The organism is Thermococcus gammatolerans EJ3 (assembly GCF_000022365.1).
Lineage (GTDB): Archaea > Methanobacteriota_B > Thermococci > Thermococcales > Thermococcaceae > Thermococcus > Thermococcus gammatolerans.
The window spans coordinates 1,154,515-1,208,873 of the sequence record NC_012804.1 but is presented as its reverse complement, the minus strand read 5'-3'; the positions used below and the strand labels follow the sequence as shown (position 1 = coordinate 1,208,873).

At 54.8% G+C, this 54,359-nt stretch carries 62 protein-coding genes (1 of these 62 running past the window's edge); 28 read left to right on the top strand and 34 right to left on the bottom strand.

Features of this window, described 5'->3' with window-relative positions:
* The first annotated feature begins 57 nt into the window (after window positions 1–57).
* The 9 genes from eif2g to TGAM_RS06470 all read left to right on the top strand — a co-directional run bounded on the left by eif2g (window position 58) and on the right by TGAM_RS06470 (window position 9,202).
* On the top strand, window positions 58–1,284 hold the full coding sequence (gene eif2g, locus TGAM_RS06510) for a translation initiation factor IF-2 subunit gamma (RefSeq protein WP_048811222.1): 1,227 nt from the start codon (window positions 58–60) through the stop codon (window positions 1,282–1,284).
* Window positions 1,285–1,315: 31 nt separating this feature from the next.
* On the top strand, window positions 1,316–1,732 hold the full coding sequence (locus TGAM_RS06505; protein ID WP_048811221.1) for a PIN domain-containing protein: 417 nt from the start codon (window positions 1,316–1,318) through the stop codon (window positions 1,730–1,732).
* A 43-nt stretch (window positions 1,733–1,775) separates the two neighbouring features.
* On the top strand, window positions 1,776–2,348 hold the full coding sequence (locus tag TGAM_RS06500) for a hypothetical protein (protein WP_148206279.1): 573 nt from the start codon (window positions 1,776–1,778) through the stop codon (window positions 2,346–2,348).
* Window positions 2,349–2,678: 330 nt separating this feature from the next.
* Entirely contained in the window at window positions 2,679–3,449 is a 771-nt protein-coding gene (locus TGAM_RS06495) for a CGP-CTERM sorting domain-containing protein (RefSeq protein WP_015858897.1), read from the top strand.
* Window positions 3,450–3,580: 131 nt separating this feature from the next.
* Window positions 3,581–4,357, top strand: coding sequence for an HD domain-containing protein (locus TGAM_RS06490; protein WP_048811220.1), 777 nt, complete (start codon window positions 3,581–3,583; stop codon window positions 4,355–4,357).
* A 20-nt stretch (window positions 4,358–4,377) separates the two neighbouring features.
* Window positions 4,378–5,049, top strand: a complete 672-nt coding sequence (locus TGAM_RS06485) for a DUF434 domain-containing protein (protein ID WP_015858895.1) — start codon at window positions 4,378–4,380, stop codon at window positions 5,047–5,049.
* Window positions 5,050–5,173: 124 nt separating this feature from the next.
* On the top strand, window positions 5,174–6,325 hold the full coding sequence (locus TGAM_RS06480) for a hypothetical protein (RefSeq protein ID WP_238516188.1): 1,152 nt from the start codon (window positions 5,174–5,176) through the stop codon (window positions 6,323–6,325).
* Window positions 6,326–6,346: 21 nt separating this feature from the next.
* Window positions 6,347–8,230: a hypothetical protein gene (locus TGAM_RS06475; protein WP_148206278.1), complete on the top strand. Its 1,884-nt coding sequence runs from the start codon at window positions 6,347–6,349 to the stop codon at window positions 8,228–8,230.
* Window positions 8,231–8,386: 156 nt separating this feature from the next.
* On the top strand, window positions 8,387–9,202 hold the full coding sequence (locus TGAM_RS06470; protein WP_048811219.1) for a DUF2226 domain-containing protein: 816 nt from the start codon (window positions 8,387–8,389) through the stop codon (window positions 9,200–9,202).
* A gap of 16 nt (window positions 9,203–9,218) precedes the next feature.
* Here the strand turns inward: TGAM_RS06470 and TGAM_RS06465 are convergent, their stop codons facing one another.
* Together TGAM_RS06465 and TGAM_RS06460 are read right to left on the bottom strand one after the other, a co-directional pair.
* Complete coding sequence (locus TGAM_RS06465; RefSeq protein WP_048811218.1) at window positions 9,219–9,932, bottom strand: endonuclease III domain-containing protein; 714 nt, start codon at window positions 9,930–9,932, stop codon at window positions 9,219–9,221.
* On the bottom strand, window positions 9,901–10,329 hold the full coding sequence (locus TGAM_RS06460; protein ID WP_048811217.1) for a DUF6849 domain-containing protein: 429 nt from the start codon (window positions 10,327–10,329) through the stop codon (window positions 9,901–9,903). Before TGAM_RS06460 ends, TGAM_RS06465 begins: the two co-directional genes overlap by 32 nt.
* 71 nt (window positions 10,330–10,400) lie before the next feature.
* Here TGAM_RS06460 and TGAM_RS06455 point away from each other — a divergent pair, with 71 nt between their 5' ends.
* Window positions 10,401–10,862, top strand: a complete 462-nt coding sequence (locus tag TGAM_RS06455) for a PadR family transcriptional regulator (RefSeq protein ID WP_015858889.1) — start codon at window positions 10,401–10,403, stop codon at window positions 10,860–10,862.
* Here TGAM_RS06455 and TGAM_RS06450 read toward each other — a convergent pair.
* On the bottom strand, window positions 10,849–11,412 hold the full coding sequence (locus tag TGAM_RS06450) for a nitroreductase family protein (protein WP_015858888.1): 564 nt from the start codon (window positions 11,410–11,412) through the stop codon (window positions 10,849–10,851). The genes TGAM_RS06455 and TGAM_RS06450 overlap by 14 nt on opposite strands.
* Window positions 11,413–11,493: 81 nt before the next feature.
* Here TGAM_RS06450 and TGAM_RS06445 point away from each other — a divergent pair, with 81 nt between their 5' ends.
* Window positions 11,494–12,312 (top strand): hypothetical protein, encoded by an 819-nt coding sequence (locus TGAM_RS06445; protein WP_048811216.1) that lies wholly within the window; start codon window positions 11,494–11,496, stop codon window positions 12,310–12,312.
* Here TGAM_RS06445 and TGAM_RS06440 read toward each other — a convergent pair.
* Genes TGAM_RS06440 through TGAM_RS06430 form a run of 3 tightly spaced genes read right to left on the bottom strand, consistent with a single transcriptional unit; the run spans window position 12,284 to window position 16,273 of the window.
* Window positions 12,284–14,194 carry an ATP-binding cassette domain-containing protein gene (locus tag TGAM_RS06440; RefSeq protein ID WP_015858886.1) on the bottom strand — a complete coding sequence of 637 codons (1,911 nt, stop codon included), beginning with the start codon at window positions 14,192–14,194 and terminating at the stop codon, window positions 12,284–12,286. The two genes, TGAM_RS06445 and TGAM_RS06440, sit on opposite strands and share 29 nt — an antisense overlap.
* Window positions 14,195–14,232: 38 nt before the next feature.
* The gene (thiD, locus tag TGAM_RS06435) at window positions 14,233–15,516 is read right to left on the bottom strand and encodes a bifunctional hydroxymethylpyrimidine kinase/phosphomethylpyrimidine kinase (RefSeq protein WP_048811215.1); all 1,284 of its coding nucleotides are present in this window, start codon (window positions 15,514–15,516) and stop codon (window positions 14,233–14,235) included.
* A 4-nt stretch (window positions 15,517–15,520) separates the two neighbouring features.
* Complete coding sequence (locus tag TGAM_RS06430) at window positions 15,521–16,273, bottom strand: sulfide-dependent adenosine diphosphate thiazole synthase (protein ID WP_015858884.1); 753 nt, start codon at window positions 16,271–16,273, stop codon at window positions 15,521–15,523.
* A 94-nt stretch (window positions 16,274–16,367) separates the two neighbouring features.
* Between TGAM_RS06430 and thiC the strand changes: the two genes are divergently transcribed.
* From thiC to TGAM_RS06410, 5 genes are read left to right on the top strand one after another with little or no spacing between them, the layout of a single operon-like run.
* Complete coding sequence (gene thiC / locus TGAM_RS06425; protein ID WP_015858883.1) at window positions 16,368–17,648, top strand: phosphomethylpyrimidine synthase ThiC; 1,281 nt, start codon at window positions 16,368–16,370, stop codon at window positions 17,646–17,648.
* Between the two features lie 4 nt (window positions 17,649–17,652).
* Window positions 17,653–18,312, top strand: coding sequence for a phosphoribosylaminoimidazolesuccinocarboxamide synthase (locus TGAM_RS06420; RefSeq protein WP_015858882.1), 660 nt, complete (start codon window positions 17,653–17,655; stop codon window positions 18,310–18,312).
* Complete coding sequence (locus tag TGAM_RS06415; RefSeq protein ID WP_015858881.1) at window positions 18,309–19,079, top strand: formate--phosphoribosylaminoimidazolecarboxamide ligase; 771 nt, start codon at window positions 18,309–18,311, stop codon at window positions 19,077–19,079. The genes TGAM_RS06420 and TGAM_RS06415 overlap by 4 nt, the downstream gene beginning before the upstream one ends.
* Window positions 19,015–19,242, top strand: coding sequence for a DUF1297 domain-containing protein (locus TGAM_RS11360; RefSeq protein WP_015858880.1), 228 nt, complete (start codon window positions 19,015–19,017; stop codon window positions 19,240–19,242). The genes TGAM_RS06415 and TGAM_RS11360 overlap by 65 nt, the downstream gene beginning before the upstream one ends.
* The gene (locus TGAM_RS06410; protein ID WP_015858879.1) at window positions 19,239–19,826 is read left to right on the top strand and encodes an IMP cyclohydrolase; all 588 of its coding nucleotides are present in this window, start codon (window positions 19,239–19,241) and stop codon (window positions 19,824–19,826) included. The genes TGAM_RS11360 and TGAM_RS06410 overlap by 4 nt, the downstream gene beginning before the upstream one ends.
* A 98-nt stretch (window positions 19,827–19,924) precedes the next feature.
* Here the strand turns inward: TGAM_RS06410 and TGAM_RS06405 are convergent, their stop codons facing one another.
* The 6 genes from TGAM_RS06405 to TGAM_RS06380 all read right to left on the bottom strand — a co-directional run bounded on the left by TGAM_RS06405 (window position 19,925) and on the right by TGAM_RS06380 (window position 25,914).
* Window positions 19,925–20,638: a hypothetical protein gene (locus TGAM_RS06405; protein ID WP_015858878.1), complete on the bottom strand. Its 714-nt coding sequence runs from the start codon at window positions 20,636–20,638 to the stop codon at window positions 19,925–19,927.
* Window positions 20,639–20,759: 121 nt separating this feature from the next.
* A complete protein-coding gene (artF, locus tag TGAM_RS06400; RefSeq protein ID WP_015858877.1) occupies window positions 20,760–21,260 on the bottom strand; it encodes an archaeosortase family protein ArtF in 501 nt (166 codons plus the stop codon).
* Window positions 21,247–22,407 carry a helix-turn-helix domain-containing protein gene (locus tag TGAM_RS06395; RefSeq protein ID WP_015858876.1) on the bottom strand — a complete coding sequence of 387 codons (1,161 nt, stop codon included), beginning with the start codon at window positions 22,405–22,407 and terminating at the stop codon, window positions 21,247–21,249. The genes artF and TGAM_RS06395 overlap by 14 nt, the downstream gene beginning before the upstream one ends.
* Window positions 22,401–23,756 carry a glycosyltransferase gene (locus TGAM_RS06390; protein WP_015858875.1) on the bottom strand — a complete coding sequence of 452 codons (1,356 nt, stop codon included), beginning with the start codon at window positions 23,754–23,756 and terminating at the stop codon, window positions 22,401–22,403. The genes TGAM_RS06395 and TGAM_RS06390 overlap by 7 nt, the downstream gene beginning before the upstream one ends.
* Window positions 23,753–25,090: a type 1 glutamine amidotransferase family protein gene (locus TGAM_RS06385; RefSeq protein ID WP_015858874.1), complete on the bottom strand. Its 1,338-nt coding sequence runs from the start codon at window positions 25,088–25,090 to the stop codon at window positions 23,753–23,755. Before TGAM_RS06385 ends, TGAM_RS06390 begins: the two co-directional genes overlap by 4 nt.
* 14 nt (window positions 25,091–25,104) lie before the next feature.
* Window positions 25,105–25,914 (bottom strand): mechanosensitive ion channel family protein, encoded by an 810-nt coding sequence (locus tag TGAM_RS06380; protein WP_015858873.1) that lies wholly within the window; start codon window positions 25,912–25,914, stop codon window positions 25,105–25,107.
* A 117-nt stretch (window positions 25,915–26,031) separates the two neighbouring features.
* On the opposite strand from TGAM_RS06380, the gene TGAM_RS06375 reads away from it, so the two are divergent.
* The gene (locus tag TGAM_RS06375) at window positions 26,032–26,547 is read left to right on the top strand and encodes a ferritin-like domain-containing protein (RefSeq protein WP_394295122.1); all 516 of its coding nucleotides are present in this window, start codon (window positions 26,032–26,034) and stop codon (window positions 26,545–26,547) included.
* Here TGAM_RS06375 and ribH read toward each other — a convergent pair whose 3' ends face one another.
* From ribH to ribD, 4 genes are read right to left on the bottom strand one after another with little or no spacing between them, the layout of a single operon-like run.
* Window positions 26,548–27,012, bottom strand: a complete 465-nt coding sequence (ribH, locus tag TGAM_RS06370) for a 6,7-dimethyl-8-ribityllumazine synthase (RefSeq protein WP_015858871.1) — start codon at window positions 27,010–27,012, stop codon at window positions 26,548–26,550.
* 11 nt (window positions 27,013–27,023) lie between these two features.
* Window positions 27,024–28,184: a bifunctional 3,4-dihydroxy-2-butanone-4-phosphate synthase/GTP cyclohydrolase II gene (locus TGAM_RS06365; protein ID WP_015858870.1), complete on the bottom strand. Its 1,161-nt coding sequence runs from the start codon at window positions 28,182–28,184 to the stop codon at window positions 27,024–27,026.
* Window positions 28,181–28,738 (bottom strand): riboflavin synthase, encoded by a 558-nt coding sequence (locus TGAM_RS06360; protein WP_015858869.1) that lies wholly within the window; start codon window positions 28,736–28,738, stop codon window positions 28,181–28,183. Before TGAM_RS06360 ends, TGAM_RS06365 begins: the two co-directional genes overlap by 4 nt.
* The gene (gene ribD, locus TGAM_RS06355) at window positions 28,719–29,801 is read right to left on the bottom strand and encodes a bifunctional diaminohydroxyphosphoribosylaminopyrimidine deaminase/5-amino-6-(5-phosphoribosylamino)uracil reductase RibD (RefSeq protein ID WP_048811214.1); all 1,083 of its coding nucleotides are present in this window, start codon (window positions 29,799–29,801) and stop codon (window positions 28,719–28,721) included. The genes TGAM_RS06360 and ribD overlap by 20 nt, the downstream gene beginning before the upstream one ends.
* 393 nt (window positions 29,802–30,194) lie before the next feature.
* Between ribD and TGAM_RS06350 the strand changes: the two genes are divergently transcribed.
* A complete protein-coding gene (locus TGAM_RS06350) occupies window positions 30,195–30,845 on the top strand; it encodes a peroxiredoxin (protein WP_015858867.1) in 651 nt (216 codons plus the stop codon).
* A 35-nt stretch (window positions 30,846–30,880) separates the two neighbouring features.
* On the opposite strand, the gene TGAM_RS06345 is transcribed toward TGAM_RS06350, so the two are convergent.
* The 18 genes from TGAM_RS06345 to TGAM_RS06260 all read right to left on the bottom strand — a co-directional run bounded on the left by TGAM_RS06345 (window position 30,881) and on the right by TGAM_RS06260 (window position 45,424).
* On the bottom strand, window positions 30,881–31,888 hold the full coding sequence (locus TGAM_RS06345) for an SLC13 family permease (protein ID WP_094745786.1): 1,008 nt from the start codon (window positions 31,886–31,888) through the stop codon (window positions 30,881–30,883).
* 70 nt (window positions 31,889–31,958) lie between these two features.
* Window positions 31,959–32,420: a hypothetical protein gene (locus TGAM_RS06340; protein WP_148206277.1), complete on the bottom strand. Its 462-nt coding sequence runs from the start codon at window positions 32,418–32,420 to the stop codon at window positions 31,959–31,961.
* Window positions 32,383–32,958 carry a DUF998 domain-containing protein gene (locus tag TGAM_RS06335; RefSeq protein ID WP_015858864.1) on the bottom strand — a complete coding sequence of 192 codons (576 nt, stop codon included), beginning with the start codon at window positions 32,956–32,958 and terminating at the stop codon, window positions 32,383–32,385. The genes TGAM_RS06340 and TGAM_RS06335 overlap by 38 nt, the downstream gene beginning before the upstream one ends.
* A gap of 42 nt (window positions 32,959–33,000) precedes the next feature.
* Window positions 33,001–34,581: a proton-conducting transporter transmembrane domain-containing protein gene (locus tag TGAM_RS06330; RefSeq protein ID WP_015858863.1), complete on the bottom strand. Its 1,581-nt coding sequence runs from the start codon at window positions 34,579–34,581 to the stop codon at window positions 33,001–33,003.
* A 9-nt stretch (window positions 34,582–34,590) separates the two neighbouring features.
* The gene (locus TGAM_RS06325; protein ID WP_015858862.1) at window positions 34,591–35,088 is read right to left on the bottom strand and encodes a Na+/H+ antiporter subunit E; all 498 of its coding nucleotides are present in this window, start codon (window positions 35,086–35,088) and stop codon (window positions 34,591–34,593) included.
* Entirely contained in the window at window positions 35,085–35,471 is a 387-nt protein-coding gene (locus TGAM_RS06320) for a sodium:proton antiporter (RefSeq protein WP_015858861.1), read from the bottom strand. Before TGAM_RS06320 ends, TGAM_RS06325 begins: the two co-directional genes overlap by 4 nt.
* Window positions 35,464–36,231, bottom strand: a complete 768-nt coding sequence (locus TGAM_RS06315; RefSeq protein ID WP_015858860.1) for a Na(+)/H(+) antiporter subunit B — start codon at window positions 36,229–36,231, stop codon at window positions 35,464–35,466. The genes TGAM_RS06320 and TGAM_RS06315 overlap by 8 nt, the downstream gene beginning before the upstream one ends.
* A complete protein-coding gene (locus tag TGAM_RS06310; RefSeq protein ID WP_015858859.1) occupies window positions 36,228–36,485 on the bottom strand; it encodes a hydrogenase subunit MbhD domain-containing protein in 258 nt (85 codons plus the stop codon). Before TGAM_RS06310 ends, TGAM_RS06315 begins: the two co-directional genes overlap by 4 nt.
* The gene (gene mnhG / locus TGAM_RS06305; RefSeq protein ID WP_015858858.1) at window positions 36,482–36,940 is read right to left on the bottom strand and encodes a monovalent cation/H(+) antiporter subunit G; all 459 of its coding nucleotides are present in this window, start codon (window positions 36,938–36,940) and stop codon (window positions 36,482–36,484) included. Before mnhG ends, TGAM_RS06310 begins: the two co-directional genes overlap by 4 nt.
* On the bottom strand, window positions 36,937–37,221 hold the full coding sequence (locus tag TGAM_RS06300; protein WP_015858857.1) for a monovalent cation/H+ antiporter complex subunit F: 285 nt from the start codon (window positions 37,219–37,221) through the stop codon (window positions 36,937–36,939). The genes mnhG and TGAM_RS06300 overlap by 4 nt, the downstream gene beginning before the upstream one ends.
* A complete protein-coding gene (locus TGAM_RS06295; protein ID WP_015858856.1) occupies window positions 37,218–39,104 on the bottom strand; it encodes a complex I subunit 5 family protein in 1,887 nt (628 codons plus the stop codon). Before TGAM_RS06295 ends, TGAM_RS06300 begins: the two co-directional genes overlap by 4 nt.
* Window positions 39,101–40,588, bottom strand: a complete 1,488-nt coding sequence (locus TGAM_RS06290; protein ID WP_015858855.1) for a hydrogenase 4 subunit D — start codon at window positions 40,586–40,588, stop codon at window positions 39,101–39,103. Before TGAM_RS06290 ends, TGAM_RS06295 begins: the two co-directional genes overlap by 4 nt.
* Window positions 40,589–40,706: 118 nt before the next feature.
* Window positions 40,707–41,627 (bottom strand): polyprenyl synthetase family protein, encoded by a 921-nt coding sequence (locus tag TGAM_RS06285; protein WP_048811212.1) that lies wholly within the window; start codon window positions 41,625–41,627, stop codon window positions 40,707–40,709.
* Entirely contained in the window at window positions 41,599–42,594 is a 996-nt protein-coding gene (locus TGAM_RS06280) for a DUF3887 domain-containing protein (protein ID WP_238516187.1), read from the bottom strand. The genes TGAM_RS06285 and TGAM_RS06280 overlap by 29 nt, the downstream gene beginning before the upstream one ends.
* Window positions 42,595–42,603: 9 nt before the next feature.
* Complete coding sequence (locus TGAM_RS06275) at window positions 42,604–42,933, bottom strand: hypothetical protein (protein WP_015858852.1); 330 nt, start codon at window positions 42,931–42,933, stop codon at window positions 42,604–42,606.
* Entirely contained in the window at window positions 42,920–43,816 is an 897-nt protein-coding gene (gene hemH / locus TGAM_RS06270; protein WP_148206276.1) for a ferrochelatase, read from the bottom strand. Before hemH ends, TGAM_RS06275 begins: the two co-directional genes overlap by 14 nt.
* Before the next feature lie 29 nt (window positions 43,817–43,845).
* A complete protein-coding gene (locus tag TGAM_RS06265; protein ID WP_015858850.1) occupies window positions 43,846–44,265 on the bottom strand; it encodes a DUF1641 domain-containing protein in 420 nt (139 codons plus the stop codon).
* A 10-nt stretch (window positions 44,266–44,275) separates the two neighbouring features.
* Window positions 44,276–45,424, bottom strand: coding sequence for an NAD(P)/FAD-dependent oxidoreductase (locus TGAM_RS06260; RefSeq protein ID WP_015858849.1), 1,149 nt, complete (start codon window positions 45,422–45,424; stop codon window positions 44,276–44,278).
* A 145-nt stretch (window positions 45,425–45,569) separates the two neighbouring features.
* Between TGAM_RS06260 and TGAM_RS06255 the strand changes: the two genes are divergently transcribed.
* From TGAM_RS06255 to TGAM_RS06210, 10 genes are all read left to right on the top strand, one after another.
* On the top strand, window positions 45,570–45,773 hold the full coding sequence (locus TGAM_RS06255) for a hypothetical protein (protein WP_015858848.1): 204 nt from the start codon (window positions 45,570–45,572) through the stop codon (window positions 45,771–45,773).
* A 117-nt stretch (window positions 45,774–45,890) separates the two neighbouring features.
* Complete coding sequence (locus tag TGAM_RS06250; RefSeq protein ID WP_015858847.1) at window positions 45,891–47,402, top strand: cytochrome ubiquinol oxidase subunit I; 1,512 nt, start codon at window positions 45,891–45,893, stop codon at window positions 47,400–47,402.
* On the top strand, window positions 47,402–48,397 hold the full coding sequence (gene cydB / locus TGAM_RS06245; protein ID WP_015858846.1) for a cytochrome d ubiquinol oxidase subunit II: 996 nt from the start codon (window positions 47,402–47,404) through the stop codon (window positions 48,395–48,397). Before TGAM_RS06250 ends, cydB begins: the two co-directional genes overlap by 1 nt.
* Window positions 48,398–48,511: 114 nt before the next feature.
* Window positions 48,512–49,957, top strand: coding sequence for a UbiD family decarboxylase (locus tag TGAM_RS06240; protein ID WP_015858845.1), 1,446 nt, complete (start codon window positions 48,512–48,514; stop codon window positions 49,955–49,957).
* 1 nt (window position 49,958) lies between these two features.
* The gene (locus TGAM_RS06235) at window positions 49,959–50,855 is read left to right on the top strand and encodes a 4-hydroxybenzoate octaprenyltransferase (RefSeq protein WP_015858844.1); all 897 of its coding nucleotides are present in this window, start codon (window positions 49,959–49,961) and stop codon (window positions 50,853–50,855) included.
* Entirely contained in the window at window positions 50,856–51,818 is a 963-nt protein-coding gene (locus TGAM_RS06230; RefSeq protein ID WP_015858843.1) for an ABC transporter substrate-binding protein, read from the top strand. It begins immediately after the preceding gene.
* Window positions 51,819–51,820: 2 nt separating this feature from the next.
* Window positions 51,821–52,549: an ABC transporter permease gene (locus tag TGAM_RS06225; protein ID WP_148206275.1), complete on the top strand. Its 729-nt coding sequence runs from the start codon at window positions 51,821–51,823 to the stop codon at window positions 52,547–52,549.
* A complete protein-coding gene (locus tag TGAM_RS06220) occupies window positions 52,525–53,157 on the top strand; it encodes an ATP-binding cassette domain-containing protein (protein ID WP_048811211.1) in 633 nt (210 codons plus the stop codon). The genes TGAM_RS06225 and TGAM_RS06220 overlap by 25 nt, the downstream gene beginning before the upstream one ends.
* Entirely contained in the window at window positions 53,138–53,827 is a 690-nt protein-coding gene (ubiE, locus tag TGAM_RS06215) for a bifunctional demethylmenaquinone methyltransferase/2-methoxy-6-polyprenyl-1,4-benzoquinol methylase UbiE (protein WP_148206274.1), read from the top strand. Before TGAM_RS06220 ends, ubiE begins: the two co-directional genes overlap by 20 nt.
* Window positions 53,828–54,158: 331 nt before the next feature.
* Window positions 54,159–54,359: the 5' end (the start) of a hypothetical protein gene (locus TGAM_RS06210; RefSeq protein ID WP_015858839.1), read on the top strand. It continues 411 nt past the right edge of the window; the window shows 201 of its 612 coding nt (coding positions 1–201); the start codon lies at window positions 54,159–54,161; its stop codon lies off the right edge, out of view.

Sequence of the window (54,359 nt, the reverse complement as noted above, 5' to 3'; positions counted from 1 at the left end):
TGGGTTATGGATAACCTTAATAAACGTCCCCGCTTTTTAGCCTTAGGGGTGAGAGAGATGGCAAAGAAGTTTAAACAGGCCGAGGTCAACATTGGAATGGTAGGTCACGTTGACCACGGGAAGACGACGCTCACCAAGGCTCTAACCGGAATATGGACCGACACGCACAGCGAGGAGCTCAGGAGAGGTATCACGATAAAGATAGGCTTCGCGGACGCGGAGATAAGGAAGTGCCCGAAGTGCGGGCGTTACTCCACTTCTCCGGTCTGCCCGTACTGCGGCGCCGAGACAGAGTTCGAGAGGCGCGTTTCCTTCATAGACGCGCCGGGCCACGAGGCGCTGATGACGACGATGCTCGCTGGAGCCTCTCTCATGGACGGTGCCGTTCTTGTCGTTGCCGCCAACGAGGGGGTAATGCCCCAGACCAGGGAGCACCTCATGGCCCTGCAGATAGTCGGCAACAGGAACATCGTTATAGCGCTCAACAAGATCGAGCTCGTTGACAGGGAGACCGTCATAAAGCGCTACCAGGAGATCAAGGACTTCATCAAGGGGACTGTCGCAGAGAACGCCCCGATAATCCCGATTTCTGCATTGCACGGCGCGAACGTTGACGTCCTCCTCGCGGCGATAGAGAAGTTCATACCCACTCCAAAGCGCGACCCGAACAAGCCTCCCAAGATGCTCGTCCTGAGGAGCTTCGACGTAAACAAGCCCGGAACACCGCCGGAGAAGCTCATCGGCGGTGTTATAGGTGGTTCGATAGTCCAGGGCAAGCTCAAGGTCGGAGACGAGATAGAGATCCGCCCAGGGGTTCCCTACGAGGAGCACGGCAGAATCAAGTACGAGCCGATAACGACCGAGATCGTCTCGCTTCAGGCAGGTGGAAGGTTCGTCGAGGAGGCCTATCCCGGTGGACTCGTCGGCGTTGGAACGAAGCTCGACCCCTACCTCACCAAGGGTGACCTAATGGCTGGAAACGTTGTAGGAAAGCCCGGAAAGTTACCGCCTGTGTGGGACGAGCTCCGCATCGAGGTTCACCTGCTCGAGCGCGTGGTTGGAACCGAGGACGAGCTCAAGGTTGAGCCCATCAAGAGGAAGGAGGTTCTCCTCCTCAACGTCGGAACGGCAAGGACGATGGGCCTCGTCACCGGGCTCGGCAAGGACGAGGTCGAGCTCAAGCTCCAGATTCCCGTCTGCGCTGAGGTTGGCGACAGGGTTGCCATAAGCAGGCAGATCGGAAGCAGGTGGCGCCTCATCGGCTACGGCTTCATAAGGGAGTGAGCCCTCTTCTCTTTCCTTTCCGGTGGTCGCAATGGTCCATAGGAGAGAATGGCTCGTCCTTCCTGACACGAACTTCCTCCTCGTTCCCGGCCAGTTCGGGGTTGATATCGTTGGTGAGCTCAACAGAATCCTCGATGTCAGGTTCAAAATCGTAATCCCCAACGTGGTTCTCCGTGAGCTCGACGTTATAGAGCGGAAGACGCGAGGAAGGGATTTGCTCGCTGTTAGAATGGCGAAGAAACTAGCGGAGCGCTTTGAGACCGTTGAAATCGGGGAGTTTGGGAAGAGACCGATAGACGACCAGATCTACGACTTCGCGATCAAAAACGAGCGCGTTATCGTCTGCACCAACGACAAGGGGCTGAAGAAGCGCCTCCGCGAGAAAGGGATTCCTGTTGTTTACCTCCGCTCGAAAAAGATACTGGAGCTCGAGGGAATGCTTGAGTGAACCGTATCGGAAAATTTTAAACGTCTCAAACCATCTCCCAATCATGCCGTACGATGATGTAATCCCCAATGAGTACGCGGCGGGAAAGATAAAACAGGCTATCCTCCTGATGAAGATAATCTTCATCATGCCGATAATTCTCCTGTCGCTCATCTTTGCGTGGTGGGATGAGCTCTTTCTGAGAGATCGGCTTGCGGTTGTGATCTTCCTTTCCCCAACGTTTTACATCGGTCTCGTTGGCATTCCCTCGATCAGGGACGTAAAGGAAAATCCCCGGGAAATCGTTGACAGGATGTTCTCGTTCTTCAACGTTGTTCCCTTCCTCACGATCCTGGCCCTTTATTTCTCAGATGAAATAAAATCCCTCCCGGAGCCGCTCGGCGGTATATTGCTCCTCCTGAGCCCGTTGATCCTCAGCTACCTCTACCACCGGCTCGTCAGACGGATCGCCGAAAAAGGCCTCCCCTTTGTCCTCCTGATGCTGGTCCCAACCCTCTCGACCGCGTTCACATTCCCACTGATTTTGGTTTATCTCCCGGCGTTTCTCCCGCCCTATCTGATCAAGATGGACCTTGATCGTCTTAATGAGGCTAGGGGTGATGTCGATGTTTATTAGGTATTCTCCTTTTTTTGGTTCCCCTAATTTTATCATCGAAAGTTAGTAGGGAAGTTTTTAAACAGAAGTGCCTTAATTTAATCTTGGCGGTTTGGAGGTGATTAGAAGGTGAGAATAGTTCTCACGATACTCTCATATATAAGGCTATCTTCCACCTTCTCGCCAAGGGTCACACGGCTGAGAATTGGTTCTATTCCTACGATGCAGGACTTTACCTCGACCTTGACTTCGACGGCAGCCCCGATCAGGATCTGCCCTCTGGCTACATCCCGAAAACCGGCCCGTACACCTGTGTTGGTTACTATATGATCGCCCGCTGGGGGTGAGGAGATGAAAAGGTTCCTTCCCCTGCTTTTTGCCTTTTTGATGTTCCTTCAGCCGGTTAGTGCGTTTAATGCTCTTGAGAAACTTGATCAGAACGGAACTTACCTCTGCATCTGCATTAGGGGAGACGCAACCTTGAAGTACGGAACCCCTCCAACAAATCTATTCAATGACACTTCAATTCAAGAGCTCTTCATACTCAAACCCTACAACAAAACGCACTTGATAAGAATCGTCTACTATCGCTCCGGATCGAGGTCAGAGAAAATTGAGAGAATCACCGAGTACTACCCAACAACAATGGAAGACGTTCCTTTCAAGCTTTCAGATTGGAATTTGTCAAAAGTCCTCAGGGAGTATCAGTGGGGTGTTAGGAACTACTTGCCGAACGTTACTGGAAAGCACTGGTACAAGGGCTACTGGAATAGCTCGATAAAAAAGTGGGAAATTGGAATGAATGCAACGGTCTTTAACATGACTCTCCATGGATCTTTCTTCGGTGAGTGTCATGACTACATCACATTCGAGTGCTGGAGGAACGGAACTAATGTAACCTGTAAATGGGGAAAACCTGTCTTTAAGACTCATCCCGGGCCACCAATAAACGGTACGATATCGGGAATGGATACAGAAACCACGAGCACAACATCAACTACAGGGACTAACACATCAAGCACACAAACCACTACCTCCGCCAAGGGGGAGAAAACGATGTGTGGCCCCGCCCTTCTAGTTGGGCTGATCCTCGGCCCCCTGCTGGCACTCCGGCGAAGGTGATCCCCTTTCCCTTCCTGTTTTCCCTTGGGTCAAAAACATGTGCAACCTCTGGGTTCAGAGCTTGGGCTTTGGAAACGTCCGCATTCAAAACCCTTAAAACCCCAAAGCCTCCACCGCCGGAGGTGGTGAAAATGTACAGCGAGGAGGAGATACTCCGTGAGATCAGGGAGCTTTTTGAGGACGAGAGGCTTTACAGGGCATACGAGAGAACCTTCAAGGAGTACCACTACTACTTCGACACGACCAACTACATAGTGCTCAACGTCTACCAGTTCAACGATCACGGGCCCGTTCACGTTCTCTTAACGACGAGGCGCGCCCTTGAGCTCCTCAGAATAATCACGAAGTTCGGGATCCAGACGACGGCCGAGAAGCTCGGCAAACCCTTCTGGTGGAGCAAGTTCATCGTGGCCTTTGGAGCCCTCTTCCACGACATAGGGAACATGATCCACAGGATAAACCACTACGAGTTCAGCGCCTTCCTTGCGGAGCCGATAATAGACAAGCTCGTGAACGAGTTTGAAAAGCGCGATCCACTTCTCCTGAAGGCCCTAACGCTCAACGCAATATACACCCACGACGAGCACGTGCCGTGCACCACAATAGAGGGCTCGCTCGTCACTATTGCCGACGGCTGCGACATGGAATCTGGAAGGAGCAGGTTAGCTTACAAGAAGGATCGCGTGGATATCCACTCGGTCTCCGCCCTGGCCATAGAGCGGGTTGAGATAAGGGAGGGCGACGAGAGGCAACCGGTACTCATTGAGATCTGGATGAAGCACCCGGCGGGGATCTTTCAGGTGGACGAGATACTGACGAAAAAGGTCAAGAGCTCCCTGCTCACCGGAAAGGTTAAGCTGAGGATCCACACCGGCAAGGACGGCGAGACCCTCGAAAAGGTTATCTGAGCCTTTTCCCATTTTTCTCCATGCTGGTTGAGGCCTACCGCGATCTCAAATACCTCCTCAACAGGGGCTACCGGAAGAGTGTCGCCCTAAACTTCGTGGCGAACCATTACCGGCTGAGGAAGGAGGAGCGGCACCTCTTGGCTCGCTGTGTTTTCTCGGATTCCTGGATTGGGGAAGTTAAACAAAAGCTCCTTTCTCCAGAACGAGTTGGGGGGCGAGTTCTCGGGGTGGACGGCTTCAACGTCCTCATAACCCTTGAGTCGCTCCTCACCGGGAAGGCTGTACTCTGCGAGGACGGCCTCGTCCGGGATTTGGAGTACCGGGGAAAGTACAGGCCCCACCAGCACACCGCTGAGAATCTGAGGTTCATCATCTCGGCCCTTTCCGAGCTTTCTCCTGAAAGAGCTGTCTTTTTTTACGGCAGGAACAATCCGGGAAGCGGCCTCGTTAAAGCGCTGACTACCGAGCTCCTTTCGGAGTTCAATGTTTCTGGGGAAGCACGGCTCGTTAAGAGCCCGGATCACGAGCTGAAGGCCTTTGAAGCTGTGGCGACGGCGGATGTGGGGATCGTAAGTAGTGTGAGGTGGGTCTTTGATCTGGCCCGATTTGCAGGGGAAAGAGCAGGGGCAAAGCCCGTTCCATTCAAGGACTTGTTGCTTCGCGACCAATACGATGACCGCCAGCCCTTTTAGATAGCCCTCGAAAAGCTACAGGTTTGTTTGAAGTTTTGGAAAGTCTTTAATACCGGTGTGGCCAATATTATACAACCCCCTAAGGCCCGCTTTTCTTTCTTCGCGGGCTTTGGAGGAAGGAAGTATGAAAGGAAAAGCACTCGTTATTCCGCTGATAGCGGGAATGCTCCTGCTGGCTGGATGCCTCGGGGGCTCTGGCACATCAACGTCTAGCTCCCGGACACATACCTACACCCCAACCTCGAGTTCTCCCCAAACCCAGACCACAACCGCACCCGGCCCGGAGACGTGGAACATGAGCGTCGTATGGCACGTCAACACCTCCGACATGCCGGTTATGGACCTGGCCCCGGACGGGAGTTTGGCCGCCGTGATAGACTGGTGGGGACACAGGATTTACCTTGCAAGTCCCGACGGAAGCGCGGTTTCCTTTGACCTGATGGAACCGGGAGACATCGTGGAGCCAGTTGTTGCTGGGGTGGCCATTGTTGAGGGTAAAGCCTACGTCCTCGGCTCTTACGGGGAGTTCACGGGCGTAAGAATCTACGATTGGTCCGGAAAGGTTGGAGAGACCCATGAGGGAGGTGCCGGAAGCGTTCCGGACGACATACTGCGCTCACCGAGCGGGAACCACTTCTGCTACCTCATGGCGGTGACCGCAACCGATCAGGTTCTGGTGTGCGACGGAACGAAACTCGAACTCGAGAACAAATACTCGCTCAAGTGGGTCTCCGATTCGGGCCTCGTGCTTTTGGACAAAGGCAATAAAGAGGTCGTCATGAGAAACGGCTCCGCTGTCCTGACCCTTAACACTACCAGCGTGCTCGCCTACGGCGACAAGCTAGTGGCAAGCTATGGGGATACGCTGAAGGTTCTATCGCTCGATGGAAAAGTGCTTGCGAGCATAGAAAAAGCGGGTTTCGGCCAGACAACACTCCTTAGGTGGACGCTCATCCCTACCAAAAACTACATCTTCCGCCACGAGCCACTGGAGGATACGCACGTCTTTACATGGAACCTCACAGAGGTGAAAGTCCTCCCGGGCTTTCCCTATTTCGCGAACGATAACTTCGTCGTTACCGCCAAGGATGGTGTTATCCACTGTTACTCCCTCGACGACTTTCACGAGGTCTTCCACGTCCGGGTCCCGGGAGATTCGCTCGGCTACATAAAGCTGAGCGAGGACGGAAAGGTCATGCTCGTCTCGGGCGAATACGGGGATTACTGGCTTTATCGTGCTGAAATGTCAGGTTTAAATAGGATGAAGGACAACTAAATGTTTAAGGAGGCGACGTGTATGAGGGTAAAGAGTTTGACATTGTTCGTTGTTTTGGTTTTGGTTTTCAGTGTGGTTGCCGCGGGCTGTATCGGCGGCGGTGGGGGTACCGCAACGAGCAGCCAGGAAACGTCTGAAAGCCAGAGTTCAGGCGGTCACGGTGGTCAGAGTAGCTCGTCTTCGAGTTCCCAGCATGTTGACACGACGAGCGAAAGCCAGATCCCTGTCTCGACGTGGCAGTCTCCCTGGGAGTCCTACAATCCAATTGAACTCGGGGGAAAGACCTACTACATAACCCACGTGGAGTACACATACACGGCCAGCTACAACGATGGAGCAAAGTACACCTTCGATGTAATGAAGGAGCGCGGCTATGCTCAGATTCACGTTTACACGAGCGAGAACGGTAACAAGAAAGACCTCGGAGTATTTAATGTCTTTGCCTATCACGGCAGGCTAACGCCGGTGAACAACAACACCCTCCCGGGCCTTGAGTACTGGATATTCGTGAAAGACAGGACGAAGGACACAGATGTATACTTCCTGGCTCCAATACTGAACTTTGGGGCGCTCATAAGCGGAAACGTCGTTGAAGTGGAGATCGTAAGCGGATCCGAGAGGTACTTCTGGTCCAACCCTGCGGCGCTCGGAATGTACGACAAAATGCCCTACCAGGAGGGTGACCTAAACGACGTCTTCTCCTCGCTCGATGAGGGAATAGGCACCATCTGGGCCGCCGTTGTTAGCTCTGGCATCTGGACCGGCGTCGAGAACTACGACCTGACGGAGCCCGGCCAGTACGACTGGAACGGCATGGGGATAAGCTACCACTACAAGATCTCACCGGACGGGACCGTTACCTTCAACGGCAAGACCTTTAAGACGGCAGAAGTTGAGTGGAGCTACGGCCTTGGAGGGGTCACCGCTACCGGAAAGGGCAAAATAGCCCCCGAACTTCCGATTCCGATAAGCTTTGAGGGAACCTTTGCGAACCCGATGGAAGGGTTCAACACCTGGAGCAAGTTCGAGCTCAAAGATCTTAAGCTCTCCCAGAGCTTTGGAACGCTCCAGTACAGCGGGCTGACACCGACGCAGACTCAGACTCAAACCCAGACTGAGACCCAGACGCAAACAACCACGACGACGTCAACGCCTCAGGGACTTTCCACCAACTGGCAGCTCGCTTGGGACGCGAGCGAGCCGATAGAGATCAACGGAGAGAACTACATCGTAAAGGAGGTCGCCTTCAAAGTGGAGTACAAGAAGGGCGATAGCACCTTCCACATGAACATCACGAAGGGCTACCGCGAGGTCCAGCTCAACGGGGAGAACGTTTACCTCCTCTACGCGAACCTCAGCGTGGACGGCGAGGAATACACGTACAGGGTCTACGTGAGGCAGGACTCCCTAGGCGAGTACACCTCCGGAATTCTGTGGGTACCGCAGGTCTACGATATGACCAACGGGCCGGATTTCATTAAGATCGAAATTACCGGACTTGGCTGCCATTACACAGCAGACGAGAACGGCAACGTGGAGGGCGACTACAACTGCGGATACATAAGCGACGACTTCCAGGACTACAACATGGTGTGGAGCCTTCACACCGGCTTCTACGGCGGGATCTACGGAGACGTGGTCAGCTACGTAACGCTAACGAATAACGGTCAGGGCTACACCGTTGAAAAGGACGGCAAAGTGGGCCTCGCTGGGATTGAGTTCGACCTCTACAAGGTCACCTGGAGCGGGCTGATAGAGAACGTCGATGTTCCGGCCAACGGCGTTACATACGTTGCCCCCCAGCTGCCGTTTCCGGTAAAGGTCGAGGCGGCCATCTCGGAGATGGGGGCAGGGGGCTGCTACGTCAAGGTTGAACTCACCGACCTGAAACTTGAGGCTGGGTGAGATCCCTCCTGTTTTTGCTTTTTATCCTGTTGTCCTGACATTTGCCAAGGGTCAGCTCGTTTAGATAGACATCTTAACCCTTTGGGCAGTTTTTTTGTAAACCACCGCGGGAAAAACATAAATACGATGGTGGTATAGGTCTTTCGGGTGATACGGTTGAAATTGCCCTCAGTGGTACCCCTAAAAGAAAACCATCTGTGCTCCAATAAAGAGGAATTTGCGAGGCTTGTGGGGGAGACCATTGAAGCCAGCGGAGGAGGGGCGTTTTTCAAGGTACTTGGAAAAGTCAGGGGAAGGGCGTACTACGCCACAATGCTTGTTGACGATAGGAAAATCCTCGCGGTTGAAGTCAGGGACGTTGACTCGGGCGACACTCTGGCGGGAGAAGGAGCTCTGAACCTGATTAAGGAGATGCTCGACTCCGGACCGGTCATCGTGGACACGTTTCCCCTGAGTGATGTTGATGTTAAGATTTCCATAGTTGATAACATCGATGTTTACAATGCCACCCCGAAGATGTCCCTCGATGAGCTATGTCCCCTCGTTCCCAGTTCTACTGCAGGGGTATCCCGTGTTCTTCAGGAAAGAGCACAGGAGAAAGCAGAAGAACAGGGCCCCAGGGAAACTCCCGTTGCCAGGAAAAAGCCCGCGAAAAAGCTCAAGCTTGTAGTTAACGCCCCAAGGAACATTGAGCCGTATCTAAGGCCCTTTGGGAACAGGATTGCAAAGTACGCCAAATCGCTGGGTGTTGAGGTCTCCACACTGAGAATTGAAGCTAAAGAAGTCAGATACGCTCTGGGGGCCGGAGTTGGGGTTCATATTAACGTGACAATCGAAGGGAAGCCAAACTCCAGTACCGATCGCAGAAACCTGAAAGAAACCCTCGAATCCTTCCTGTACCGTGAAGCCTCGGATCTCTCGGAAGAGATTGGGAAGAAGGTTGTCATAAGGGGAGTGAATCTGAAGTTTTGACCCTTTTGTTTTTGGATCACTTTATGTCCTCGTCCCTGACGAGCCCCTTCGCATAGGGGCAGAGCTCCTTCAGCGGACAGCTTTCGCACTTCGGCCTTATCGGCCTGCATATGCTCCTTCCATGGTCGACCATCGCGTGGTTCACGTAAATCCACTTCTCTTTTGGAATCAGTTCCATCAAGTACTCCTCGACCTTCTCCGGGGGAACCCTCGGCGGAGCGAGGCCGAGGCGCTTGCTTATCCTGTTCACGTGCGTATCAACGGGAATCGCCTGCCTTCCGAAGCCGTAAGCGAGAACGATGTTGGCGCACTTCCTGCCTATGCCGGGCAGTTTCATGAGCTCTTTGATGTCATCGGGCACCTTCCCGCCGTACTTTTCAAGGATTATCCTCGATGCCTTCACAATCCACTCGCCCTTCGTCTTCCAGAGGCCGACGCCCCTCTTCCTGAGGAACTCTCGCATCTCATCGACGGGAGTATTCGCTATCGTCTCGATGTCCCCGTACTTCTTGAACAGCTCCTCCCAGACGCGGTAGGTAACCTCATCGCGCATGCGCTGTGAGATTATGCAGTGGATCAGCGTCCTGTAAGGGTCACCGATGAGGAGCTTTTCCCTTGGGTGGGTCCTCATGAGGATTTCAACTATTTTCTCGGCCCTTCTCCTCTTCTCATCCCAGCTCTCCTCGAAGGTGAAGCCGTCAAGGCTCAACGACCGTGACTTCCTCGCCATGCACTACCACCACCTTTCCCTCGGCTACTCTAACCTTTTTCAGGTTCTCGAACCTTCTGCTATAAATCTTTTGCCCGCTCCAGTTATAGATTCGAACCTCGCTCCCGAGAACCACCACGAGTCCCTTGGTGAAGGGAACCGCGTCATCGACCCCGCGCTCGAACTCGAGGGTGAACTCTTCAATTTCTCCCGTCGAGAACTCTATTTTTAGTCCCTTGCCAACCTTCAGGGGACTCGGTTCGGCCAGAAGAACCTTGAAGGGCAGGGGCTTTCCGAGGAGGTCAACCTCGACGGTCTCACCTGTTCTCAATTCCCGTCCCCTGAGCTTCTCCCGTACTATCTCCTCGAACCCGGCGGGTAGTTCGGCGTCGAAGAGGGGTTTTAGAACGACCTTCATGGGATCACCCATCAACCATCGCGCCGAAAGGTTTTAAACCTGAATATATCGACCGACATGTGGTGGTGACTTTGGAGAAACCCAGCTACCGCGGTCATCTCAAGATCCTCATACTCAAGATGCTTTCGGAGAAACCCCTTCACGGGTACGGGATAATGCGGGAACTGGAGGAGAGGTATGGCCTGCCCCAGCCCAGTCCCGGAACGATATATCCCATCCTGGCCTCCCTTCGCAGATCGGGGTTGATTGAAGTTATAGGGGAGGGCAAGAGGGAGAAGAGGCTCTACCGGGCGACGGAAAAGGGTAGGAAGTACATTGAGGAGAACTCAAGGGAGCTCGAAGAGGTTCTCAGGACTGTGGAGAAGTTCAGGGAATTCTCCCGCCTGGGTGGGGTTGAGGTTGGAAAGGTTCTCAAGGAGGCCTTCAGCTCGCTCGATGGTCTGAGCGAGGAACAAAAGGAAGAACTGGCGAGGGAATTCAAGGACTTCGTCAGGCGAGTTAGGGCAATCCTCAGCGGCATCAGAACCCGTTGAAGCTCACTACCTCCCCCAGCCTTCTTCTTCCGCGTTTGGGAGCCGGATCGGCGGGATAGCCGATGGGCAGGATCGTCTGGAGCTTGTATTGAGGTGGCACGTTGAGAAGGTTCTCAACGGGCTTTGGGTTGGGCGGGGTGTAGGTTACCGTTCCAAGGCCGAGCTCTTCGAGTGCGAGTAGAAGGTAGCCGACCGCTATCCACGTTGATTGAAGCCAGTAAGGGGCCTTCGTATGTCCAAAAACAAGAACGAGGTATGGGGCCTCGCTCAGGAAAGGTTTCTCAGGTCTGAAGCCCTCGCTCTGAAGCCAGGCCATCAGGTCACCCTTCGTTTTTGAGTGGAACTTTCTCTCCTCAGCCTCACACAGCTCTCGGATCCTGCCCTTCAGCCACTCATCATCGACGACGACAAACTTCCAGGGCTGGGCGTTCATGCCGCTCGGCGCTTCCTTCGCCGCTTTTAGAGCCTTCAGCAGATCTTCCATCGGCGGCCTTTCCGGTCGAAATTTCCTTACGGTTTTCCTTCGTCTGGCAAGATCGAGGACCCGCATCGTGTCACCTTGACTTTTTTGGAATTGCTGGGATTTAGGGGTTTCGGCAACTTTTTATCGCCCGCGGGGGATATCCCACCCATGCGGAGAGTTCCACTCATGGGGATTGTAATCGTGCTGGTCATAATAACAATCTTCGTCTCGACGCGGAACCCTTCAGTTCAAGAACCCAGCGTAACGGCCATGCGGAGCTTTCTTGAGTCCCAGTACGTTCCTGAGGCCGGACTGCTGCGGGCCTCGGTTACCACGTATCCCGACAACGTGACCATATGGCTCGCCAACGATAACCTTCTGGCCGTTAAAGCGCTGAAGCTCTCGGGATCCCCGCTCTGGAGGAACGTTTCCGTTGCGCTCTCTCTTTATAACGTTTCGTCCAACGACAGGATAGATCCACTGCTTGGGAGGCCCCTTTCAGGGTTTTTCTGCCCCATGATAGTGGAGGTCGGTGAAGTGAGATCAGTTAAATTCAACACAACCTTCGAGCTAAAACTTGAGAAGGGGAACGCGTCCTGTCCTATGCAGGATTGGGAGGAGTACGCCGACCTCCTCGTGTACGGAGCCCTCAGTGAGCTCTTACGCGGAAACCGTGAGGGAGCCGAGAAACTGTACCTTGAGCTAATGACCCTCTGGGATGGCAACGGCTTTCGGGACAAGGCGTTTAACGGCGTCTATCAATCCTACAAATGCGCGCTCTTCGTATACTTAAACCGGGCTCTGAACGAGAAAACTGGAAGAGACATACGCATTAGATGTCTAAAGATCCTCTCCGCACTGCAGGCGCCGAACGGAGGTATCACAACTGGCTATGTGGTCAAAAATGGAAAGACAGTGCCTATAGGCGACCAGAACACCGAGACCACTTCAATGGTCATTATCGCCCTTCTCTCTCATTCTCCTTGAGTTTCGCCGTCCCGTAGCCCACGAAGAGCACCCTGTCCGGGTCGAGGGCCTTCAGCACTTCTGGCCTGTGGGTGATTATCAAGGCAGTTATGCCGGCCTCGCGGATTATCTCGGCAACCTTCTTGGCGACGCGCATCGCCGTAAGCGTATCGAGGTGGGCCGCGAACTCGTCGATGAGGAGTAGGTTGGGCTTTTCCGCTAAAAGCGATGCTATCCTCGCCCTCTCCTTCTGGCCCGTGCTCAGCTCGCCGTACTTTGCCCTGTAGAGGACGGCGTCGCTCAAACCGGCCCTGTTGAGAACCTCAACTGCCGCATTGAGGTCACCTATCTTCCTGTAAACGTGCTCCAAGATGCTCTCCGTCCCGAAGGTCGGCTCGAACTCGCCGGGAATCATAACTGAAACCTTGGCGTTGTCAGGAACCTTAATCTCACCCTCCGTCGGTCTAAAGCGCTCCTCCCACCAGCCGTTGGCCGCTCCAAGGATGAGCCTGAGAAGTGTCGTCTTTCCGGCCCCGCTCGCGCCGACAACGGCTATTAGCTCGCCCGGCTGGATTTCGAAGTTCAAATTCCTCAGAACGGGCCTCTGAATAATACGGTGTCTGACGCCAAAGGCCTTGAGCAGTTCTTGGATCTCCTCTGGCAGGCCCTTGATGTCGAGCTCGCTCTCGAAGACCTTGCCCACGTTCCTGAAGACTATCGGCCCTGCCAAGGGCTCAACTTTCCCGTAGCTCGGCTTCCAGAGCTTACCCTCGGGAGGCGCGTAGGGGTCTTCGCGCAGGAAGCGCTCGATGTACTCCTTAGCTTCTTCCGTCAGCGGGTAGAAGAGAACCGGCCTTCCGCTCGCGGTCTCCCAGAGGAACTTGAAGCCGACCTTCTCGAAGAACGGATTGTAGCGGGCCATCTGGGCTATGGTCTCGACTATGTGCTTCTTTTTCCTCATCTCGGGAATCCTGCGCTCGGCTATCCACTCGAGAGCCGACTTGACGCTTAACTGTCCCAGCCCGTCGGAGCGGTAGTCGGGGTGAACCACAACCCTCGCAATCCTTGCTCCAGCGGTGTTTGTCTCTGCCAAAGCTTTCCACTTGGCCTGCTCCCAGAGGTAGGAACGGGCTATTCTCCTCTTCCCATACTTCCTCTTCAGCTCCTCGTAGAGTTCCTTCATTATGCGCTCCGGCCAGAAGGCTGGATGGAACCACTCCTCCGGAAAGACCTTTTCGCGGATGTTCTTCTCAATTTCCCCGTTCGGCAAGCGGCGGTGCATGAGCGGTATCGGCGGGTCAACGCGGACGTAGCTGAGAATCCTTGGCTCGTACTCCTCCCGCTCGACGAGCTCGAAGATGAGGAAGCGCGACGCTGGAGTTGAGCCCTTTATCTCGAGTATATGGCTTTCAGCACCGCAGATTGGGCACCTCTGCCTGGTGTTGGCCTCGAAGATGTGGCCGTTCTCACAGCGCCAGAGGGCTACTTTCTCCTTCTGGCTCGCGTAGTGGTACTGCTCAAGCTCGGCTATCGCCTCGAAGTCGCTCTCGTATTTCGCCTCGCGGGCGCGGATTTTGTAGGTGTAGAGGAGCTCGCCCGTCAAAGGTGAGTAGCGCTTGGCCTCAACGGTTTTCTCAAAGAGGGGCCACACAGGAATCCTGTCGCCCTCGTAGAACTTCCACAGTTTGTAGTCGTCGAAGTCGAGAACCAGCTTTCCGTCTCTTTCCTTCGGCTTATGGAGGATTTCAACCTCGACCTCGTCGCCGGTCAAAAACCACTGGGCGACGTTGCCCGTCATGTAGAGGCTGTACCTCTTCCCATCGGCCTCGACCTCAAGGATTCCGAACCAGCGGTGCTTGAAGCGCGGGATTTCGTTACCGACGACCCTTCCCCTTATGAGCATGGAACCACCAGGATAAATAGGAAAAAGGAGTTAAAACGTTAGCCCAAAAGCTTCCGCACCCTCTCCACGACCTCCCCCGCGTCCCTCCCAAAGACCAGAACCATCGGCTCCTTTCCCCAGTCGCCGAGATGATAAACCACGTCGGGCCTTTTTCCTGCCCTCTTTACGGCGGTCTCGATGCCCCACTCCATCGTCCCTCTCTCTGCCCTCTTGACTTCCTCGGGCTCCTCCCTGCGGTCGTAGAACGAAACGACGAGGCCGAGCCTTTTGGACCTCTCCACGAGTTCCTCCGAGTAGCGGAGGTTCAGAACCGCCTTAATCTCTGGATAGAACTCACGCATCTTGAGCAACGCCCTCCTGAGATGGTCGCTGGCGTTGAGCTCAACTGGGCCAACGGGCTTGATAGTCTGACCATAGCGGACGATTCTGCCCTTGACGGCTAAGACTTCTCCAAAGGGCGTCGCGAGGGCGAAGTTCGTTCCCACCTCGGGAACGTGCGGGTTGAGCCTCTCCCCAAAGGCCACTAGCTCTTCAACCGCTTTTTCAAGCTCTTCCCTGGCCCTCCAGCGGTGGGCATCTCTCTCAATCTCCCAGAGTGGATTCACCGCTTTAGATTCTGCTTTTGAGAACCTTATCGAGCCTTCAACGAAGCGCTTGGCCCTCTCAACGGCCTTCGGAAGCTCAAAGCCTTTGGCCAAAAACGTCGCCAAGGCAGAGGAGAAGGCACAGCCGGTTCCGTGCGTGAAACCTTCGACTTTTTCTCCCCTGAACTCGTAGAACTCACCGCGCCAGTAGAGGACGTCGGTAAAGTTAAGGTGTCCCCCCTTGACAACCGCAGCCTCGGCGCCAAACTCCTCCACAAGGGCCGTCGCCGCTTTCTTCATGTCTTCCACAGAGCGGATTTCAATGCTCGCCAGCGCTTCAGCCTCATAGACGTTGGGAGTGACTATCGAACCGGGGACGAGTGTTTTGAGCGACTCAGTGTCGTCAATGAGCTTTTTTTCGGTGCTTGAGGCAATCACGGGGTCGAAAACCCTGGGGAAACCTGCGGTCTCTTCCCTCACGACCCGGGCAACCTCACCGCTTCCGAGCATCCCGATTTTGACGGCTTTGACCTCAAAGCCGTCCTTAACGGCTCGTATCCCCTCCCTCACGACCTCGGACGGAAGGGTGTGGTAGCCCCTCACCTCAAAGGGGTTCTGGTAGGTCACCGCCGTCAGAACCGGGAGCGGATGCTCGCCCAGAGCGGAGACCGTCTCGATGTCGGCCTTTAAACCCGCCCCGCCACCCGTGTCGAGGCCCGCTACAATCAGGACGGCCATCACATCACCCCAGCTTCTCAAGGATTTCGAGGGCCGCCTTCCTTCCACTCAGGAACATCCCGCCGAATATCGGACCCATCCTCGGCGCTCCAGCGATAGCATTGGCGGCCATTCCCGTAACGTAGAGGCCGGGGAAGACCTCCCTCGTATGCTTCACAGTCAGCTCCTCACCCTTCTCCGCCCACATCGGGCCCTCGCCCGGAACCTGGAGGAGGCCGCGCCTCACTAGGTGCTGGCTCACCTGCGCCCCGTGGCCGGTGGAATCAACCACAAAGCGCGCCTCGACCGTGAGCGGGTCGACGTGCAGACCTGTCCTCATCACCGGCGTCCAGTTGATCACTATTCCCGCGACGCGGTTGTTTTTGAGGACCAAATCCTCAACCTCAATCATGTTGAAGAACCTTACGCCGGCCTTTACAGCCCTGCTCGCTATCGTCGTAGCCGTCTCGATGGCGTCGGCAACGTAGAGGCCGTTCCCGAAGGGCCTGTAGTTTATCCCGAACTCGTCGAGGATTTCCCTCGCTTCCTCCTGAACGACGATTTTGTTGAAGCCCATCGCGCCGCCCCAGATTCCGCCCCCGATTGAGAGCTTCTTCTCGAAGATTGCCACCTTCGCACCGTTCTTCGCGAGGTAGTAACCGGCGACCATTCCCGAAGGACCCGCGCCTACTATGGCCACGTCAAGGCTCAGGCTTTCGAGAAGCTCGGCGGTGTAGGCCTCTATTATCGCCCTGCTTATCTCTATCTCCCTCAGCATCCCGACCACCCAAAACCTTTTAAGTTCCGCTCAAAACTAAGTTTTGAAATTTAAAAACTTTGTTATAAACGGGTTTTAAAACCGGGTGATTGGAATGACCCAGCTTGAGGCCGCGAAGAGGGGAGAGATAACCGAGGAGATGAAGTTCATCGCCGAGCGGGAGGGAATAGACCCTGAAAAGCTCAGGAGGAGCGTGGCAAAGGGGTACACGGTGATATTCAGGAACGTCCGCCACGACTGGGTTAAGCCTGTGGCAGTTGGCAACGTCGTCCGCGTTAAGGTCAACGCCAACATTGGAACGTCGCGCGACATAGTGAACGTTAAGGCGGAGATAGAGAAGGCCAAGGTCGCCGTGAAATACGGCGCCGACACGATAATGGACCTCTCAACTGGTGGCGACCTCGATTCGATAAGGAAGGCCATCATGCACGCCGTTGACGTGCCCATTGGCACCGTTCCAATCTATCAGGCCGCCGAGGAGATGCTGGCTAAGGGGAAGGCCATCATCGAGATGAGCGAGGACGACATGTGGAATGCCGTCGAGAAGCACTTCAAGGACGGTGTTGATTACACGACCATTCACGTCGGGGTTACGAAAGAGGTTGTCGAGAAGATGAAGCGCGTTAAGCGCGTCGTCGGCATGGTCTCACGCGGCGGAACCTTCCTCGCGGCGTGGATACTCCACTGGGGCGAGGAGAATCCGTTCTACAGGGACTACGACTACCTGCTTGAACTCGCCAAGGAGTACGACGTTGTTCTGAGCCTCGGTGATGGGCTTAGACCAGGCGGTCTTCCAGATGCGGGTGACGAACTGCAGATTGCCGAGCTTTACACCCTCGGAAGGCTCGTCAGGAGGGCGAGGGAAGCTGGCGTTCAGACGATGGTCGAGGGTCCAGGGCACGTGCCGATTGACCAGATTCCAGCCCAGATAAAGCTCGCGAAGGTTGCCACCGACAACGCGCCCTTCTACGTCCTCGGCCCAATCGTTACCGACATCTTCCCAGGCTACGACCACATCACGTCCGCCATAGGGGGAGCGATAGCGGCCCTGAACGGCGCGGACTTCCTGTGCTACGTTACCCCTGCCGAGCATCTCGGACTGCCGACGGTCGAGCACGTCCGCGAGGGAGTTATAGCGGCGAAGATAGCCGCCCACGCGGTCAATTTGACCCGCTTCGAAGCCGACTTTAAGAAGGACTACCTGATGAGCCTTGCGCGTGGTAAACTCGACTGGGCGAGGCAGTTCGAGCTGAGCCAGGACAGAGAGAAGTTCATCGAGATAAGGAAGGAAAGGCCGACGAAAACCGAGGCCTGCTCGATGTGCGGTGATTTATGCGCGATAAAGCTCATCAACGACATGCTGAGGAAGGGGTGAGAGCTTGAGGCTCGTCTATTCCGGCAAGACGAAGGACGTTTACGAGGACGGGCCTTACCTCGTCTTCCACTTCAAGGACACGGTTCTCGGTAGGGACGGCAGGGAAGACAGCGGGGGCAACGAGGTTATAGGGGAGAAAACCGGGAAGGGGAGCCTCGTTTTGGAGCAGACCGAGTTCTTCTTCAGACTCCTTGAGGGGAACGGCGTAAAGACGCACTTCGTCGAGCGGATTGACGGGAGGAAGGCCCGCTTTCTAAGGGCGGAGAAAATCCCGCTGGAGGTCATCTACCGCGAGCTGGCCTACGGTAGCTTCCTTCGGCGCTACAAGGGGTGGGCCAAGCCGTTTCAGAGGCTCGGGATAGTGGAGTTCACGCTGAAAGACGATTCGCTCGACGACCCGCTCATAGCGGAGGAAGCTATTGTGGTTCTCGGAATCGCGAGCGAAGAAGAGGTTGAGGTAATGAAGGAAAAGACGAGAAAGGTCGCGGGAATTCTGAGGGAGTTCTTTTCCTCCAAGGGCCTTCAGCTCGTTGACTTCAAGCTCGAGTTCGGCAGGCTCGACGGTGAGCTAATCGTCATAGACGAGCTGAGCAGGGACACGATGCGCGTCGCGAAGGACGGGAGGGTTCTGACGCACGAGGAACTCTCGGAGGTGATTGGATGATAATCTCGACGATAGCGTCTCATTCCTCCCTCCAGATTCTCCTCGGGGCCAAGGACGAGGGGTTCAGAACAAGGCTCTACGTGAAGCCCGAAAGGAGAGCCTTCTACGCCTCCACGAGGCTCACGGACGAGCTTGTCGTCACGGAAGACATGAGCGCAATCCTAAAGGACGACGGAATAGTAATCCCTCACGGCTCCTTCGTGGCCTACCTCGGCCTTGAGAGGATAGAGAAGGCCAAGGCAAGGTTCTTCGGCAACAAACGCTTCCTCAAGTGGGAAACGACCTTTGAACTGCAGGATAAAGCCCTCGACGAGGCGGGAATCCCGAGGGTTCGGGTCATCGAGCCCGATGAGGTTGAGCCAGAGAAGCTCTACTTTGTCAGAATTGAGGGGCCGAGGGGAGGGAGCGGGCACTTCATAGCGAAGGGGAGCGAGCTTGAAGAGAGGCTTGCAGGGCTGAGCGAGCCCCCCAGGATTGAGGAGTTCATACCGGGGGTCTACCTCTACGTCCACTTCTTCCACTCGCCGATTCTGGGAAGGCTCGAACTCCTCGGCGTCGACGAACGCGTCGTCATAGCCGATGGAAACGCCCGCTGGCCCGTTAAGCCCCTCCCCTACACCATAGCGGGGAACGTTGGTGTCGCTTTGAGGGAGTCGCTCCTGCCGAGGCTCTACGACTACGGCCTGGCGTTCGTGGGAAGCTATGAAAAAGCTCGAACCGCCCGGAATCATCGGCCCCTTCGCTCTCCACTTTGCCTACGACGGTAGCTTTAGGGCGATAGGCTTCGCCTCGCGGATAGACGGAGGTTCCAACGCCCTCCACTGGTATGGAAGGCTCTACTGGAACGAGCCCATAAGCGTCGGAAGGAGGATAGCGCGCGAGATTAAGCTCGCCCTCGCTGAAGACCGGCTCGGGGAGGTGGTATCGTGACATACACGGGCAGAACCCTCGGGGTCGGACTGATGAAGGGAAAGCCCTTCGCCTTCTACCTCCTCTGCTCCCGTTCCTTCCCGAGAAGGAGGGCAATCGTGAGGGAAAACGCAGTCTACATCGAGAATCTCACGGAGACGGACAACCCCTACATCAGCTACCCGGTCGTGAGGCTCCTCAGCGAATACGCCGTCGTCACCAACGGCCTGCAGACGGACTTCATTGCCCAGGCCCTCGAGTGGGAAAGCCCGAAGAAGGCCCTAATCCACGTTCTTGATGCCCTCGACTACGAGAGAGACGCCTACAGCACGCCGAGGATAGCGGGCATCGTGGGGAGAAACGGCAAGGGGTGGCTCGGCTTCGCTGGAAAGGACGAGTTTTGGGTAAGGGAGCTGGAGCTGAGGGAAGGGAAGGCCTTCGCCACGGCAACGTACAACCTCGGCTTCACCGAGCTTGAGTTCCCGGCCTTTGAGAGCGCCGAAGAGCTTGCGAGAAAGGCTCTGGAGCTCCCCTTAGAAAAGAAGGTGCTCACCATCGGGGTTCTCTGGAAGGATCGATGGGAACTTCAGGCTTCGAATCGTTAATTCAAATCAACTTTCAAAATGAATCGAGATGAATCAAGCTCCTTAGAGAGGCTTCGAAGCTTCATAATTAGAGCCCTCTGATTTGAGCTAGAATCTCCCTACCCCACAACTTTCAGGAGTTCGTTGATGATTGGCTCAAGGAACGGAAACTCAGGCACTCCTTCGCTTGGGATTACCTCTTCCCCGCTGTCGCCACTCCCCCTAAGCACATCACTGGTGTAAAAGTCATCCTTGTCGTCATCAAAGTCCTCACTCGCAATGAGTTCGCCGTTCCAGTACTCCTTTATGTTGTCTATGTAGAGGTCGTAGGTGCTCCCCTTGTCCCACCTTCCAGTGTTGACCTGCTGGATTTCCGTTATGTTCTTGATGCCGATGATCATCTTATTTGAGCCATCCACATAGAAGCCCACACGCTTCCTTGTTACCTCGATTCTGTACGTGTGCGGGACGCTCATGTCGAGGGCAACGCTAATGCTCATACCAGGTCCGTTTATGTATACCCTGTCCTCCCCATACCAGTAAACAGAATACCATGCGGTTTTTCCGCTGTCTGTCACCTGCACTTCGAGGAGAGCGACTCCCTCACGTCCGCTGTAGTTGCTGGCGAGCACGGTCTGCTCAACTGCGAAGGTGTCGTTGCTTCCGAGTTTCTTACCCACCACGTGTATCTCGGTGTACGAGCTCCTCTTATCATGGCTCCAGACGTGTAGTATACTATCGGAGAAAGAGGAGGAATCGGCCATCGCATTAGGTAGGCCGAGTATTAGAAGGATGAGAGACATCCCAATGATGAGCCATTTAAGGCCCCTCACTATCCCACCACCCCCACACAGATAAGAGGAAAACCATTTATAATATCCTTAGACGTTTCTTCGAACGTCCTGATTTTTTCGGTATTATAAGCGTTTCTCCCCAGAATCATCTACTTCCTACTCAATTTTGCCGTCTCTCCTTCAGGCTCTTCACAAGGAGATCTCCCAGCAGAAGAACAACCACCCCAAACATCATCGCGGGCCCGAGGATATAGTGGAAGAGTGAGAATACCTCCTCTCCCATGTGGTGATAGAGGAGTATGGAGGTAAGGACGCGGAAGAAGTTAACTACGTAAAGAACTGAAACTCCAAAGAACCATTCCCAAAGATTCCTGCGTATCCTCGGGAAGGTTAAGTAAACGACAGTGTACAAGCTTATGCTGAACATCCCACTACACTGCCAAGTTATCTCGAAGGAGAGCCTTTCCTCCGGTAAGTATACCATGTTTCCTAGAAGGATGTTCGGAACTCGGAGGATTCTAAGCATGACATGGATGTTCTTTGCCTCCATCTTCACCAGCGGATCGCCGAATTTAGCCCCTATCACGAGTATCATGATGGAGAATACGAGAAGGTATCCCAATAGTTGCAGTATCCCAAAGGCGAGGCTATTCCTTTTCATCTTCCTCCCCCAGCACCCCGTATTCCTTGAGGATCTGGATGTTGTAGTGAATGGTGGATTTGCTCACCCCTAGTATTCTGGCGATCTCGCTTAAGCTTTTTCCCGCCTGAAGGAGATCATATATCTTTCGGCGGGTTGTATTCTCAAGCAGGAAATCGCGTACAGCCCTTCTGCGGTTCTTCTGTCCAGGGAGATGGAAAATTATGACCTTCCCAACGGGAGTCTCCTCCAAGAGCCGAGCCCTTTTAAGAACGCTGAGGTGCCAGCGGGCGTTGGTTCTCGAAATGGAAAACGTTGAAGCAACGTCATCTATTGTGGAGTACCCCTTGGCCTTGATGTAGTTGTATATTGCCGCCCTCGTGCTGTTCTTGAGGACGTCTTCGGGAGGAGTTATGAACCTGCCGAATATTAGGGGGAGAGTTTTTATCCACCTCCTTATTTTCTCGGCCTGAGGATTGTTGGAGAAGGCGACATAGGCGGCCATTACCCCCGTGACACCCAGACCAACTACAATTCCAGTTGGAAATTCCCCTCCAGTGTAGTGTTCCACAGTGGCCACGAGAAAATCAACAATCGCAGGGTTTTTGGTGTTGAGATAATAATCCGCAGGGTTGATGGTTAGTATCACGAGTCGACCTTTTCCAACAGGTATTTCGAGAAGAATTGTGTGGTTCTCAGCTTTCAGCAACACATTACCGCCTGTGGCATTTACCTCCGCTATGCCGTAGACATCAGAATCATAATTGAAGGGTGTGAACTCAAATCTATTTTTTGGGGTTATTCTGATGATGCCGATCTTTCTGAACGTAACTGAAATACCAAGGAGCCTTACAGCTTCCGGATCCTCAAGCTCAAGGCTCCTGAGCGTGTTGAAACCTATTATAACGGTTTTACCTGACTTTGCTTCCCGAAGGAGCATTACGAGATTCTCTCTACCGCTCTCATTGAGGAAGTTGTAGTTTAGATCTAGGGCCAGGATGATGTCCCCTTCTGGTTTTTGGGAGAGGGTTACGTCCATTCTCTCGGAAAGGGCATGGTACAGGGGAACATCCCCTGGATCCGAAGCAACATAAACGACTCCCGTGGCTGCAGCCACTGGAACGAGGAGCAGGGGGAGGATAAGGAAGGGTATAATCCTTTTTACCATGACTGAACCACCCCCCGGAGAAACCTCAGCATTGCGTCTATTTTTGCCAGCGAGAGAAGGGGGTTGTAGATGGGATAGTAAAGAAATATCACGGGGAGATACCCGAGGGCTGTTCTGGGGTTTCTTTCAATGGCCATTGCAATGCCGCTCATCAGGACCCCCGGGAGATACTGGAGGAAAAGAACGAGGAGAAAGACAGCCATCATAAGGGGGAAGGGCAGCGTTATGTCGAGTATTTCCAGGCCGAGAAAGTTATGAACTAGCATTATGAGGGGGAACGCCACTATACCGAACACCTGCAGAACCGGAAGGATGTACTCCAAGAGAATCATGTGGAAGAATAGAAAAAGCCCCTTCTCCCCGTATTTCCTGTTCATTATCATGTCATGATACTTGGCCATAACCTGAAGACCCCCGTAATACCACCTTATCCTCTGCCTGTAGAGCTCCCTCCACGAAGTTGCTGGCTCCGTGTAGACTGCAGCCTTTGGCTCGAAGTTTGAAGTCAGTCCGGCCCGATACGTTATCATGGCAAGTTCAAAGTCCTCGGCCAGCGTGTCCCTAGGTATCGCGGGAAGGGATTTTATTAGGTATCCTTTAAAGGCTGAAAAGGCCCCGGGAACTACGAGAAGCCAGTCAAGGTAGCCTTGGACTCTTCTCCCAACTTCAAAGGAGTGTAGGTACTCGATTACTTGAAACTTCTCTATCAACTTCCCACTTCTGACGTCAATTCTAATCGCCCCGGTGGAAACTCCCACGAAGGGCCTACTGAACAGGTTCTCCACGATGTTCCTCAGAGAAGAACCGTCAGCAAAGTAAGAATCAGCGTCCAGTGTTATGATAACGTCCCCTTTAGCCGCTTTTATCCCGGTTTCGAGGGCTTTGGCTTTTCCCATGTTTCTCTCGTGGCGGATCACCCTAATTCCATACCTCTCAGCTATTTCGGGCGTGCCATCAACGCTACCGTCGTCTACGAGTATAACCTCGTAACACTCAAAGGGATAGTCCTGATACTGAATGCTCTCTATTAGACGCTCGATGTTCATGGCTTCGTTGTGGGCCGGTATTACCAAGGAGACCTTGGGAAAAAAGCGGGGATTTGGCTTTGACCCCTCGTTTTCTCTGAAGTGGAGGTAGAAAATGAAATAGGCTGCATATATCAAGATAACGAATGCCCCCGTCAAGTAGAAGAGATACCTGACAAAGGCATAGACCGGATACCTGGGGACACCCTGAAAAAGAAGCGAGATAACTTTCCACACGGCCTCCTGGACGAAGAGGTAATCAATGTACACAATGTAGCTTGCAACGACGAGGGCGGAGAAGTAGGACACCAGTTTTCGTCTCATGCCTCAAACCACCTCAGGAGAGCTCTCATCGGATAGACCTCGTAATCGACGACTATCTTCCTGAGCTCAACCACCCCATAGCGTGAGAGCTCTCTAAGGAGCCGAAGAACGTCGTAGGGCGGCATGTTCACCTGACGTGCGAGGTCTATCACACCGATTCCCGGGTTGTTGGCTATCTTCTCCATCATCTTGGGATAAACTTCAATTGCCCAGGCCGCAACACCCTCCGCCTCAAGACCCCGGAGAACTACCAAAGTATCATTGAAACCAAGGGAAGAAAGGTCGATAAGGCTGATCTGCCTTTTGAGAAAGAGAACCGCCAGAGGAAACTTAAGTCGTCTGGGAGTTTTCCCGATTTCACCTGCTAGGTTCGTAAGGGTTACGCCCCTGAGCATTCTCACGGTCTCCAGGGTTGTGGAATAAGGTTCTTTCCTCAGTAAAAACTCTGAGAAGGGCAGGAAGGGGATGGCAGAGATAACCGTAACACTGAAGGGAACAAAGCCCAGATACGCTAGTATCTCAAGCACCACTAAAATCAGCACACCGAGAAAGATAGGATGAAGGAACGTTCTCTCCAGCTTAATAATAAGAGCTTCATAAAGCGGGATTTCAGGCTTTCCAGAGCGCTCCGAAAGGACGGTGGTGGCAAGATAAACGTAAACGTCGATGATAGTAGGGTTGTACTCGACGAGCTCCTTAACGGGGTTGAACGTCATTAGAACCCCTACCCCCCGCCCATAGCGGGAAAGTGTTATCGCTGGAAGACCGTTGGAGTACTGGGCGAGAACCTGGGCCCGGTATGGACTCACAATGGCAACTTGGTACGTGGCATTATAGGGATAAACTTTACCCTTGAATACCAGATCCCACTCTTCACTCGTCTTTTTTGGTTTCTCAACCCGCATGAGCCGACTCCCTGTTATCCTTTCAAAAGTCCTGCTCCAGCTCTGCGTGTACGTGTTCAGTCCCAGAACTAGGATCCCACCTCTCTTGACGTACTCCCCCAGAGCGGCGATTTCATCTCTGGTTAACCTTCCACCATACGTCCATTCGGAGTTGAGGTCTGGGATCCATATTTCATCGTATTTGATTAGGTATAACTCATTCGACAGCAGGGAACGGTCGTCAGGGAGATCCCTGCCGAGATAGAGGACGTCAACGGTGAAGTTGCCTTCGGCTCCAAGGGTGTTGGCGAACATAACATCCTCCGGATCGCTGCAGACGACCAGTATCTTAGCCTTTTCACCTGGCGAAGCTGAATGGAGAGGGAGCTGGGATAAAAGGGCGAGAAAGAGAAAGGCCGCAAGCAGCCTGAGATCCCTTCCCACTGCCATTTGAAAGTCACCTTTTACCTCGGCATTTCCTTTATGTGCACGTCCATCTGCGGGAACGGTATCTCGATGCCCTCCTTCATGTAGGTCTCGTAGATTGCCCTAGTGAGGTCGCCCTTGACGGCCCAGTAGTCCTCGGTTTTCGTCCACGCCCTGAGCTGGAGGTTTATCGAGGAGTCCGCGAGGGCCGTTATGACGACGCTTGGTTCCGGATCGTTCAGCACCTTCGGGTGACCCTTCATAATGTCCATCGCGATCTTTATGGCCCTGTCAAGATCTGTCCCGTAGGCAACGCCGACATCAACGCTGACCCTTCTCGTTGGCATTCTCGTGTAGTTCGTTATGACGCTTCCCCAGACGAGCTTGTTGGGTATCGTTATGAGCGTGTTGTCAGGGGTTAAGAGCTCGGTGCTCATGATCCCAACGGCGTTTACCTTCCCTGTCTGGCCGGCAACGGTGACAACGTCTCCTTTATCGAAGGGTCTCAGAGCGGTTATCCACACTCCAGCCGCCAGGTTGGTTAGAGTGTCCTGCATTCCAAAGCCGAGGATCAGGCCGATCACAGCGGAGATGCTCAGAACGACCGAGCCAACACCTATTCCCAGGGCGCTGACCGCGAGAAGGATCACCGCAACGTACAGGAGCGCGCTCAGAAACCTGCTGAGGAACTCCACAACTAGCTCTGGAAGCTTGGTCTTCTTCAATCCCCTCTTGAAGGTACCGACGAGTATCTTTGTTACCACCCACCCTATCACAAGAATCGCTACCGTAGTAGCCATCTGCAGGGGGGTCACCCCCACGTAGGGCAGGGGTTTGTCCATCTCCATAACCGCAACACCTCTAAGAGTTTTGAGTACGGAGCTTTAAGAGTTTCCTACCCTTATAACATCCTTAGCCGGGTCTTCGAACACCGGAAGGCTAATTAACCATCCGGTGAAATTTTGATGGTGGCGGTTATGCTGGACACCGTTGAGATTGCCCTTGAGCGGCTGAGAAAGCTCGACAAGGAATCGCTCATCGCCTACTGGATAGAGGGCGAGCTTGAGGAGGCCAAACTGTATGGAGAACTCGCGAGGAGGGCGAAGAACCTAGGACTGCCGGATTCGCTCGTGGAGACCTTCTGGACACTCTCAAAAGAATCGAGGGAGCACGGGGAAAGGCTGAGGGAGATATACAGAAAGACCTACGGCAAGGAACCGAAAGCCCCGGAGATCCCGCCGATTGAGGTTTATCCAGTGCTCGACAGGTTTGAAAGGGCCGAGGATGCAATAGAAGCCCTCCATGCTGCAATGGAAAGTGAAAAGCTCGCCATGGAAGTTTACAATCGCCTCGCCAAGGAAACCGAGGATCCGGAACTAAGGGACCTCTTCGAGTCCCTCGCCAAGGTCGAGAAGAGCCACTACGAGCGCCTTGAAGGCGAGCTCAAACTCCTCAAAAAGTTAATGGAGAAAAAGGCCTGATCACTCCTCCATCTTTCTCATCAGGTCTGCCATCTCCAAAGCGGCCATCGCGTACTCGAAGCCCTTGTTGCTCTTTACTCCCGCCCTGTTGAAGCCCTGCAGTTCGTCCTCGACGGTTATGACTCCAAAGATGACCGGAACGCCAGTGTCGAGCGAGACATTAGCAACGCCTTTGGCAACTTCGTTGGCAACCAGGTCGAAGTGCTTGGTTTCTCCCCTCACGACCGCCCCCAGAGCTAAAACCGCGTCGTACCTGCCACTCTCGGCCATTTTTTTCGCCACGAGCGGGATCTCGAAAGAACCGGGGACTTTGACAACATCGACTTCCTCGACTCCATGCCTCTCGAAGCAGTCGAGGGCACCCTTCAGGAGCTCCCCGGTGAGCAAATCGTTGAAGCGGGCAACTACAACGCCCATCCTCAGGCCTTTTCCTATAAAACCGCCTTCAACCGTCCTTACCTCCATAAACACACCCCCTAAACCTCAAATGGAAGCTTGTGGCCGAGCTTCTCAACCTTGACCTTGAGATAGTTCCTGTTGTATTCAGTGACCTCTGGAGGGGCGGGAACTACCTCGACGACCTCTATTCCTAACTCCTCCAAAGCTTTCGCCTTCGCCGGGTTGTTGGTTATAAGCCTGACCTTTGAGACGCCCAGCGCGCGAAGCATCTGGAAAGCCGCCTCGTAAGTCCTCTCGTCGGCCTTAAATCCTAAAGCTTTGTTTGCCTCCACCGTATCGAGGCCCTTATCCTGGAGCTCGTAGGCCTTGATCTTCTCCTTCAGGCCTATTCCCCTCCCCTCCTGGTCCATGTAGAGCAGTATTCCTCCCTCTTGCGCTATCATTCTGAGTGAATTTGCCAATTGACTTCCGCAGTCGCACTTGAGCGATGCCAGCGTGTCCCCGGTGAGGCACTTCGAATGAATCCTGACGAGCGGAACGTCGCCGTAGGGCTCCTTGACTATGGCCACGTGCTCCTTGAAATCGAGCTCGTTCTCGAAGGCTATAATCCTGAACTCGCCGTATTTCGTTGGGAGCCTCGCGTTGGCGTAAACTCTAATCAGCTGCTTCCTCCTCACGAACTCCTTCCAGACGTCATCGGTGGTGATAACGGGTAGGCCGTGCTTCTCAGCAAAAGCCAGCGCGTACTCGCGGTTGTGGGAGTCGCCCTTTTCATCGAGGATCTCGATTATCAGTGCATAGCGCTTGAAGCCGAGGAATTCCATGAGCTCAAGCGAGCTCTCGGTGTGGCCGCGACGCCTGTTGAGTCCAATTCCGCCGAGGAGGTGCAGATGCCCGGGGTAACGGAAGGCCTCAACGCTCAATCCCTCGGCGAGCTTTCTTGCAGTCAAAGCCCTCTCCTTAGCGGTTATGCCTGTGAATGTCTCCTTATAATCGACCGGTATCAGAAAGTTAGTCTCACCTTCCTTGCTCGGCAGGCGGAAGAAGCCCTTCTTTAAGGCTTCGTCCATGTCCATCGTGAGGCACAGCAGGCCTTTGGCCGAGAGCATGAAGTTGACTACCTCGGCAGAGGCAATCTCGGCCGGATAAATCAAATCTGCCTCGAATTCTCTTCTGTCATCTATCAGCACGACGGGTTTTCCCTCAAGGATTGCCCTTCTCAGCTCTTCAAGGTTCATACTCCCGCCTCCATGATGCGCTTTACATACCTTGCCAGCACGTCAATCTCGTAGTTTACCCTGTCTCCAGGCCTAAGGTGGCCGAGGTTCGTCACCTCGAGCGTGTATGGAATCACCTGGATCCAGAAGCGGTTGGCTTCGACCCTTGCAACGGTGAGGGAGACGCCGTTGAGCGCTATCGAGCCCTTCTCAGCTATTCCCCACCTCTCGCGCGGCATCTCGAAGGCCATCCAGGTGGTGTTCCCGCTCCTCCGCGCGGTGATAAACCTGATTGTCCCGTCCACGTGGCCCGTAACTATGTGGCCGTCAAGTCTGTCTCCAAGCTTCAGGGCCCTCTCAAGGTTCACGAGCCTTGCCTCCCTGAGGTTTGTCCGCTTTAGGGTCTCCTCGCCGACGTCGAAGACGGCCGTTTTTCCATCGAACTCGACGACGGTTAAGCAGGCCCCGTTCACCGCGACGCTGTCACCCGGTTTGACCTCGAACGGGAGCTCTACGTAAAGCTTTCCTGCGGAGTATCGGGCCTTTCCCGTTCCTTCAACGATCCCGCTGAACATCTCCACCACCGGGGTAAGCGGTTACGAGGAAGCTCTTGCCGAGCCTCTCTATTGAGTCAATCCTCAAGACGGGGGCCTCGTTCGCGTCCTCAACTTTAAGGCACTCGAAGGGCTTTATTCCATTCCCAAAGAGCTTGGGCCCGTAGAAGAGGTAGAACTTGTCGGCATGGCTTAAAAACTGGCAGGTTATCCTTCCACCCTCAATGAGGACACTGTCGATGCCGAGCTCGCCAAGTTTCCTCAGGATTTCTCCCGGCTCGGTTATCGGGTAGGCTTCAGCTATTCCCTCGAAGAGCTCAGGTTTTTCCGTGAAAAAGATGACCCTGCCGTCTTCAAAAAGACGGAACTTTCTGCCCTCCCTGATGGCTTTTGCAACTCTGCCGGAGCGATCGAGGATTACCTTGATCTTCTCGGGGCAGTTCTCCAGCCTGCAGTTGAGCCTCGGATTGTCAGCCAAGACCGTTCCAGAGCCGACCATTATTGCCATGTGCCTCCTCCTGAGCTCCTGAACCTTTTGCCTCGCCTTTTCTCCGGTTATCCACTGGGAGGAGCCTGTTTCAGTGGCTATGAACCCGTCAAGGGTTAAGGCGAGCTTGATTGAAACGAAAGGCATTTTCTTCGTCACGTATTTAATGAAAATCTCGTTTAACTTTCTCGCCTCGTCTTCGAGAACCCCCACCTCAACCTCTATTCCAGCCTTTTTCATCTTCTCGATTCCCCTACCCGAGACTAGCGGGTTTGGATCCACCATCGCAACTACAACCCTCTTGAAGCCTTCCCTGATTATCCTGTCGGCGCAGGGCGGCTGCTTCCCCCAGTGGGAGCAGGGTTCAAGCGTTACGTACATCGTGGCACCCCTGACGTCATGCCCCTTTCTTTTCGCGTCCTCTATGGCGTTAACCTCGGCGTGCTTCTCGCCGAAGCGCTTGTGCCAGCCGACGCCGATGACTTTACCGTCTTTCACGATGACCGCCCCGACCATGGGGTTTGGGTTCACCCAGCCTTCACCGCGCTTCGCCAGCTCGAGCGCCAGCCGCATGAACCTCTCATCTTCGTTGCTCATGGTTGAACCTTTGTTCCAAATCTTAAAAGAATTTGTTCCGTTTTTGGAACATTCTAACGAAAGATGCCTGAGAGTGAGACCCAAAGGAGGAATGCTCCGGATCAGGAAAATCTGAATACCAATAACAGCCCACAAGTCGTTCAACGTGGATCGATGTTAGAAAAATTAAAGGCGAATGGGGGCTCCCCAGTTTCCAATTTTGACAAAGATAAATTGGCGTGTTTTATACAGTGACGATCAATTTCAGTATTCTCCGTACATCTCGCCACGCGGTTTAAAAGACCGCTGGTTATCCGTCAAGAATTTTCCCAAAAACGAACCGAAAAGCTTATATATTCGAACCTCTGAGGTTTATAGTGAAGACGACACAGAAAAATGAAGAGGTGATGAAAGATGGTCGTCATAGGAGAAAAGTTCCCAGAGGTTGAGGTCAAGACCACCCACGGAGTGATAAAGCTCCCGGACTACTTCGCCGAGCAGGGCAAGTGGTTCATACTCTTCAGCCACCCGGCTGACTTCACCCCGGTCTGTACGACCGAGTTCTACGCCATGCAGAAGAGGCTCGACAAGTTCAGGGAGCTCGGCGTCGAGCCGATCGGGCTCAGCGTTGACCAGGTCTTCAGCCACATCAAGTGGATGGAGTGGATTAAGGAGAACCTCGGCGTCGAGATTGAGTTCCCCATCATAGCAGACGACCGCGGTGAGCTCGCCGAGAAGCTTGGCATGATTCCGAGCGGTGCCACCATTACCGCCAGGGCGGTCTTTGTCGTTGACGACAAGGGCGTCATTCGCGCGATAGTCTACTACCCGGCCGAGGTCGGGAGGGACTGGGACGAGATACTCAGGCTCGTCAAGGCCCTCAAGATCAGCGACGAGAACGGCGTTGCCCTTCCGCACAAGTGGCCCGAGAACGAGCTCATCGGCGACAAGGTTATCATCCCGCCGGCCAGCAACATCGAGGAGAAGAAGCAGAGAGAGGAAGCCAAGGCCAAGGGCGAGATCGAGTGCTACGACTGGTGGTTCTGCTACAAGAAGCTCGAGTGAGCTTCTTTCCTCTATTCTATTCTTCCCGTTTCCCGTTAAATTCTCAGTATTGCTATCATCAGCGCTATGGAGACTGCAAAATATGCGATTGAGTACCTGTGGAAGTCCCTCAATGAAACCCGCGCTATTCTAACCGCTATGAGGTTGGCGAGGGAACCTACGACCGTTCCCGTTCCACCCACGTTCACTCCGAGGGCCAAGGGAAGCCACGCGGGTTTTGAGCCGAGAAAGACGACCGTCGCCGGGACGTTGCTTATCAGCTGGCTCAATCCTGCAGATGCCAGAACGAGGCCAGCTCCCTCGGTCGGAAGCGAGAACCCCGCCTTGAGTAGCAACGCCGAGAACTCGTTGAAGTCTATGAAGATGAACGCGAAGGTGAGCACGAGCACCCAGTCGAAGCTTAGAAGGACGTCCCTCTCGAGGAGGAGAAAGGCTAACAGGGTGAGCGCAATCGAGAGCTCATGCCTTCCGGTTTCGCCGAGGTAGATGTTCAGGGCGAGCAGAGAAGTAGAAACTACAAACAAATCCCGTCTAAAGGCGACTGGAGGAAGAGAACGAATCGAAAGCGTCTCATAGGGAGATAAAATGACGAATGCCAGCAAGAGGGTAAGCCAGATTAGAACGAATGGCAGCATGCCTCTAACAAACGCGAGGAAGCTCAAACCATACTCGCGCCAGATTATGATGTTCTGGGGGTTCCCTATCGGCGTTAAGGCGGAACCTACGTTGGCCGCTATTGCAGAGAGTGTCACGGCCCTCGCCTTGTCCATTCCCGAGAGCTCCGAGAGGACTACAACGAGGGGAATGAAGACGAGCATTGCTGTATCGTTCATTGCCAGCGCTGAAGAGAGAGCTATCGTGGGGAGCAGGAGGAGAAGCAGTCTTCTGCTCGAACCATTTGCCCCCTCAACGAGTCTCGGTGCGAGCCTGTTGAAGACTCCTGAGAGCTCGAGGCCCTTCGAGGTTATGATTAGGGCGGTGATGAGGCTCAGGCTTCCCCAGTCAACGAGGTCTGGAGTTCTTTCGAGGAGGGAGAGGTCTATTAAGACTAACCCGACGTAGATGAGGAGCAGAAGGCTCAGGAACCACTCCCTTCTCAGGAATTCCTTGGGGTTATAGACCGTGTCGCCTCACCTCTTGGGTCAGATGATAATCTGGAATCAGCTCGCTTCCATCCGCCGAGACGCGGACGTGCAGGATTATAAAGCTTTTCCACGCTACCGGTACGACCCAGCAGTCCTCAGGTTCCCTGAACTCGGCCCCCTCAAGAACGTGGGCTTCCTTGAGAACCTCGTCTATTCTCTCGCGAGCGCCTTCGGCGCGGGGCTCAGTATGTGGATGTGCACCCTTAGGGCTGGGATTACCTGTTCGCGGATCGTAGTGGACCCGGTCTATCGCGAAGTCGAGGTAGAGAACCGGAACGTCCACGTGGTCGGGGTGAACTATCGGTTCTCCCGCCCTGAAGAAAGATAACGCCTGCCTGACGAGCTCTACAGCCTTCTCCGCCTCTTCAGGCTTAAGGATTCGACTCTTCATCTCAGGCGTTCGCCTTATCGGAGGAAAAGGCGCGCTCACCTTTCACCACCTCCAGAAAGCGCGATGAGGAGAGTAAAGGCCATGACGAGGAGAATCTCGTAGGTTTCCAAGAGTGCAGTTGAGGGCCACTTGAAAAATGCCCCGATAACCGCGAGGGCAAAGAGAACGAGCGAGGCGACCTTAACTTTTCTCCCGAGCCGAGGCCGTAAATCAGGACCCCCAGGAAGAACTGGACGAAGAAGTACGTCGAGACGAAGCCGTGAGGCCTCGTTCCCTCGTGGAACACACCGATTAGGGCCAGAAAAATCGCCGAAATGCTCACGTAGGAACCGCCAACCGTCTGGAGCTTGTTTAGGGCAGTTAACACCAGATAGACCGCAAAAGCCATCACGAAGAATGAGGTAACCACGAGGCCGGCGTTGTAAATCCAGGGTGAGTTCGCATTGGCCCCTCCAAGGTCGCTCAGTGCGTTTCTCCAGAAGGAGAACCAGGGGTTTCGGCTTACGCTCCATGCAACGAAGAGCCAGTAGATTAAACCCCCGGCAAAGCCCGACCACTTGAACTTCTCTACTTCCATTCACTGGCACCGGTAAGGAGTTGGAAAAGGTGCGTAAAAAGGTTAGCCGAGGGCCGAGAAAGTTGTCTCCGCCAGCCTCTTCACCGCGTCAACGTAGCTCTGCCAATCCATCGCCTGAACCGAGGCCGGGTGGAAGAACTTGTCGATTATTACCGGGGCGAAGACCCCAAACGTGACCACGAGGGTTCCGAGGAGTAAGTTCACCGCCACGAAGAGCGGGACCTCGTGTCTCTCTGGCTCTTCGTGTTCATCATGGCCGTGATGGTGCCCCTCGACCGGCTTTCCGCGCCAGAGGGTTATGAAAAGCCGGAAGTATGCCCAAGCGGCTATTGCGCTTGTGATTACCACGACGGAGGCAACGAGAGGGCTCACCTGGAGGAGGGCGTTGAAGATGAGCATCTTGCTGAAGAAGACGTTGAGCGGGGGAACGCCGACGAGACTGAGCGTCGCCAGGCCGAAGAGCGCCGTTGTAAGGGGCATCTTTTTGCCAATCCCCGCGAGTTCGTCTATCTTTCTCGTCCCCGCATGGTGTATGAAGGCTCCCACCGTGAGGAAGAGCATGCCCTTGGCTATCGCGTGGTTGACGGTGTGGTAGAGGAAAGCGGTCAGCGCCAGCTGGGTTCCCACCCCGAGTGCCATTACGAGGTACCCCATGTGGAGTATCGTCGAATACGCCACCAGCCTCTTCACGTCCTTCTGCACCACCATCATTATTGAGGATAGCAGGGCCGAAGCGGCTCCGAGGGCTAGGAGAACTACCGAAAGAGTTTTCCAGAACGGAAGGTCATAGAAAACCGTGTAGAGATAGCGCGCGAGTAGGTAAACACCCCCGCTGACAACGAGTCCGCTCAGCAGTGCCGAAACTGGCGAAGGTGCGGCCGAGTGCGCATACGGCAACCAGTAGTGGCCCGGGAAGATTGCGCTCTTGACGATGACCATCGAGAGTGTCAGCGCGAAGAAAATCGCGAGGGCGAGCGTTGGCTCACCGAAGAGCTTAGTGGTTACGGGGAAGGAAATCCCGTGGAACTTGGCGCTTAAGTCGGCCATGTTGAGGGTTCCGAAGGAGGCGTAGATGAAGCCGAGGGCGAGGAAGTAGAGAGTAGTGGCCGTTGCACCGCTTATACCGTACTTGAAGGCACCTTCAACGGCCTCGCTCCTGCTCCTGTAAAAGCCCACGAGGGCGTAGGCGCTCGCTCCCGTGACCTCGAGCATGACGAAGGTGTTGAAGGCATCTCCAGTCATGAACAGGCCAATGAGTCCCGCCTCAAGGCCGAGGAGAGAGGTATAGAAGAATTCAATGCCGTGATCGTGCGAAAGGTACTCGACGGCGTAAATTCCCGCCAGGAGGAAAAGGAAGGCCGTTAAAAGAACCAAGATCGCCCCCATTAAATCCACTTCGAGGACTATGCCGATTGGGGCTATCCAGTTGCCCAAGGCATATACCAAGGGCTCATTTGAGGAGTAGACCTCATTGAACAACCACAGGGTGGATATGAACGTCGCCAACAGGCCCACCAAGGAATAGGCTATCACAACGCCCCTTCTTCTGCCCGTTATGAAGGCTATGAAGGGAAGGAAGAACGCAAAGCCGAGTGGGATAATCGGGACTATTCCGACCTCCATGCTATCACCTCAGTCAAAGATTTTCTTCGCGTAGTCCTCGAAGTAGGCAACCACGTTCTCCTTCACTTCCTTCTCGTCGAGCGTGGAAACGTCAATCCAGTGGACGTAGAGCCACTTCCCGTCGTCGCTTATGTCCACAACTACCGTTCCGGGCGTGTTGGTTATCGAGTTGGCAACGAGGACCTTTCCATAGTCGTTCTCCACCTCAAGGGGAATCCTCACGATGCCCGGGTTAGCCTTGAGAGTGAAGACCCTCTTTGCGACGTCAATGTGCGTCTTAGTTTCTTCAATGAAGAAGTAGCGGAGGAAGTATATGGCTGCGTAGAGCCACCTCTTCGGTGAGAAGAACTTGAGGTCGTTCTTCACGAGCCAGTGACCGACGAGGAAGGAAACTATCAGGGCCACCGCCGAGCCAGTAACTACATCGTATTCGGTTGCAGAGCCCGTGTAAAACAGGTAGGTGGCGAGCACTATGAAGAACGTCGCGGGGGAGAACCTGATCCTCATTCGCTCTCACCCCCTATTATCTCGGCCATGTCCCTTGCATCGACCGTCCCGTGGAGGCGGTAGAACTGTATCGCGTATGTGGCGAGCAGGATGTTCATCGCCATCCCAATGACTATCGCCGTCAGAACAAGCGCCTGTGGGGTAGGATCAACTGCCCTGCTGAGGAACTCCTCGAAAGTTATGTGTTCCTCATAGATGGACGGGAATACGGGGAAAACGATGCGGTAGCCGATCAGGATGAAGAGCATGTTCACCGCGTCGCCCAAGATGTTGAGCATGATGATTTTCTTAATCAGGTTGGAGCGGGTGACGACTCCATAGATTCCGAGGAGTACCATGCCGAAGAGCGTCAGCGTGATGTAAGCCAGGAGAAGGTCAATCATCCACCTCCCCCCTGAGGACGGTCTTGAATATCCACTCCGAAACGCCGAGCACGAGGAACACAGTAAGGAAGCCGAAGGTCACCGCCAGGTACTCACCGACGTCGAGGTTGAAGAGGCCCATCTCGCCAGGCAGGAGGTTTATTTCGAGCACCTTACCGCCGTAGAGGAAGACTGGGGCGAGAACCGTTGCGAGGATTAAGGTCAGGCCGAGGGCATAGGCTGAGACCGTGTGCTTCACCGTGAGGCCCTTCCTCTCGAGGGTGAACTTGGAGAAGGCCGCGAAGAGGAGCAATGAAGCGACCGCCATTGCCGAACCGCCTTGGAAGCCGCCTCCTGGCGTTAGATGCCCGTGGAGCGCTATCGAGGCCGAAATGGCGATTATCATTATCACGACGAGCTTCGTTATCGCCCTGACGATTAAATCCATATGCCTGTGTGGTTCCCTCGCCTCGAGCTCCTTCACGAGCTTCTCCTGCTCGTCCGTTAGTCTCAGCACGCTGAAGGCTCCCATAATCGCGAGGAAGAAGACGAAGGTCTCGAAGAGGGTATCGAAGCCCCTGTAATTCCACACTATCGCCGTAACCACCTCTGGGCTGTGGCTGGTCAGGCCCTCGTGGGCGAAGGAGTGGCTCAGGTAGAACTCGCCGAGGGGCCTGAGCTCGACTCCTCCAAGGCCGAGGACATTTTTTACGGCTACGGCGTAGGCTATGAACAGGAACGCGAGCAGGAACGAGACGGCAACGATAACGTCCCTCTTCATTCTCCCACCTCGTAGCGCTCCGTTTTGCTTATGGCGAGGATTACGAGGGCTGTATAGGCTCCAACCGCTATGGCGAGGTAAGCCAGCACTATGTCAGGGGCCGCAAGGATGTAGAAGCCGAGGGCGAAGAAGGTTGACTGGACGGAGCTTAAAGCCAGGGCCTTGAGCAGGTCGTGCTCCTTCATTGCCAGGTAGCTGAAGACGAAGCCGAATGAAACGACTATCGCGAGGATTATCAGGTGGAGCTCAATCATCTCACCAGCCTCCTGAATGTGAATTTTGGCTCTTCTTCCTCACCGGGCAACTCCTCATGCTCGCGGACGAGCTCCGCAACGTCCTCCCTCTTCGGCAGGTCCTCCTCGAGCTGGTCAACCACTAAGGGCGGCTTCTTTCCGACTCTTCCGAAATAGACGGCCGAGACTATCGAGTGTGTTCCCGTCGGTGCTATCAGGAGGATTAAAACTCCAACGGTGAACGCTATCCCCGCCATGAAGAACCTCTGGGAGCCGAGGGGGTGATAGACGAGAGCCACCAGTCCCGCACCAAAGACGGGTAACACAGCCCCTCCAATCGTCCCAACGGTGGCTGCGTGGGTTCTCATGTAGAAGTCCTTAAACCTGAGCAGGCCTATGGCCGCTATGAGGTCGTAGATGGCCCCGATTAGTATCGCGACCGAGCCGATGACGAAGATGACGTCCTCGATAATCATACCTCCACCTCCCCGTAGAGGACGTACTTGGTGTAGTAGATGTCCAGCATGAAGGCCCACAGGGCGAGGATTATCGCACCGCTCGCGAGCATTATGGACTTGAAGTAGATTCCCAGCACAACCATGAACGCCGCCATGTCGAAGGAGAGGCAGTCCACCGCGAGGATAATATCAGCGGTCGTTGGTCCTTTAATGGCTCGAATTCCGTACAGGACGAAAGCGAGCGTGTAGATGACGGCCGCGAAGTAAAGGACGTCCAGGAACACGGCCTCAAAGTTCATGCGAACACCCCCAGGAGGATTATCAGGATGGCCATAGCTATGGCAAAGCCACCCATGAGCGCGTTCATGTCGGGGTTTCTGCTCCTGCCCCAGCGAGCAAGCCTCTCAACGGCCCTTATGAGGGGCATGAACATGGCCTCGTCGAGGTGCCTCACCGGATAATCTAGCGCGTCGTCGTAGTCCTTGATAATGGGCACCTCGTGCCTTGGAACGACCTTTATGATGGGGAGTATGCGTTTGAGGTAAAAGTCCTTGCCCACCGAGAGGAAGTAGTCGGCCGTGAATCTGAGGATGTCGCCCATGTTGTAGAAGATAAGGAGTAGCTCGCTGACGCGCTCGGTTGGCATCTTTCCGATTTTCCAGCCGATGAAAGTCATTGTCACGAGCGTGATGAGTGCTATGAAAGAGCCCGGACTTCCGAGGAAGAGATGGGATGCACTCTCGGGCAGGGGGTAGCCGAGTTCTTCGAGCGAACCCGTCAGCCAGGGGAGCAGGATAAACGGGAACACGGCCACGAGAAAGCTCACGAGCGAGACCGTTCCGGTGACTGCCCTTATCAGGAAGGGAACCTCTTCCCTCTCAACCTCGCGCTTGCATATGAGCCTGTTTATCCTTCTGACCTGGACTATTGACGCCAGAGGAAATATCCCAAGGAAGGCCACCGTGACAACCATCAGCCAGAGGAGGACGTTGGTCGTGCCCATTGAAGCCGTGTAGATGAGCCACTTGCTCACGAAGGCTGAAAGCGGCGGAACTCCCGCCATTGAAAAAACGGAGAGGGTAACGAGGAGCGCTATGACGTGACCCTTCAAGAGCTTCCTCATGGAGCAGATGTTCGGCTCCTCACCGTAGTGCTCTATCGCGCCGAGGCCAAAGAAGAAGGCGCTCTTGTAGAGGGTCTGGTAGAGGAGGTGGAGCAAAGCTCCGAGGAGGGCAACGGTTCCGAGGAAACTTCCTTTGAGAACGAGGGAGCTACCGAGGGCGAAGTAGGCTATTCCAACGTCCATGACGCTGTGGTACGCGAACTTACGCTTGAGCCTGATTTCCCTGAAGGAGTAGAGCGTCGCGAAGGCCGTTACGGTCCCGAGGAATGCAACTGTGTAGCCGAAGGCTTCTCCAGCGGGGAGGACGAAGTGGACAACCCTGAGGAGCATGTAAACCCCGAGGATCTCGCCGAGGAGGAAGACCGGAACAAAGGGGCTCGGGAGCGAGCGGTAGACCCTCGGAACCCAGACGTGGAAGGGGAACGCCCCGCTCCTGACGAGTGAGGCCGAGAGGAAGAGGACGAGGAGGAACACAGGTTTCACAGGAAGGTTCTCTAAGTCCTCGCGAAGGCCGTGAAAGGTCAGGTGGTGTAAATCTCCAACTGCACCGTAAGCCAAGCCGGTCGCCATCAGGAGTGGGATTATACCGAAGACCTGAGTGAGTACGAGGTAGCGCCAGGTGGCCTTCCTTGAGCCCCTCGTTTCAGAGGCGAGCACCATGGCGGCGGTAAACACCGCGAAGAGCTCGTAGGCGAGGGTAAGTCTTTCGAGATTGTCAGTTACGAGGAACAGGACAACAGATAGGAGTGCCATGTTGGTTGCCATAGCCATGAACTTCTCGTTGCCCTTTACCCCATAGGAGAGCAGGTAGAGCGAGAGGGCCAGCGTTATGAAAGCTGTGACGAGCAGGAAAAGGGCCGAGATGGAGTCCACTCTAACCGTCGTCGGGAGGAAGGGAATTATCTCGCCCGAGATGCCGTTTAAGCCCTCAACCGCACTCACGAGGAGCGGGAAGGACGCGAGGAGGGTTACGTAGTAGGCGCGCCTTCCCGAGGCGAGGCCGACGAGCGAAGCGATGAAGAGCAGTCCGAGGGCCAGCTCCAGGAAGTAGAGGCTCATGGTATCACCCCGTAGAAGGTTATCTCCTCAACGAGTGGATAGGCGAGGTAAGCCGAGACCAGCGTCAGGACGATGAGGGTCACGAGCGACGCGGTTATTATCGGGTGGGTTGGGGCCCTAACTGCTTTTGGCCTGCCGAAGACGTTCCTCGTTATCCACTTGAGGCCGACCCAGAGGAAGACTGCCGAATCCGCCAGCACCATCAGTATCGGAAGCCAGGCCAGAGCGGAGACCCTGACAAGGCTCAGGTTAGTCAGCAGTTCCGCCTTGCTGAATGCTATTCCCATAGGAGGTAGGCCCGCTAAACCGAGGAGTGCCACCGTCCAAGCGAGGCCGTTTACCGGCAGGAGTTTCCTGAGGCCACTTATCTGCCTCAGGTCAAGGGTTCCGAGGGAGTACGTGAAGGTTCCAGCGGTGAGGAAGGCCAGGCCCTTGACGAAGGCGTGAGTTGTCAGCTGGAACATCGCGGCTTTGAGGCCGACGTCGAAGCCCGGTGCTTTGCCAGTAAGGCCGAGGACGGCGTAGGTCAGGCCAACGAACATTATTCCCGCCTCTGCCACAGTCGAGTAAGCGAGCAGTCTCTTCGCGTCCTTCTGGACGGGGTAGTTGAGTATCGGGATTAGGAGCGTGAGCGAGACCATTACGGCCATGAAGTAGAAAATCCAGACTGGCAAGGGCCCTATGAACTGGATAACCCTCGCGACGAGGTAGACGCCCATCTCAACCATCGCCGCGCCGTGAAGGAAAGCGCTCGCTGGAGTCGGCGCCTCCATCGCGTCCGGAATCCACGAGTAAGTCGGGAACTGGGCGCTCTTGGTGTATCCCGCTATGAGAAGAGCCAGGAACAGCCAGGGCTTAACCTCCGGTGAGACCTTCGGGAGCGAGAACAGACTTAAATCGTGGAGCTGGGTGAGGCCGATGTAGATTGCCGTGTAAAAGCCTATCATAGCTCCCACGTTCGGGATTATGAAGGCCTTGAAGCCGGCCCTCCTGCCTGCGGGAGTGTTGTAGAAGCTCACGACGCCCCAGCATGCCAAACCCATCAGCTCGAAGAAGATGAGCAGGCCGAGGAAGGTCGAGGAGTATATGAAGCCGAGGGTGGCACCTTCAAAGAGCGTCATCCAGGCGTAGAAGAGGCCCCTTCCCTTTCCTCCGGGATGGCCGACGTTTCTTTCGCTCATGTACTCGACGCCGTAGAACATGAATATGAAGCCAGCAACTGCAACGACCGTTCCGATTAGAACGCTCATGGGGTCGATTATTATACCATAGACCTCGCCGAACTGGGTGCTCTTGAGGTAGGCGATGTGAATCAGCTCCTCGTGGTCGAGGAGATAAATGACTGCAACGCCGAGCTGGAGGAGCATCGCCGTTATGAATGAAGCTAGCATTACCACGTCTGCTTTTCTCTCGTCGAGCCTGAAGAGGATTAACCCACCGATGAGCGGGACCGTGAACGCTAAGGTCGCGAGAAGGCCAATCATGACTGACCCCCCAGTCGGATTAAAATCCATTCGGTTTGTCTAACGAACCTTTTTAAAGCTTTTCGTTTATTCCCGAAAGGAATTTAGCCAAATGTACATTTTTGTGAAACATGATAGACTAACTACCTGAAGTCCTGACCCTTTTGAAGACCCCCTCAAAGTATCCGGAAACAAGCCTCACAACCTCGCTCCCATCGAAGGGCAGGTCTCCAATGAGCTTCAGAGCCCCGTCCACGTATCCCCTGGCTATTTTTAGAGATTCCTCGAACACACCAGCATTCATCATCCTCTCAAAGAGATTGAGCAGGTTCTCTTCGCTCGGGTTCTTAAGAATCTTTTCGACGAATGAAGAGCCGTAGCGCTCGGTGTAGAGGATCAGCGGGAGGGTCGCCTTTCCGTTGAGCAAATCCTTGAAGCGGTCCTTTCCGGTTCCGGGGAAGTAATCGAGAACGTCGTCAACTATCTGGAACGCCCTTCCGACGAGCGTTCCGGCTTTGTCGAGCTCCATCCAGTAGGGCTTTTCGAGGTAGTAGGCGGGAAGCGCAAAGGCGGCTCCGAAAAGCTTTCCTGTCTTCCTGTCTATTATCTCGTAGTACGTGTCGAGGTCGAGATGGACGCTCCCGCGCACGGCTTCCTGAAGGATTTCACCCTTGACCATGTCCTCGACGGCTTTGGCGACGTAGTCCACCATCGCGGCCTTCTTTTTGGCTATAATCCTCAGCGCGCGGACGAAGAGAAAATCCCCGCTGAGGACGGCAAGCTCGGGCCCCCAGCGCATGACGACGGTGGGGTTGTTCCTCCTCTTCTCCGCCAAATCAATGACGTCGTCGTGAACTAAGCTGGCGGTGTGGATTAGCTCTATCGCCGAGGCGAGGTCGAGGGCATCGTTCTCGTCGAGTCCGAGGCCTTTCGAAACTGCCAGGGTTATCCTCGGCCTTATCCTCTTCCCCCCGCTCCGGATTATGTACTCCCCGATTTTCTTCGCGAGCTCAACGCTCCCCTCAAGTGCTTCAACGAGCCTCTCGTCCAGCGATTCCATCGATGACACCTCCGAGCCTGAGTCCCACCGCTATTCCCAGTAAGACAAGCAACAGCGAAGGGCCGAGACGCGAAAGCGACTCCATCGCAAGCGCGAGCCCCTCGATGAATGCGAGGAGAAGGAGCAACCTACCGTCGCGGAGCTTCGAATACGTCTCAGCCGAAAGCGCGTGGAAAGCCGTAAACGTTAGCGCGAAGAGGAAGGCCCAGTACGTTGCCCCCGTGAAGGAAACGGGTAGTTGCATTATGAAGTTCGTCGCCACGAAGGTGCCGATGGAGAGGAGGACATACTGGCCAAGTCCGAGCCCGAGGCCTATGGAAAGGCCGTCCCTGTTGCGGGCGAAGTAGAACTTGACGGCCTCGACAGTCAGGGCGGTTGTAAAGGCCGTGAACAGGGCGCGGGAGAGCGTGGAGTACGCCACGACGAGCGAGATTATCCCGTAGAAGGGGATGAGAACCGACAGACCGAGCGCTATCCCAGCTCCGAGGACGAGGTCTGGAGTAACTGGCTTTTGGATGAAGTAAAACGCCCCCAGGACGAGCAGAGTGCCGAGAATCATCGCGACCATTCCCGCTGGATTTGGCTTTGCCCTTACCCCTAGGCCGATTCCAACGAGCTCGCCGTTCTCATAGGTTAAGGCGATCGGAAAGGCCCCTTTCTCCGCCTTGACCTCGTATTCCAGCTTCACCATATCCCCTTCACGACTCTCGTTGACGAAGCTGAAGGACAGCAACCGGCCGTAGTTCTCCATCGTGAAGCCCCTGAGCTGGGCAAACTCCCTCTCCCCGAGCTCGTTCCTGAGCCTCTCGCTCAGGTGGGGCTCTATGAGGGAGTAGTTGCCGGTGTTCATGGCCTTTATGAAGTCCTCCATGAAGGCGTTCCCCTCCTCGGTGAACTCATCCGCCAGAACGGGCACTCCCGAGAGGAGCATAACGGTGAAAAACAGGGCGACGATGGATCGTCTCATTTTCACCCCTCACACGGCTGGGGCTATTACTCTAACGAGCTTTTTGGCCAGTCCCTCGACGCCGGGAATCCTGTAGGTCTTACCCCTCAGCATCTTCCAGACCCCGAAAAGCGCGTAGACGTACCAGAGGGCCAAGACGTAGAGCGACCAGCCGAACTCAGGATAACCCGGGTACATGTGCCATGCTCCCATGAAGGCAATCCAGAAGAAGAAGCCCACCACGCTGGAGTAGGCCGCATGAAGCTTTGTCAGCTCGTCCGTGTCCTTCATGAGGAGCAGGGGAATACCCCCAACGAAGCCGAAGACGTAGGCTATGAAAGCGTCCCTAAGCCTTCCCATCTTCCCACCTCCTAAGCTCTTGGGCTATCGCCGAGATAAGGTAATCGTGCCTGTGGTCGAGCTTAGCCCGGTAAAACCTCAGCCCGAGCTCCTCGGCTTTTTTCCGGTATTCAACGTCGAGCTCATAAAGCGTCTCGACGTTCTCAACGAGGAAGCTGAGGGGGTAAACTAAGACCTCCTCAACGCCCTCCTCCTTAAGTCTCTCCAGAACTTCTGGAATCTCCGGCCCGAGCCAGTCACCTTTGCCGAACCTGCTCTGGAAGGCCATCTCCCACTCGAAGTCGAAGGCCTTCATGACCCTCTTCGCCAGCTCTGTGTGGCTTTTCAGGTAGGGGTCGCCCCCTTCGATGACCTTCCTTGGCAGGCTGTGGACGCTCAGGACGACGTGGGGGTTCTCAAAACCGCTCTCCGCCAAACCCTTCTCGATGTTGTGCCTGACCCACGCTATGAACCTCTCGTTGCCCCACCACTCTCTGATGTAGGGTCTCTCACCGAAGAGCTCTCTGATTTTAATCAGGCACCTCTCGGTCGTCGAGCTGGAGTAGACGTGGTAGAGCGGAAAGACGAGGTCGAAGCCGTCGCTCAGTTCTTCAAGGAGAGGTCTGGAATAGCACATGCCGAGGGTTATCTCATAACCTGTTCTCTCACTCACCAGCTCGGCTATCTCTCGCATGTAATCCACAAGAGGGCTTCTTCCGCCCATAACCGCGTAGTGGCCCCTGACTGCCCGGGCGCGGGCCTTGGCTATGCCCCTGATTATCGCCCTGGCCCCCGGCACGTCGAGTCCTATGTCCTTCCTCACGTCGTAGAGAAAGCGGAATATGAAGTCCTCAACTTCGTCGGGTGTCGTCGGCGCTCCCATGTAGGTGAAGAGAACCCTCACGGTTCCACCTCCAAAAAGAAGGGAAAGAATCACTTCTCGTTCAAAACCCTACCGAGGTTCTTCGCAAGGGTCAATAGGAAGCCGAGGCCCTTCTGAACGTCCTCGTCGCGGAGGTAGCCAATCGCTCCCGTCATCCCGACCTTTGGAACCTCCTTCGGGTTTGTCTCTGCGAGGGCCCTGAGAAGGGCGTTGACAAGTTCCTCAACGTTCATGCTGATGTCGTTTACCTTCTCTGCCTCAATTTCCCTGACCGGTTCGAGGGCTGAATTTCCTATCGCGGCGAGCCTCAAAAGGGCCTTCTCTTCGGAGATTGTTTCGAGTAACCTGTCGCCGTTCTCGGTGAAGGACTTGAGCAGTCCGAGGGTTCCGCCCTTCTTCAGAGCTACGGCAACCTCGACAAGTTCCCTAACGGCGGCAACCTCTTCGGGGGTAAGCTTGAGCTCGCTCATCTTCCTCACCTCACAGCCTCAAACTGTCAAGCCAGCCCCTGTAGAAGGAGGCCTTCATCTCCTTTATGAGGGGGCTCTTGAAGAGCAGGTAGCAGGTTCTCTCGTACTTGCTCCCCGTCCACCTATACTCGCAGTTGGCCGTGAAGCCCGTGTGATAACCCACGCCGAGGCACATCGTCGGGACAAATTCGGCTATCGGATAGCCTCCATGCACCTGGTGGAGTATGCTCGTTGCAGAAACTACCGCCGCGTTGTGGAGCGGGACACCAGCCGTTAAGAGCCCTAAGGGTGGCATGCTCGCCTCGCTGACGACGTAAACATCATCGTAGCCGGGGTAGCGGAAGTCAGGACCCTTAACCTTGGCCCAGCGCGGGTCTTGGCTATCGGCCATGAAGGCCATGACGTCGGGAATCGCTATGGGCGGGACCTTGATGAGTAGGTCGTAGTCGAGCTCGAGGTTTTTGGTTACAAGTTTGCCCTCGGTTATTCTCTCGTGCCCGTCGTGGTGGATGAACTCCACTCCGGCTTTCTCGAACTCCTTCTCGAAGAACCTGCTCACGGTCGGGCCGAGGCTCCTCGCGGGACCGTCACCGGGATGAACGACCTTTATCTCAACGTCGTTGAGTCCCTTGGCCTCGAAGTAGGCCCTGAGCGCGAGCCCCATCTCGTAGGGATAAATGCCGCACCTGTAGGGCACTTCGGGGGCGTAGATGACTATCCTCTTTCCTTTGAACCCGTAGAGAGCCTTTCTCAGCTCGAGTGCGCCTTCAAGGGTGTAGTTGTGGTAGCCGTGCTCGGCAAGGCCTTTGTACTTGTCCCAGGCGTACTTGACGCCGAGGCCGAGGAAGAGGTAGTCGTAGTCGTAAACCTTTCCTCCCTCGGTCTTTACCTGTCTGTTATCGAGGTCAATCTTAGTTACTCTATCGATGTCAACCCTGAAACCGTAGACCTTCTCGGCGTTCTTTATCGGAGCCCAGGTTTCGTGAGCCTCTGCCGAGCCGAGCGCGACCTCCATGAAGAGTGGTGGCATGTAGTGCCTCTCGCTCGCGGTCACCATCGTCACGTCAACGTCGAGCTTCAGCCTGTCAGCCTCAGCTTTAAGGTAGCGCGCCGCAATGAGACCCGCGGTGCCCCCTCCGAGAACCAACACCTTGGCCATACCCGCACCTCCAGTACTCCTACTTTGATGTTTGTCCGAATGAGTATATAACTCTTTCGATTATCGCACCGTTTGAGTTCGGAAAAAGACTCGTCCGAAAGAGATATAAGAATAAATTGTTCTAAATACAGTTTGAGGTGGTCGTATGTCCGCGCAGATCGAGACTAATCGAGAGGTCGTTGCGGGTCTTGTAGCAATAGTACTTGCACTGGCTTTCGTACTGATAGCGTTTCTGCTCCACAACGTTGTCTGGGTAGTGCCGGGGATGCTCTTCGGAATAGGCTACATGATCTGGGTCTTCCACAGGCACGGGATGCCCTCCGCCAACAGTCCGAAGGCAAAAGTTTAGCTTTCTTTTTCCAAAATTTTCATCTGTGTGATGACCACCCTTAGTATAGGTTCCGAAAACATTATAAGTTTGAGTATCGGTAAATTTAGTTTGAAGGATAAACTGAGGTGAGCGGTTATGGACCCGATACTGCTGTCGAGAATACAGTTCGCCCTGACCGCGGGCTACCACTGGATTTTCGTGCCCGCGAGCATAGGAATGGCCTTCATGGTCTTCCTGCTCTGGACCATGGCGGCCATAACCAACGAGAAGCAGTGGCACAAGGCGGCGAAGTTCTTCAGCAAGTGGCTTGGGATATTCTTCGTCCTCGGTGTCCCGACGGGAATAGTCATGGAGTTCGAGTTCGGAGCGAACTGGTCGCAGTACTCAGTGTTCGTCGGCTCGATCTTCGGTCCTCCACTGATGCTCGAGGGTCTCTTCGCCTTCGCGCTGGAGTCAACGTTCCTCGGCGTGCTTCTCTTCGGCATGGACAGGCTTCCGAGGGCGATAACATGGATTTCATCGTTCTTCGTGTTCATCGGTTCGAGCCTCTCTGGCCTGTGGATTCTCATCGCAAACAGCTGGCAGCAGACCCCAACAGGCTACATAATCCAGAACGGCAGGGCCGAGCTCACCGACTTCATGGGGGCGGTCTTCAACCCGCTCCTTGTGAGCCAGTACACCCACACAATCAACTCCGCCATACTCACCGGGGCCTACATAGTCGCAGCCGTCGGTGCCTACTACCTCCTCAAGAAGAGGCACGTCCAGGTCGCCCGCTCGGCAGTTGCAATAGGTGTGGTCGTCCTCGCGATAAGCGCGGTAATACAGCTCTACCCAACGGGCCACGCGGAGGGCCAGGTCATCGCCAAGTACCAGCCGACCAAGCTCGCCGCCGACGAGGGACTCTTCAAGACAGAGAAGGGTGCACCCATGATAATATTTGGAATAGTTGACGAGAAGAACCAGGAGGTTAAAGCCGCCATAGGGATTCCAAAGCTCCTCAGCTGGCTCTCGTTCGGTGACTGGAACGCCGAAGTTATGGGACTCCACGACGCGGCCAGATACGTCTGGTACGAGCAGGTTCTCAACAACCCGAACTTCGCCAGCGAGAAGGACAGGAAGGAGTTCATCGAGACCCTCATGAAGGCTCACGGCGTTGACCCCAACGCCCCGGACGCCAACGAGCAGATGGTCAAGGTTCTTGAGGAAGCCCTGCCGGTGGCCTTCATGTTCTACGCCTACCGCGTCATGATAGGCCTCGGAACGCTCTTCATACTGATAGGACTCATTGGAGTGCTCCTCCTCCTGCTCGGCAAGCTCTACGACGCCAGGTGGTTCCTAAAGGTGCTGGTCGTTACCGTCCCGCTCCCCTGGCTCGCCAGTGAGGCCGGCTGGTTCACCCACGAGGTCGGTAGGATGCCCTGGATGGTCTGGGGCATGGTAACAACCAACACGGGAGTTTCACCGAACGTCTCGGCGACCCACGTGCTGATAACCCTCATAGGCTTCGTCGTGGTCTACAGCGTGCTGTTCTACATCTGGCTCCACTTCGTCAGGAAGCTCATCAGGGAGGGTCCCGAGCCCGTTGAGGGTGACGTCACCGCGAAGCCGACCCCTGCCGTTAGCGTCGCGGGAGGTGGTCAGTGATGGACTACGCGACTGCCTGGTTTTACTTTTCCGCCTTCCTCCTCGGAATGTACCTGGCCTTTGATGGCTTTGACCTCGGTATAGGTGCACTGCTTGCCCTCATCAAGAACCAGAAGGACAGGGACATCCTCATCAACACCATCGGCCCTGTCTGGGACGGCAACGAGGTCTGGTTCATCACCTGGGGAGCGGGGCTCTTCGCCATGTGGCCCGCCCTGTACGCAACGCTCTTCAGCACCTTCTACCTCGCAATATGGCTCCTGGCGTTCCTCCTGATATTCAGAGCCGTCGGCTTCGAGTTCAGGAACAAGAACAAGGAACTCTGGGACAAGCTCTTCGCCCTCGTCAGCGCGCTGATACCGCTCGTTGTCGGAGTCGTCGTCGGCAACCTCGTCATGGGAATTCCCATAGACGCCAATGGCTTCCACGGCTCACTGCTTACGCTCTTCAGGCCATACCCGCTCATCGTCGGTCTCTTCATACTCTTCGCCACAATATGGCACGGTGCCAACTGGGGCGTCTACAAGACCACCGGAAAGCTTCAGGAGGAGCTCAGGGGCTACGCCTTCAAGTTCTGGCTCCTGACGGTGGTCTTACTGCTCCTGACTGTAATCGGCATGAAAATCTGGGCCCCGCTGAGGTTCGAGAGGCTCATGACTCCACTTGGCCTTGGACTGACGCTGGTAATCCTCGTGGCTGGACTGCTCGACGGCCACCTCATCAAGAAGGGCGAGGAGAGGCTGGCGTTCTACATAAGCTGGCTGGCCTTCCCGCTCGTGGTGTTCCTCGTTTACTACAGCATGTACCCCTACTGGGTCATCTCGACCACCGACCCGAACTTCAAGCTCAGCATACACGACCTCGCGGCGTCACCGCTGACCCTCAAGGCCGTCCTCGGAGTCTCAGTAATCCTGGCGGTAATCATCATGGCCTACACCCTCTACGTCTACAAGATGTTCGGCGGGAAGGTCACCGAGGCCGAGGGCTACTACTGAGTTTTCTTTTCCTTTTTTCAAGTGTCAAAATGAACGGGGAGCAATTCTAAGGAGGTTAAGTTAAATAAAGTCTAAGGCTGGAGAGATTGTGAGGGTTCTCCCGGAGGTGCTCCCATGAGAGACATGCGCGACTATCTGGAATGGCTTGAGGCGAGAAACGAGCTGATTAGGGTTGAGGAAGAACTCTCGCCCGAGCTTGAGATTCCCGCGTTTCTGAGGAGAGTGATGTACGATAAGGCTGGAGCCGTTCTCTTCGAGCGCGTTAAGGGCCATCCAGAGTGGAGAGTAGCGGGAAACCTCTTCACGAGCGTCGAGACAGTTAGGGAAGCCCTCGGCGTTGAAAGGCTTGAGGAAATCGGCGAGAGACCGCTCAAGCTAATGGAAAGTTTGCCCCTTGGATTATCCGACAAGCTGTCGTCGCTGGGGAAGCTCAGGGAGCTGGGCAACTATCTGCCTAAGCTCGTGAGGAAAGCCGAGTTCACGAGAAATGTGGTGGAAGACGAGCCCCTGAACTTTGTCCCAGCCTTTAAAACCTGGCCGAAGGACGGTTCGCGCTACCTCACCTACCCGCTCATCTGCTTCTCGGACCCGAAGGGAGTGAACTCCATCAGCGTCTACCGCGTCATGCTCCTCGATGGCGAGAGGGGTGTAATCCACTGGCAGGTTCACAAGCGCGGAAGTCAGGCCTGGAGGGACTACCTCGAGAGAAACGGCGGTAAAATGCCCGTCGCGATAGCCATCGGCTCCGACATTGGAACTCTCCTCACCGCCGTTTCGCCCGTTCCCTATCCTATGGACAAGCTCCTCTTCGCGGGCTTCGTCCGAGGTTCGGGTTTGGAGCTCTACCGCCTGCCCAACGGCGTCCTCGTTCCAGCAAACGCTGAAGCCGTCATAGAGGGCTACGTTCAGGTTGACGAGCTGAGCGAAGAAGGCCCCTTCGGCGACCACTTCGGCTTCTACGATAAGCCGAGCGAGAGGAACGAGCTCTACCCCGTTTTCCACGCCGAGAGGGTTTACTACCGCGACAATCCGATTTACTACGGCTCCGTCGTCGGGAAACCGCCGTTGGAAGATGCCGTAATCGGAAAGGCTATCGAGAGGATTTTCCTTCCGTTGATGAGGGTCGTCCTGCCCGAGGTCGTTGATGTGAACTTCCCAGAATATGGCGTCTTTCAGGGTGTCGCGATAGTCTCGATAAAGAAGCGCTACCCCGGGCACGGAAAAAAGGTTCTCAACGCGCTCTGGGGAACGGGACAGATGGCGCTGACGAAGGTCATAGTGGTTGTCAGCGAAGACATAAACCCCCACGACATAAACCAGGTGATATGGGCAATAGCTTCCTTCGTGAACCCCGAGCGGGACGTTCTGGTGATTCCAAAGGCACACACAGATGCGCTCGACCCGGCCGTTCCGAGGCCCCCGCTCGGGAGCAAGCTCGGAATTGATGCGACCAGAAAGTTCCCCGAGGAGATGGACGGCAGGGTCGTTGAGGAGGTTAAAGAGAACCCAGAAGTCCTCAGAAGGCTTGAAGACCTCTTCAAAAAGTACCTCGGTGGTTGAGATGGCCTTCGACCCCGGTGAAGTCAGTAAAGCGAGCAGGTTTCACGCGTTGATGAGGCTCGTCAGGATAGAGCACACGCTCTTCAGCCTGCCCTACGCTTACGTCGGGGCGTTCCTCAGCGGTTTCCACGTTACCTGGGCCGAGATAATCCTGATGAGTCTTGCCCTCCTCGGGCTTAGAACAGCTGCACTGGCCTACAACAACATAGCCGACCTCGACATAGACAGCCAGAACCCGAGGACGTGGAACAGGCCGCTGATTAAGGGGTCGGTGAAGGTGAGCGACGCCTGGTGGCTCGTCGTCGTTGGCTCAGTGGTTTACTTCGTTTCGGCGGTTCTCCTCAACCGCTGGACTGCTTTACTAAGCCCGATTCCCTGGTTAATAGCGATGAGCTACTCGGGGGCGAAGAGGAAGCACAGCTTCCCCCATCTCCACCTCGGATTAACGCTCGCCCTGGCGGTCGCTGGAGGAACGATAGCAGCTGGAGGAAACGCTCCTTTCATAGAAGTCCTCGCGCGGGTTCCCTGGGCGTTCTTCTTCGGCGTCCTCTTCTGGGTGGCGGGCTTTGACACGATATACGCGATAATGGACTACGAGTTCGACGCTGAGCACGGAATCGGGAGCATTCCCGCTAGGTTTGGCATAGAGAATGCCCTCAAAATTGCCCTCGCCTTCCACCTTCTCGCTATAGCCCTCTTTGGCCTTGCTGGGTTCCTCTACGACCTCGGATGGGTTTACTTGGCTGGCTGGCTCGTTGGAAGCGCTCTAATCCTCTACGAGAACCTAATCGTCTGGAAGAGCCTTGACAACGTTCCAAAGGCCTTCAACCTCAACATTCCAATCGGCCTAATCCTCACGCTCTCGGCCATAGCGGACAAGCTTTTGGGAGGGGTTTGAATGAGGAAGGTCCTGGCGTTGCTCCTAATTGGGCTGGTTGTGGTGGTTTCGGGTTGCATAGGCTCGAACTCGACGAAACCAACGGGAACGGAGATTCCCACCGTTAAAGCCGCAACATTGCTTGGAGGAATCAGCACTCTCGACGTCATGGAGGCTAAAGGCTTCGACAGGGAGAACGGCTTCAAGGTCGAGGTTCTCAGGCTCGGCAAGACCCCTGACATAATAGCGGCCCTCGAAAAGGGCGAGACGGACTTCGCGGTCATTCCCGCCGAGATGGCCGCTAAGCTTGCCCAGAGTGGGGTCAAGATTAAAATCATCGGCGTTGACATGCTCCAGAACCAGGCGATAATCGGGAAGGAGAAGATGAAGCCAGCCGAGCTGAAGGGTAAGAAAATCGGTGCCGTCGTCGCCTCGGGAACCTTCAAGCTCTTCCAGGCCTACATGAAGGTTCTCTATAACCTTACTCCAGATGATTACACAGTCGTGAACGTCCCGCCCGGCTCGGTTGAGGACTCGCTCAAAAGCGTTGACGCCGTTGTAATCTGGGAGCCGATTGTGAGCCAGCTGATAGTCAAGAACTACACGGTAATAGCGACGTTTTCAGAGCTCTGGAACGAGGCCAGGGAGCGCGGCATAGTTAATGGCCCAGCGGTAATGCTCGTCTGGGTCGTCAGGGAGGACTTCCTCGAAAAGCACAAGGATTTGGTCCATGCCTTCATAAAGGCTCAGATTGAGAGCGCCGAGTTCTGGAAGGAGAATCCAGCCGAGACTAAGGAAATCCTCGGAGAGCTCTACCACCTTGAGGGCAAAACGCTTGATGTTCTCTACGGCAGAACGGAGGTCAACGACGAGGGTCTCAACGACGAACTGATAAGGGGTATCAAGAGCGAGTGGAAGCTGGCCTACCTCGGGGGTTACCTCAGGGAGAACCCCGAGAACCTCGACATCTTCTACAGGGGTTGAGCATGAGGGGCTGGCTCTACCTTTTCCTATTTGCAGTGGCCTCGTGGCTTGTCCTGTCCCACCTGTATCCGGCCCTAATCCCAACCCCAGCGGAGACTCTGGCCTTCTACCGCGAGGTCGGACTTTCCCTAATCCTCTCCTCGCTTCTGCTGACGCTCTACCACAGCTTCTCTGGCTTTCTGGTCGCTTCCCTCCTGACGGGCCTCGCGATGCTTTTAGCGCTGTACTCAAGGGCCTTCAGGGACTTTCTGAACGCTTTAAACGTCTTCCTCCAGAGCGTCTCGGTTCTCGTCTGGACGATAGTCTTCATAATGCTCTTCGGCGTTACGAGTTCAATCGCGACGATACTCGTTACCGCGATGGCATCTTTTCCAGCACTGCTTTCGGCTGGGGTGAGCTCAAGCGAAAAGGTGATAGAAAAATACCGCCCGCTGGTGGTCCTGCTCAAACCCTCAAAGCTTCAGCTCTACCGGCACTTCATCGTCCCTGGAACGCTCCCCGAGATGGTTTCGGCAGGCAGAGTGGCCCTGGGAATAGCGCTCAGGATAAGCGTCGTTGCCGAGGCCTTTGGCTCTGCCGGCGGAATCGGCTACCAGCTCGTCTACTCCTACGATTTGGGAATCAAAGCTGGAGTCTTCGCGTGGGCGTTGCTCTTAATCCTTCTCATGATAACCCTCGACCAGTTGCTCCTCAGGAGGCTCGAGGAATGGGTGAAAGGCTGGTACTGGTGAAAAATCTGAGAAAGTCCTTCAACGAGCTTATACTCGACGAGGTTAGCCTTGAGGTTAGCGCGGGAGAGGTGATCGGCCTCATCGGGCCGAACGGGACTGGAAAGAGCACCCTCGTGAAGATTTTGGCGGGTGTCATAGAGCCAGACTCAGGCGAAGTCTTTGTAAAGAACCCATCCGTCCTCTATCAGGAGGACTACCTTTTGCCGTGGAAGAGGCTGAGGGACAACGTCTGCCTGCCCGCCCGCTTCAGGGGTAGGGAGTGCAGGCTCGAATACGTCGAGAGGCTCGGCCTGGAGAGCTACCTCGACCTCTACCCAAAGGAGGTCAGCGGGGGGACGAGGAGGAAGGCTTCCATCCTGCGCGCCCTGCTCATGGACTTCGACGTTCTGATTCTGGATGAACCTTTTACTGGCCTCGACGCGCGTTCTAAGGAAGAACTTCTTTTCATAATTCGGGAATTAGCCAATTCTGGAAAAGGTGTTCTGGTCGTCTCGCACCAGCTCGAGGAGCTCTTCAAGGTCGCCGACAGGGTTTACCTCATAGGAGGAAGACCCGCGAAGATAAAGAAAGTCCTTGGGAGGGAGGAACTTGGTAAAGGAACTTTTTGACAGCATCGCGGAGCGCTACGACTTGACCAACAGGCTGATAAGCCTCGGCCTTGACAAACTCTGGCGTAGGAAGGCCTGCGAGGAGGTTTTAAAGTTCATAGAAGTTCAAGAAAGGCCGTTAAAAATCCTCGACGTTGCATGTGGAACGGGGGACATGATACTCTGTATGAGGAGGAGCCTTGAAAAAAGAAATTTATCGGGGGAGTTCTACGGCCTCGACTGCAGTGAGGAGATGCTCAGGATAGCGAGGAGGAAGGTTCCCTTTGCGAAGCTGAGCGTTGGAACCGCTGAGGAGATGCCCTATCCCGATGAGGGTTTCGATGTTGTTAGCATCGCATTCGGCATAAGGAACTTCTCCGACAGGGAGCGGGCAATAAAGGAACTCCACCGAGTTCTGAAGCCCGGAGGAAAGCTCCTAATCCTTGAGTTCTCAAAAAGCCCATCGCTCCTGGGGAAGATGGCCTGGCTATACACAAGAACTGTGGTTCCCATCATCGGGAAGCTAACGACAGGCAACGGAAAAGCCTACGAGCACCTCGTCAGCTCGATAGATGCCTTTCCCTCCCCTGAGGAACTTAGAGGGGAGTTTGAGAAGAGGGGCTTTAGAGTAAAAAGCCTTCGCTGGCTCTTCCCGAGAATAGCGTTTATTCTCGTTCTGGAGAGGCCCTGATGAGCCTCACGGCACCGTTGACGGGCCTTTCCCCTTGTTCTGAAGTTTTCGATCCCTATAAGTTTGCGTACCGAACCATTAAACTGAACCGTCAAAGTGAAGATATGTGAAGATATTCGGGCATTTCCTTGGCAGTTCTCCAAAAACTCACCTTTGTGTAATTAAAATGCCAATTTCTCTCCGAAAAGTTCGGGGAAATTCGTCGTTTCGCTAGAGGTGTTTTAGATTAGCCTACTAAAAGTTCATTAGGGAAACCAAAAAGGTTATATTTTAGAACATCACTGGTCAGTATCGAGAACAAACCCACATAAGTGGGTAGGGAGGTTATGGTATGGCGAAGACGACCTTTGAGGAGGAGATTTACCTTAGGACCCTGACAGGAAGGCTCGTTGGAAAGGTCCTGGCTGACCTTGGCCTCAACAAAGTTGCCGTCGTTGCCAGCAGGAACATAATCTGCTCCAGCATAGCGACCGCGACCGAGGCGACCTTCATAACCCTCAGCGGTGGCGTTACCTACCACTTCCTTGCCGAG

Bases quoted from the DNA above. Each gene is read 5' to 3' on its own strand.
- eif2g (WP_048811222.1), top strand. From the start codon at position 58: ATGGCAAAGAAGTTTAAACAGGCCGAGGTCAACATTGGAATGGTAGGT.
- TGAM_RS06505 (WP_048811221.1), top strand. From the start codon at position 1,316: ATGGTCCATAGGAGAGAATGGCTCGTCCTTCCTGACACGAACTTCCTC.
- TGAM_RS06500 (WP_148206279.1), top strand. From the start codon at position 1,776: ATGCCGTACGATGATGTAATCCCCAATGAGTACGCGGCGGGAAAGATA.
- TGAM_RS06495 (WP_015858897.1), top strand. From the start codon at position 2,679: ATGAAAAGGTTCCTTCCCCTGCTTTTTGCCTTTTTGATGTTCCTTCAG.
- TGAM_RS06490 (WP_048811220.1), top strand. From the start codon at position 3,581: ATGTACAGCGAGGAGGAGATACTCCGTGAGATCAGGGAGCTTTTTGAG.
- TGAM_RS06485 (WP_015858895.1), top strand. From the start codon at position 4,378: ATGCTGGTTGAGGCCTACCGCGATCTCAAATACCTCCTCAACAGGGGC.
- TGAM_RS06480 (WP_238516188.1), top strand. From the start codon at position 5,174: ATGAAAGGAAAAGCACTCGTTATTCCGCTGATAGCGGGAATGCTCCTG.
- TGAM_RS06475 (WP_148206278.1), top strand. From the start codon at position 6,347: ATGAGGGTAAAGAGTTTGACATTGTTCGTTGTTTTGGTTTTGGTTTTC.
- TGAM_RS06465 (WP_048811218.1), bottom strand. From the start codon at position 9,932: ATGGCGAGGAAGTCACGGTCGTTGAGCCTTGACGGCTTCACCTTCGAG.
- TGAM_RS06460 (WP_048811217.1), bottom strand. From the start codon at position 10,329: ATGAAGGTCGTTCTAAAACCCCTCTTCGACGCCGAACTACCCGCCGGG.
- TGAM_RS06450 (WP_015858888.1), bottom strand. From the start codon at position 11,412: ATGCGGGTCCTCGATCTTGCCAGACGAAGGAAAACCGTAAGGAAATTT.
- TGAM_RS06445 (WP_048811216.1), top strand. From the start codon at position 11,494: ATGCGGAGAGTTCCACTCATGGGGATTGTAATCGTGCTGGTCATAATA.
- TGAM_RS06440 (WP_015858886.1), bottom strand. From the start codon at position 14,194: ATGCTCATAAGGGGAAGGGTCGTCGGTAACGAAATCCCGCGCTTCAAG.
- thiD (WP_048811215.1), bottom strand. From the start codon at position 15,516: ATGGCCGTCCTGATTGTAGCGGGCCTCGACACGGGTGGCGGGGCGGGT.
- TGAM_RS06430 (WP_015858884.1), bottom strand. From the start codon at position 16,273: ATGCTGAGGGAGATAGAGATAAGCAGGGCGATAATAGAGGCCTACACC.
- thiC (WP_015858883.1), top strand. From the start codon at position 16,368: ATGACCCAGCTTGAGGCCGCGAAGAGGGGAGAGATAACCGAGGAGATG.
- TGAM_RS06415 (WP_015858881.1), top strand. From the start codon at position 18,309: ATGATAATCTCGACGATAGCGTCTCATTCCTCCCTCCAGATTCTCCTC.
- TGAM_RS11360 (WP_015858880.1), top strand. From the start codon at position 19,015: ATGAAAAAGCTCGAACCGCCCGGAATCATCGGCCCCTTCGCTCTCCAC.
- artF (WP_015858877.1), bottom strand. From the start codon at position 21,260: ATGAAAAGGAATAGCCTCGCCTTTGGGATACTGCAACTATTGGGATAC.
- TGAM_RS06395 (WP_015858876.1), bottom strand. From the start codon at position 22,407: ATGGTAAAAAGGATTATACCCTTCCTTATCCTCCCCCTGCTCCTCGTT.
- TGAM_RS06390 (WP_015858875.1), bottom strand. From the start codon at position 23,756: ATGAGACGAAAACTGGTGTCCTACTTCTCCGCCCTCGTCGTTGCAAGC.
- TGAM_RS06385 (WP_015858874.1), bottom strand. From the start codon at position 25,090: ATGGCAGTGGGAAGGGATCTCAGGCTGCTTGCGGCCTTTCTCTTTCTC.
- TGAM_RS06380 (WP_015858873.1), bottom strand. From the start codon at position 25,914: ATGGAGATGGACAAACCCCTGCCCTACGTGGGGGTGACCCCCCTGCAG.
- TGAM_RS06375 (WP_394295122.1), top strand. From the start codon at position 26,032: ATGGTGGCGGTTATGCTGGACACCGTTGAGATTGCCCTTGAGCGGCTG.
- ribH (WP_015858871.1), bottom strand. From the start codon at position 27,012: ATGGAGGTAAGGACGGTTGAAGGCGGTTTTATAGGAAAAGGCCTGAGG.
- TGAM_RS06365 (WP_015858870.1), bottom strand. From the start codon at position 28,184: ATGAACCTTGAAGAGCTGAGAAGGGCAATCCTTGAGGGAAAACCCGTC.
- TGAM_RS06360 (WP_015858869.1), bottom strand. From the start codon at position 28,738: ATGTTCAGCGGGATCGTTGAAGGAACGGGAAAGGCCCGATACTCCGCA.
- ribD (WP_048811214.1), bottom strand. From the start codon at position 29,801: ATGAGCAACGAAGATGAGAGGTTCATGCGGCTGGCGCTCGAGCTGGCG.
- TGAM_RS06350 (WP_015858867.1), top strand. From the start codon at position 30,195: ATGGTCGTCATAGGAGAAAAGTTCCCAGAGGTTGAGGTCAAGACCACC.
- TGAM_RS06335 (WP_015858864.1), bottom strand. From the start codon at position 32,958: ATGGAAGTAGAGAAGTTCAAGTGGTCGGGCTTTGCCGGGGGTTTAATC.
- TGAM_RS06330 (WP_015858863.1), bottom strand. From the start codon at position 34,581: ATGGAGGTCGGAATAGTCCCGATTATCCCACTCGGCTTTGCGTTCTTC.
- TGAM_RS06325 (WP_015858862.1), bottom strand. From the start codon at position 35,088: ATGAGGATCAGGTTCTCCCCCGCGACGTTCTTCATAGTGCTCGCCACC.
- TGAM_RS06320 (WP_015858861.1), bottom strand. From the start codon at position 35,471: ATGATTGACCTTCTCCTGGCTTACATCACGCTGACGCTCTTCGGCATG.
- TGAM_RS06315 (WP_015858860.1), bottom strand. From the start codon at position 36,231: ATGAAGAGGGACGTTATCGTTGCCGTCTCGTTCCTGCTCGCGTTCCTG.
- TGAM_RS06310 (WP_015858859.1), bottom strand. From the start codon at position 36,485: ATGATTGAGCTCCACCTGATAATCCTCGCGATAGTCGTTTCATTCGGC.
- mnhG (WP_015858858.1), bottom strand. From the start codon at position 36,940: ATGATTATCGAGGACGTCATCTTCGTCATCGGCTCGGTCGCGATACTA.
- TGAM_RS06300 (WP_015858857.1), bottom strand. From the start codon at position 37,221: ATGAACTTTGAGGCCGTGTTCCTGGACGTCCTTTACTTCGCGGCCGTC.
- TGAM_RS06295 (WP_015858856.1), bottom strand. From the start codon at position 39,104: ATGAGCCTCTACTTCCTGGAGCTGGCCCTCGGACTGCTCTTCATCGCT.
- TGAM_RS06290 (WP_015858855.1), bottom strand. From the start codon at position 40,588: ATGATTGGCCTTCTCGCGACCTTAGCGTTCACGGTCCCGCTCATCGGT.
- TGAM_RS06285 (WP_048811212.1), bottom strand. From the start codon at position 41,627: ATGGAATCGCTGGACGAGAGGCTCGTTGAAGCACTTGAGGGGAGCGTT.
- TGAM_RS06280 (WP_238516187.1), bottom strand. From the start codon at position 42,594: ATGAGACGATCCATCGTCGCCCTGTTTTTCACCGTTATGCTCCTCTCG.
- TGAM_RS06275 (WP_015858852.1), bottom strand. From the start codon at position 42,933: ATGGGAAGGCTTAGGGACGCTTTCATAGCCTACGTCTTCGGCTTCGTT.
- TGAM_RS06265 (WP_015858850.1), bottom strand. From the start codon at position 44,265: ATGAGCGAGCTCAAGCTTACCCCCGAAGAGGTTGCCGCCGTTAGGGAA.
- TGAM_RS06260 (WP_015858849.1), bottom strand. From the start codon at position 45,424: ATGGCCAAGGTGTTGGTTCTCGGAGGGGGCACCGCGGGTCTCATTGCG.
- TGAM_RS06255 (WP_015858848.1), top strand. From the start codon at position 45,570: ATGTCCGCGCAGATCGAGACTAATCGAGAGGTCGTTGCGGGTCTTGTA.
- TGAM_RS06250 (WP_015858847.1), top strand. From the start codon at position 45,891: ATGGACCCGATACTGCTGTCGAGAATACAGTTCGCCCTGACCGCGGGC.
- cydB (WP_015858846.1), top strand. From the start codon at position 47,402: ATGGACTACGCGACTGCCTGGTTTTACTTTTCCGCCTTCCTCCTCGGA.
- TGAM_RS06240 (WP_015858845.1), top strand. From the start codon at position 48,512: ATGAGAGACATGCGCGACTATCTGGAATGGCTTGAGGCGAGAAACGAG.
- TGAM_RS06235 (WP_015858844.1), top strand. From the start codon at position 49,959: ATGGCCTTCGACCCCGGTGAAGTCAGTAAAGCGAGCAGGTTTCACGCG.
- TGAM_RS06230 (WP_015858843.1), top strand. From the start codon at position 50,856: ATGAGGAAGGTCCTGGCGTTGCTCCTAATTGGGCTGGTTGTGGTGGTT.
- TGAM_RS06225 (WP_148206275.1), top strand. From the start codon at position 51,821: ATGAGGGGCTGGCTCTACCTTTTCCTATTTGCAGTGGCCTCGTGGCTT.
- TGAM_RS06220 (WP_048811211.1), top strand. From the start codon at position 52,525: ATGGGTGAAAGGCTGGTACTGGTGAAAAATCTGAGAAAGTCCTTCAAC.